Below are 57671 nucleotides of genomic sequence, written 5' to 3'. Positions count from 1 at the left end.
TTAAACTGATTGGTTAAATAGCTATCATCAGGACTGCGGAAATCATAAATATCATAGTTTCCGTTTTGGTCGAAGGTGTATGCAAATGATGAGTAATCATCGACTACAACGCGGCTTTGTGAAGCAATTAGACTGGTCGCCCAATTATTATTGATTTGGTAGCTATATTTTAAGCCTGCATTTAGGCTTTCATTGGTGACGGGTTTGCCCCAACTTTGATAACCAAGTAATCGGTCCAAATCAATACCTGTAGGCACCGTTTTACCATCCAGTAACTGGTAACCCGGTACTGATCGTTGGCGTTGACGCTGCGACTCGAGATCAAACTCTAGTTTTGAGCGGTCTGAAATTTTCCAATCTAAAGCTAAAGAACCAAACAAACGTTTTCCATCTGCATGTTCAACATAAGGATGAATTTCTTCATTGGCCAGATTGATACGATAACCAAACTGCTGTTTTTCACCAAGTAAACCGCCAAGGTCGGTCGCTACACGATGACCACCATGACTGTCCACTTCAAGCGTTAGTGAGCGGATGTCTTTAGGACGCTTAGTGACATAATTGATGACGCCACCTGGTGTCGACATGCCACTTTGAATGGCACTAATGCCTTTTAAAATTTCGACTTGTTCTTTGTTTTCAAGCGCAACATTTTGTTCACCCCGTAGCAAGTTACCATTCAGCAAGTAGCTTGAGCCTAAATTTAAAGCAAAGCCACGCATAACAATATTTGGATAATAACCAATTGGCGCATAACCATCGCCTGCCGCAGCATCATTCTTAATCAGATCTGTTAAGGTTTTAGCGTGTTGGTCTGCCATACGCTCTGCTGTTACGGTGCTGATAGAGGCTGGAATTTCTGCGAGCTGTTGCTTAGTAAAACCCGATAAATTTACTTTAGGTTGATAATAAATCGTGGGTGAGCTTTCAGCCGTTACAGTGATTGTTTCAAGTCTTTGTGGCTCTTCCGCATGTAAAACCACAGGGCTTAGTCCTAGATATGAAAATGAACCAACCGCCAATAATGCTTTTTGTAAACGAGAAAATGGATACGTTTTCACAATAGTTGCCTAACCCCAAAAGATAATTTTACAGCCCGAATTTTACGGGCTTGAGTATTCCCAATTTTCTCAGATTGAACAAGTATTTCTACAACATATCTTCGATATTTTTAGTGGATTCTATCCTGCAATTATGCAAACTTTGATTAGAGATCAATCTGAAATAGGTAAATTGGTCGAATGCATTATTAACTAAACAATATAAAAATGTATTGCTGTCATCTCGCTTTAAGCAACGCTCATTAAATCGAGCCTTATATGAGTCAATATTCATAATAGATGCCTAGTTTTTCTATTCTTTACATGTACTTATACCGCTTCAACTTTTAAATCACGATCAAAAAGTCAGGTTGAGCAAAAAAGAATAAAAAATCCGCAATGAGATGCGGATTTTTTATTTAAAGTGAATGGCAATGTATGGAATTTAATTATTTGCAACTAAATTCTTTTTGAGTATCTTTCCAATATTCGATTTTGGTAATTCTGTTATAAATTCAACATACTTAGGGCATTTATACTTGGTAAGTTTTTGATGAATAAAATCTTGGATTTCCGCGATAATTAAAGTTGTATCTTTTACGACGATAAATGCTTTAGGTACCTCGCCTGATTTTTCATCTTTTACTCCAATCACTGCAACTTCAAGAACCTTTGGATGAGTTGCAATGATCTCTTCGATCTCTCGTGGGTAAACATTAAATCCCGACACAATTATCATATCTTTTTTTCGATCAACTAGTTCTATATATCCATCTTTATCCATGACGCCAATATCACCCGATAAAAAATAACCATCATCTGTCATTACTTTGCGCGTTTCTTCTTCTCTGTTCCAATATCCTTGCATCACTTGTGGGCCTTTGATTGCTATCTCTCCAGCATTGCCAAAACTACAATTATTTCCATGTTCATCTAAAATAACGACATCAGTGGAAGGTGCAGGTATGCCTATCTTTCCACTGAAACTTTTTGTTGTTAATGGATTAAAAACTGCCAGAGGAGACGTTTCTGACAATCCATAGGCTTCATGGATCACTACACCAGTTTTTTCTTGCCACTCATCTGCCGTAGCTTTTAAAACAGGCATTCCTCCACCAATTGAAATTTTTAAGCTATTAAAATCTAAGTTGTTAAAATCGGGGAAATTTAATAATACATTAAACATAGTATTAACAGCTGGGAACATAGATGGTTGGTGTTGTACCCATGATTGAACTAAAAAGTTCAAATCCTTTGGGTTTGTAATTAATATTGTGGTTATGCCTTTACTAATACCAAACAAGCAACAAACTGTAAATCCAAAAATATGATATAAAGGTAGAGTACATAGATTTTTGTGCTGAATATTATTATTTAATACGTCTAATTGATATGAAAATACCGCATCAATTTGTATAATATTGGAGTAAAGGTTTTTATGTGAAAGTATAGCACCTTTAGAAACGCCAGTTGTTCCACCTGTATATTGTAAGGAAGCTAAAGAATTCAGATTTAATTTGGGTAAAATATAAGAATCATCACTCACACTGCAAAGAGCATCTGTAAAATTTATACTATTAGCACTGATCCCATTAGAACTTTCTGCTTGCTTAAGTAGAAGATCAATCTCACAATTTAAATCAGTTAAAGATGTGTGAACTACTTTTTGTACTGGGACATTATTTTGTATTGCAGTAAATGTCGATAAAAAGTCATCAATAATCACCAGTACTTCACTTTGTGAATCATTTAGCTGATGCGCTAACTCTCTACTCGTATATAAGGGATTTACATTTACGACTACATGCCCAGCCCGAATAATGCCTAAGGCAACAACAGGATATTGCAGACAATTAGGCAACATTACTGCAACACGAGTTTGAGGCACTAATCCTAAAGAAAGTAAATAGTTTGAAAATCTTAAACTCAAATTATTAAGATCTTGAAATGTGATACTTTTTTCTCCACAAATAAAGGCCGTTTGTACTGAATGCTTTTGTAAAGAAATATCCAATAAATCTGATAAAGACTGATCCTCAGGCGGCAATGTAATTTCTGCTGGAATTACATGATTTTGGTATGTTTGAAGCCATGGATAAAACTTTTTCATATATACTCCTTATGCTTAGCTTTCAGTAAATTTTGACATCCCATTTCCAAAATCCGACATGTGTCGGTTTTTATAAAGTCTAATCCTTTTATTTTTTTAAAGCAATATGAGAATTTTGATATGTTTTTGAACGAAATTCGTTTACCTATTCAAAAAAGAAGTTTGGAACGACTAGAGTTGGTTTTACTCACAACCATTAATTTATTAGAAAACAATCATATTGAAGAATGTTCAATTCAGGAAATTTCTGAGATCTCAGGTGTTCCAAGAAATTTTATTTATCAATACTTCCCGACCGTTAATCATTTATTTAGCTTGATTGTTAATAACTATTACGTTGAACTTAATCATTATTTAAAAGAAAAAAGTGAATTTTATGAAAATTTAACAGCAATGCTAATTTTTGAAGATATGATTAAAAATTCATCATCTTTTTTTAATCAAAATAAAGCTGCTAGTGCTTTGATCTTAGGGGGGCCAATAAATATTGATGGTTCAAACTTACATCAAACAATCAATGAAAGCATTGCTAAAGATTTATTTCATGTACTAAATAATAAGAAAAATCCAATTCTGATTAAAGATGAAAATCACATTGTTTACTTAGTTCAATTGGCAGTTTCATTGATGAGACATAGTTATTTTAAATATAAAGAAGTAACTGCTGAGCTGCAGGATGAAGCATTATTTGTATGCAAAATTTATATGGAAAATAAAGGATATACACTTAATTAGAACTAAAAAATATAGGCATTTTGTATGAATAAACACTTATATTTTTGATATGAAATTGGACATAAATTTATTTTAGTCCAATATAGAATTTCAGTACGTCATTAATAAAAATTAAAATTTGAAAAGAGTTAAAGGAAACTTCCTTTTAACTCTTTTTTATGTGCATTCACAATCATTAGTCATCGACACAGGATCTTGACTCATCTTTACTATACAATTCCACCATTCACTCGAAGTACTTGGGCATTTACCCAGTTACTTGCGTCGTTAACTGCAAAATCTAAAACTGCGGCAATATCTTCTACTGTGCCTAAACGCTCTAAAGGCGCAGCTTTACTGAGTTGTGCAATTAACTCATCACTTTTGCCTTCTAGGAAAAGTTCGGTTGATGTCGGTCCCGGTGCAATTGCATTTACGGTAATATTTTTACCCCTTAATTCTTTGGCCAGAATCGCCGTTAAGGATTCAATCGCTGCTTTTGATGCTGCATAAATACCATAACCTTCGAGTTTCAGCCCTACAACACTGCTGGATAAATTGATAATTTTACCGCCGTGTGCCAGTCGTTTTGCAGCTTCACGCATGGTAAAGACAGGTCCCTTTACATTGATTGCTAAAATTTGATCTATACTTTCATCATCGAGCTGTTCAATCTTATTTAATCGCATAATGCCAGCATTGTTTATCAGTACATCCACTCGGCCGTAGGTCTGAATCGCATAATCAAATAATTGAGTCACTTCATTTGATTGGCTGATATTTGCTTTAAAGGCAGATGCCGTTCCGCCAGTGGCTTGAATCTTGGTGACCACAGCATTGGCTTCTTGATCGTTATTGGCATAATTAACAATGACTGTATGGCCTTGTTGAGCCAATAAGTTCGCTGTAAAAGCACCAATTCCTCGAGAAGCACCTGTAATTAAAATAATTTTCTTTTGGTTTGCATGCACAGTTGTGTTCATTTAAGACCTCATTGAATGAAATTTACCATTTAATAAGTTCTATGATACTGTTCAGATATACTTGGATAATCTAGCTAATTCTGGCATCTTTATCCGAATAAACCGAACAAATGGCTTAAGCGCGATGGATAAATTAAATGCGATGTCTGCTTTTATACAGGTTGTAGAACAGCAGAGCTTTACCAAGGCAGCACAAATCCTGAATTTACCTCGCTCCACATTGACTGACGCAGTTAAGCAATTAGAAACACAGTTGAATACCCGCTTGTTATTTCGAACCACACGTCAGGTTAGACTCACGGATGAAGGGAAAATTTACTACGAGCGCTGTAAGTACATTCTGGCTTATATCAATGAATCGGATCATGATTTTCTACATGCAAAACCTCAAGGAACACTAAAAATCGAAGTACATGGTATTTTTGCCAGCTATTTTATTATGCCCAAATTGCATGAATTCCTATCCGAGTTTCCTCAAATTCAACTGCAACTGACTGAAAGTGATCGTTATGTTGATGTCATTAAAGAAGGAATTGATTGTGTTATTCGGATTGGACAGCTCAATAACAGTGATTTAATTGTCAGACACCTTGGCGAGATTCAACAAATTACCTTGGCGAGTCCGCAATATTTAGAAAAGTATGGGACACCTCAAACGTTGGTAGATCTTAATGATCATTTTATGGTTGGGTTTTATTCAACAGCTCGACAGAAACCGCTACCACTTGAGTTCATCGTTCAGCAGCAAATGGAATTGTATGATTTGCCCTATATGATTCAAGTCAATGGAGCACATACTTATTCATCAGCAGCTAAACAGCATTTTGGCATTATTCAAGTCCCGCACTACGCCCAAACATGCGAATTGGAGCAAGGAACGCTATGTCAAATTCTAGAAAATTATCCTGCCCCGTCGCTTCCGATTTCTCTACTCTATGCTTCAAAAACATTGGTTTCACCTCGACAAAAAGTCTTTATTGAATGGATCGTCCAATTATTTAAGGATCACCCTTTGAGCTGATACTGAGCCTTTAGGTGCAGAAAATTGAAATTTTATAAATATTGTTTTGCGAATGTTTAAGCTTGTTAAACCTAACTTAAGTGTGCATGAAGTAATATTTTACCTGTCTAGAAAAATGATAGAAATGCCATAATTGAAATATACACAATTGTATTTGTTCGATTTTTAACTCTTATTTGATTTTTCAACACGACTTTTTACGTTTTAAAAACACTTGAAATTGCAGTTTTTTCGCTATTTTGTATTTCATTGTTTCGCTTTATTCTGAAATTTACACTGAATAAAGCATAGAGCCACACTAGTTTTTGAATTTTTGATTCAGAAGATGGGAGCAATGAATTGAGCAATACATTACAGTCTAAAATCGATGGAATACAATTCCCCATTAAATCTGGCAAAAAGACGCCTAGTACCACCGACACAGCAAAGAAAATTTTATATGCCGCACTGAAAAGTGTCGATTCTCCTTATGCATCGCAACTCACGACTGAAAAAAATTGGAGAAAGAAATATCCAGTTTACTTTCAAGAGTTGGTTAAATCTGGCATCACATCGGTCAATCATCCTTTGCTCATTGCCCAACATGGATTGGATACAGCCAAAGAACTGTTTAGATTTAATCGAGAGACACAACAGTCTTCTTTGCAGCAAGCCATGGTCGATATTACCGATCAGCCATTCGAAAGCTATGTCTTAAAAGGTTCTGGCCCTTCTGCAGTTGAACCATGGTTTATTCCTTTCGAGGGTAAAAAACTACAGGGCCAAGCCTTATCGGAGCAAATTGATCGTTGGGAAACACAACGAATTATTGAGCCTAGCCATGCTAAAGCATTACGTTTGTTGCAAGCTCATCCTGAATGGTTTGATTTATCTACACGTACTATGGTGTTATTTGGCGCCGCATCTGAAGCAGGGCCACTCAGTTGGCTTGCAAAATGGCGTGCCAATATCGTTGCTATTGATTTACCTCACCCAAAAATCTGGGAAAAAATCACTCAAACCATTCAGCAAGGTAATGCCACATTAATCGCGCCACAAATTACTTTGGCAAATGGTGACAAACAGCTTGGTGCGAATTTATTGACTCAAACACCCGAAATTGCCAATTGGCTCAATACCTTTACTGAAACTTTAGATTTGGCTGGTATTGCTTATTTAGACGGTGAAAAACATGTGCGTGTTTCGATTGCCATGATTAGCATCATGGAACAGGTCAGCCGCCAAAAACCAGACAGCAGCATCATGTTCATGCTCACCCCCACCGATATCTATGCGATTCCTAAAGCTGTGGTGCAATCGATACAACAGAAAATTAAACAGCGTCCTATTCTAGAAAAGTTCCTGACTCGGTCTATTCATAATATTTCGTTATCCAACTTTTTCCAATCCAATACCAAGCAGCTGATTGAATCAGATAATGGTCAACAGTACGGTATTTCTGATTGTATGGTGATTGAACAAGGGCCAAATTATGCATTGGCTAAACGACTGCAACAGTGGTTTGCCATCAGTACACGTGCACGTGGCCAAAAGACGGTCATTAATATTGCACCTTCGACCACAACTCATTCTGTTGTGAAAAATCCAATCCTCAAAGCAGCATTCTCTGGAGCTGACTTATTCAAGGTTGAAACCTTTAGCCCTGAAACCACCAATGCCATTATGGCTGCACTTTGGGTACATGATTTAAACAATCCTGATAGCGCAACCAATCCTGAAAAATCATTGGACCACCCATTGGAACTCATTATGGAGAATGCTAACCATGGTGGACTTTGGCATGTTCCATATTTAGCCAGAACCGCTTTGCCCTTTGCTGCTGCGTATGGTTGGATACGAGAAAAGTTTTAAAAGTACCCACTTGTATTCCACAACTAGAGAATAAACAAGTTCTCAAGTTTCTAGATATTTTTAAGTGATCTAATTGCAAACAATTATCATTATCATGCATAATAGGTGAAATTTCACTTAATAATGTTGAGTAAATTGATGATGACTAAGCAAAATCAAATTTCAAATGATAAAAATATACTGAAACAAAATGATCACATGAGAAATCTGGAACAGATTGAAATGACCATTACAGCCATTTCAAGACCATTCCCAAGTATCCTACGCGTACATGGAAAAATTGATACTCATCAGCCTGATTTATGGGATAAGCCGAATTTAGCTGTTCGTTTAGGGGTTTCTCAAAACGATGAGGATGCCTCTTTAACACGTGTTTATACCATTCGTTCATTTGATCGAGACAAATATGAAGTTGAAATTGATCTGATTGAACATGAGGATGAAAGTCCTGCGATGAAGTGGGTACATACTGCAAAAATAGGTACAAAAACTCAATTAATCGGACCAAGACCGCACTTTGTTCCAAATTTTGATGAGAAAAAACATGTGCTCATGTTTGCGGATGAAACTGCCCTTCCAGCACTTTATTCCATCCTAAAATCTTGGCCAACTGATGCCAGTGCAGATATCTTTATTGAGAGTTCAGAACCTCATATCCTTGCATACCTCCCTAAATGCTTAAAAGTACAAATGCATTTATTACTGCGCGAAGGTAAAGATCAAGCTGGGAAAATGGGGCTGCTGCTTAAAGCTGCTTATCAGTTTAAGCAAACAAATAACATTACAGTCTGGGCTGCATGCGAACGTAATGAAGCCAGAGCAATTCGTCAATTTTTCGTAGAAGAAAAATCGCTTGCTAAAAAAGATGTACAGGTCACTGGTTATTGGAATGTCGGTCTTTCTAGTACGGTATTGGATGAGGTACGACTTGAGTATTATCAAAAACATATTGATGCAGGAAAGACTTTAGAAAGCTTCGATGACTTAGATATGCCTGTTTAGTTTGATGATGCTTTACAGGTTTGGGGGCTGTTCAAGTTTGAATGTAAAAGAATAGACAGATAGTCAAAATTAAAACGATCTTTACGTCTTCAAAACAGATACATGGATCGAATTGGAGAGAATACTTCAGCTCATAAGCTCTATTTCTTTATCGATTGAATGATGCATTGTCAAATGCATTCAGAACAATATAGATTTCTGAAATAGAGCTTCTCTTATCTATGAAAAACTGAGTTAATAAATTTTTTCATATCCAGCAGGTCTTGTTTTAAAACGACGGTGAAACCACATATATTGTGTAGGGTACATTTTTATCTGATTCTCAATCACTAAATTGACGCGTGTCGCATCTTCTACCTCATCCAGACTTGGAAAGTTTTCTAAAGCAGGTTCTAGTACAACATGATATTGAGGATTTCTAATATCGCCATCGCGATAAAAAAACAAAGGAATTGCCGAAGCTTTTGTTATTTTAATCAATCGTCTATGTGCCGTTACTGTTGCAGCTTCTATACCAAAAAATGGCGCCATTACCCCTTGCTTCAACCCAAAATCTTGATCTGGGCTATACCAAATCACATGTTCATTCTTTAGATTTGAAATCAATCCTTTCATGTCATCTTTAGAAATCTGATTTTGATAAATGGTCGCCCTGCATCGACTAATTAACATATCAAGCAGAGGATTGTTTTGAGGTCGGTAAACAACATCTAAGTTGAAAAAATAGCCACATATATAACCACCGGCATCTAATAGTGTGGTGTGTGTTCCTAAGAGTAATATCCCTTTTCCTTCTGAAGCCTTAAGATGCTCTAAGCCCTTGATGTGCATTCGATTCTTAAACCAATGCGGGTTGTACCAAGCATTTAATGCTTCAAATAAGCCTAACATCATATTAAAGAATACTTGTTTCGCCTCTTTTTGTATCTGGGCTTCACTTTTATCAGGAAAGCAGATTTCCAAGTTTTTAATTGTGGTTTTACGTCTAGATTTGAGCCCTTTCCAAGCCAATTTAGACAGAATGTCAGCAAGTCGCCATTGTATTGCCCACGGAAGAATAGCAAATATCATTAAAATAATTAAAGCAACCCAGATCCCCCAATATTTCGGCCGTAAAAATGACCATTGAAACTCCCCTGCCTTAGATTTCCGTTCATGCGTCATAGCGGCTGTTTCTTAAGAAAAACTCATCAGCCTAACATACCTAGATTATTTGTGTTATTTATATCTCCGATATTTAAACCTAATTTTGAGTTCAATTTTAAAGGACGAATAAAAACAAGAAATCGATTTAAATATGCTCAATATTTATCAAAAAAATTAGTCTTCTACCTCAAATTAAAGCCCATAATTTAAACATTATATGCTTGATAAATATTTAAAATGTATACAAGTACAGCTATTTTCATTAAAACGTTAATTATTACTTTAAAAAAAGGATTTCTTTGTTATAGTATTTCTCCAATGATTTCCAGAAAGAGATCAATCGGGTGCTGATGATTGGAAGATTGCTAGCCTTCTATGCAATCTTTTTACAACTCGCTGTGTTCTTACAGCCATTACTGCCAGAGAAATATCAAGTTTCTCCAGTATGTGAAACTATTGCCCAAGTTTTGTTGCAAGCCCCGCACTCTTCTTCTGCATCCCATGCTCATCATGTAACGACTCAGCATCACAATATGTTTAGTCCACAACATGATATGGAACATGAACACCCAACCTTTTTAGCTGAAGCGAAAACACCATCGGCTCATCACCAACATGATGCAAATCATCAATGTCAATATTGTGTGGTGTATAGCCATATTTTGCCTTTGCCAGATATTGATCTAAGGCACATTTTGGTTAGGATTCAGGTTCGTTTTCTTGCCTTTATTGAAAACTACTTCCATGTTTTTTTTCAGCTTCAGCAACTCTTTCTTACCCCTCAAGGTCGAGCACCACCACTTTTACTATCACTCTAACTTGAAGCTCAAAACGTTTAAGTTTTGAAAAACTTATATATTCAAGAGATTATAGTAATGTTTTCTTTTTCTAATCATACTCTTTGTTGGGTAGAGCCTCATACAGCTGTCAATTTCTCTCATCAAGAAAAAAATGAGGTGCTGTCATGACTTTAGGCTTTACTGCACTCGAATTGGCAAGAATACAATTCGCTTTTACCGTATCGTTTCATATTATTTTCCCTGCAATCTCTATTGGGCTGGCCAGTTTCTTAGCTGTTTTGGAATGGCGTTGGTTACGTACCAAAGATCCAATTTATAAAGATCTGTTTAAGTATTGGGTCAAAATCTTTGCTGTAGCCTTTGGAATGGGCGTGGTTTCAGGCGTGGTGATGAGCTATCAGTTTGGAACCAACTGGAGCGAATTTTCCCGAATTGCAGGCAGTGTTACCGGGCCTTTACTCACCTATGAGGTCTTAAGCGCTTTCTTCTTGGAAGCTGGTTTCCTCGGGATCATGTTATTTGGTTGGGGACGTGTCAGCCCTAAGGCGCACTTTTTTGCCACACTGATGGTTGCCATTGGCACCTGTATTTCCATGTTCTGGATTCTGTCTTCCAATAGTTGGATGCAAACGCCACAAGGTTTTACGATTGAAAATGGCATCATTATTCCAACAGATTGGTGGGCCATCGTCTTTAACCCGTCCTTCCCTTATCGATTGGTACATATGGCGATTGCTGCCTTTATGGTTGCTGCTTTGTTGGTTGCAGCTACTGCTGCTTGGCATTTACTCAAAGGTCGCCGTGATGCCTTAGTTAAAAAATCATTTTCAATGGCCCTGTGGTTGATTTTGGTCTTGGCACCGCTCCAAGTTTTTGTTGGAGATGCACATGGACTCAATACCTTAAAACATCAGCCTGCAAAACTTGCAGCGATGGAGGGACATTGGGAAACCAACTATGATGAAGGCATGCCACTCTACCTATTTGGTATCCCTGATATGCAAGAAGAGCGCACTAAATATGCAATTGCGGTTCCAAATCTAGGAAGCTTGATTTTGACTCATTCAATGGATGGCACTGTTAAAGGCTTAAAAGACTTTGCCCCAGAAGATCGACCAAACTCAACCATTGTATTTTGGAGCTTCCGTGTCATGGTGGGTCTGGGTATGTTAATGCTTTTACTGGCTTTGTCTGGTGCTTGGCTCAGAAAAACTGGAAAGCTTTTTGAAAGTAAGTGGTTTCATCGTTTTGCTTTGCTAATGGGTCCATCTGGATTTATTGCGGTATTGGCGGGATGGTTTACCACTGAAGTTGGGCGCCAACCGTGGGTTGTTTATGGCGTAATGCGGACCAAAGATGCGCTTTCTCCTGTTTCAGCTGAACAAGTCGGTCTCACCTTGATCATTTTCGTGGTGGTGTACTGTGTTGTTTTCGGAATTGGGATCTATTACATGCTGAAATTAATGCACAAAGGTCCTCAATTTATCGAGGCGATTGATCTTGAACCCGCAGGTCATGGACATTTCAAAACACCGATGCGTCCTTTAAGCGCGGTTGATGAAACTATTGATACGCAAGATCCAAATAAGGAGAAACACCATGATTGATCTTTCTCTGATTTGGGTTGGCATTATCGGTCTTGGCGTATTGATCTATGTGATTCTGGATGGTTTCGATCTCGGTATTGGAATTCTGTTTCCCTTCATTAAAAACAGCGAAGAACGTGATGTGATGATGAACACCGTCGCGCCTGTCTGGGATGGCAATGAAACTTGGATGGTCCTCGGTGGTGCTGGTCTATTCGCAGCTTTTCCGTTGGTCTATTCAACTGTCCTTTCAGCGTTGTACATGCCCATTACCTTGATGGTGATTGCACTGATTTTCCGTGGCGTTGCCTTTGAGTTTCGCTTTAAAGCCAATCGTACCAAGCATTTATGGGATCAAGCCTTTATTTGGGGTTCAATTCTCTCTAGTTTCTTACAGGGTGTGATTCTGGGTGCTTATATTCAGGGCATTCAAACCACCAATGGCATTTTTTCAGGCTCAGGTCTAGATTGGTTAACACCTTTCGCACTCTTTACAGGACTTGGTGTAGTCGCCATGTATGCAGCACTGGGTTGTGGCTGGCTGATTATGAAAACCGATCATGAGCTTCAGGACAAAATGTACCGCTTAATGCCGAAGCTGATCATGCTTCTGTTTGTGGTATTTGCAGGTGTCAGTCTGTATACCCCACTAACACATCCTGAAATTGCAGCTCGTTGGTTCGCTCTACCAAATCTGCTGTATTTTAGCCCTGTGCCCATTTTGGTGTTGTTATTTACAGCGTTGATTCTTCAAGCCTGCAAAACACGTCAAGACTTTAAGCCTTTTATCTATACCTTGGCCTTGGTATTCTTGGCTTTCACAGGTTTTGTGATTAGCTTATGGCCAAATATCATCCCACCCTCAGTCACAATTTGGGAAGCGGCAGCACCGCATTCCAGTCAGAAATTTGCGCTTGTGGGTGCTGTGATTCTGATCCCAATTATCATTGCTTATACCATTGTTTCCTACTGGGTATTTCGAGATAAGGTCCGTGTCGGTGATGAAGGCTATCACTAGGAGTGTCATCAAATGAAACTATCTAAAACACAATGGTTTATTGTTCTTTGGTTTGCAGGGTTTTTAGGTTTGTTATTGATCGCAATGTTTTTTAGAGTCTTATTAAAACTTGCCTACTAAGTTGAATTTTCTTGTTATAAAAAGGCTATACCTCGGTATAGCCTTTTTATATTTGACTCAGGTGGCAGATAGCCTTGGTTTTTCAGATCTGTCTACTTTTTCACAAGCTTATAAGCGTTGGTCAGGTATTACACCCAGTTATTTTAAGAAAGTAAACAAAATCAAATAGATCATAATTATGATTCATTCACAAACAAAATTGAATTTCCGACCAAGGAAAGTGCCGCAATTTTTAAAAGCATGCTAATATTCAGAAACTGACAATACATCATGTCAATTTATTTAGAGGGGCTCCAATATGCTAAAAACACAACAGGTTAAGGTAATACAAGAATTCAATGCACCCGTAGATAAGGTCTTTGCTGTTCTCAGTGAGCATGAAAATTTAAGTAAAATATTTGCACCTGCCAAAATCACACGAATAAATGATGGTAAAGATGCACGTAATGGCGTGGGTTCAGCGAGGAAACTTTCAATTCCTTTAGCACCTTCATTTGTTGAAACAAACTTGGTTTACCAAGAAAATGAATTAATTGAATATGCGATTACCAGCGGAATTAGTCCGATTAAAGCGCATCGAGGCGTGATGAAGTTTAGCGATTTAGGCAATGGTCGAACTCGCTTAGATTACACCATCAGCTTTAAGGGACGACTGCCTTTTATTGGTCCAATTATTAAAGCTGCGCTGCAAAATGGTATCAATCGAGGTCTTAAAAAACTGAAGTTTTAATTCTAAGCTGCTCTGTAATCTGTAAAACTTGACGGTGAAATGCGCAACATCAACCGTCAAGTCGTAGTTCTATGTATGAATTAAGATGTTGCTGTCTCAAGCGATTCTTTTCTATTAGCGGAATGTTCTGGCTTAGGCTTACGCAGTAAAATCAATGCAGATATTGCGGCCAATAAAATCATTGGAATACTGGATGCGATGACAACAATCTCACTTTGTCCTGTACCCAGTAAATAACCTGCCACTAACGGACCTGCAAAAGCACCTAGTCTTCCAATCGCAACGGCTGCGCCGACTCCCGTTCCTCTCATTTCCGTTGGATAATACTTGGCTGCTAGCGTGTATAAAATGGACTGACAGCCAATCACAAACATCCCGCACCCTGTTGCAAATATAATAAAGCTAGATGCGCTATTGGAATAAGCAAGACCAATCAGCGAGAGCAGAATGCCACTATATACACTTGCGACAATAACGAACTTATTCAATCGATCCAGCATGAAACCTAAAATGAGTACCCCGATTGATCCACCAAGATTAAATCCAATCTGAATATAACTGGCTTGTTCTTTGTTTAGGCCTAGACCAGAAATGAGCGTTGGTAACCAGTTTTGAAATAACGCAAGTACCAATAGCGTACCAAAGAAACTGATCCAAAGGCTGGACGTGATCAAGACACGTGGTTTAGCGAATAAAACCTCAATCACACTTTGCTTTTTACTCTGCGGTTGTGTGCTTCTCGCGAGGTATGCTTTGGATTCTGGTAACAAGAAAATAAGAATAGGTACCAACAGTAAAGGTGCAATACCACCAATATAAAAAATATGTCGCCATTCATGATCGGCTGTTAAAGATAAAGCAACAACTGAGGTTAAAACGCCACCTATTGGCATACCACAGTACATGATACTCACTGCGGTTGCTTTGTATTTTTCAGGTACTGCTTCAGAGACCATAGTGATCACGATGGGTAATGCTCCACCCATGCCCAAACCCGTCAAAAAACGAACCAGAAGTAAGGTATTTAAATCTTTAGCAAAGGGCGTTAACAGTGACATAAAACCAAAGATGGCAATGCAGAAGATAAAAACTTTTTTACGCCCAATTGCATCGGCTATTCGCCCTGCAATCAATGCGCCAGGTAATGTTCCTAAAACAGCAGCACTGAACACCCATCCCATCTGAGTACTATCAAGTAACATTTCTGCTTTCATTCGTGGTGCAGCAACGCCCATCGACTGTAAATCAAAACCTTCAATAATGGAAAAAATGAAACATAAGACTAATGTAATGATCATGCCAATTTTTGATGACTTTGATGCGATTTCAGCATCTTTTAACATTCCTATCTTCCTTTTTGATTATTCGAATTTATAATCCCTTATACGCTGTACGTATTTTTGGCCTATTTTTAGCGCATGTAAAAGACTAGCAGAGCAGATTTAATTACGCAATTCAAAATTAATTTATGCAATATGTAATTAAAATGCATTGAGAGTATTTGTGAAATATAAAAAGATTATCATTCTAAAATCATTATTACTTGCTCCTCTTCCCTTTCTCGTTTTCGTCGCGTTCCTTTTCATCGTGGTAAATAACGAATTTAAACTTTATTCGATACTGACGGTGATTGCAGCACACCTGCTCGTTTATCTTGCCTATTGTATCTTAACTGTTCCATTTTCCTTTCTATTCGCTGTCATTCTCAATCGTTACCAATATCTGAATTTTTTCTCTATCTGTTTAAGCTCACTACTTATCGCAGCACCGTTTTTGATATTGTTGAGCTGGGCTCATACAGGTCAAGTCACTCAACGATGGTGGTTGATCTATCAAGACGGTTTTTCCTTATTTTTCGCTCTTATTCCTGCGATCTGTTACTGGCTGATTTTGATTAATCTTAAACCTCATCAGCTAGATCATCTTGATTTATAAAATTTTTGCTAAATCAGATAGATGTTGAATGGTATGGGTGAGATTTAAATCATAACGATTGGGTAAATTCTTAGGGTTGTACCAACAGGTCGAGATCTCACAGGATGCCGCCCCTTTCATATCAGCTTCTAAACTATCGCCAATGAATAAAACTTCTTCTTTCGCGATATTACTTCGACGCAGACAGATTTCAAAAAAACGTTGATCCGGTTTTTCATATCCGATGTCATCTGAAATAAACAAATCAGAAAAATGTGATAACAGACCCGCAAGGCCCAAACGTGACTTTTGTTGATTCAGAAAACTATTGGATGCTGCAAATAGCTTATATTTTTGGCTCAAGTACTGAATTACGTCAGCCGCTCCTTCCTCAAGTGTATGTTCTTTGGCTAAATTACCTTGAAAAGTATCTCGGAAATGATCATGATCCAATTCGATATTTAAAGCCAAAAATAATTCTTTAAATCGATAATCAATCACATTCTGTACAGTAATTTGACCTAATTTCTGTTTTTCCCATAACTGATGATTAATATTTTTATAAGTAGAATAGGTCAAATCATCATGTTGTAAATTAAACTCTCCAAACGATTTCACAAATGCAGAACGGTTGGCTACACTAAAATCAAGCAAAGTATCGTCAATATCAAAGAATATAGCTTTATACATCTCAGCAATCTTACAACCGAAGCAAATAGGGAAATAATTTTATTATACCGATAGATAAAAGAGCAAGCCGCCTAGGGCTGCTTGCTCATTGATATTGAGTTCAGTCTTGGCTGGATAATGGATGTGATTTATTTCAAATTTAGTGATTTACATTCACTTCATTCCAGAAATCGGCTTTGTGTTCTCATCTCTCAACCACATCCAGATTAATACTGCTGCCATACATGCCACAAGAGGATAAACAACCCAAGGATGTGGAATGGTCCAGATCATAATCCCAGCAGCTACACTCATACTTAGCGTCGAAATATATTTGGCTTTTTTCGGAATACGTCTATTTTCTTGCCATTCTTTGATGATTGGACCAATAAGACGATGATTTAGAAACCATTGATGCAGCTTTTCTGAACCTCTAGCTGCAAAGAAAACAGCCAATAAAATAAAGTCAACGGTCGGTAAACCTGGAATAAAAACTCCAAGAATACCGAGTCCAATGCACAACCAGGCGAGGCAGATAAAGAATAATCGCCACCAAACTGAGCGTGCTAATTTGCTTGCTGGCTGTGGCGGTTGTGACAAAACATCTGTTTTCACATCATTATTCATGCGATCAATATTCTCCATCCCTAGCGATGCTCAATCCGCTTGTTTATTTCAACTCATCCAACTGGATTAATGCATTTCCAAAATAGCCAAAAGCATCTAAAGCACCTTGCACCACCCGATCCTGTAAAACTGAGTCAAAGTCAGCATCATCAAGTGCTTGGACAAAGCGTTTCCAAACCTTAGCGCGTCCCTCTGGATATGCCGCGAGATTACGCGCCGCGAATGTTTCAGAGAAACCTAAACTTTTTTGGGCTTCTTTAAATAAAAAAGCTGCGCCTAAAGTTGACCCTTCTGATACATAAATCCAGCCGAGAGCTTCAGGTAATTTAACCGCTGCACTTTGCAACAGTTGCCCTGCGGGTTGAATCCCCAAATCTTGTAAATCTTCAAAAGCTTGCTGAGAGCGACCACGAATACCGAGATCTGGAATTAATCCAGCCACACCTTCTTGTTCAAAAAGATGCTCAATTTCTTGCTGAAAATAATATTGAGACAACGTGAATTGCGCATATTTTTCTTTGCTTGCAAAGACATCTGCCTGAGCCATTAAGCGATGCATTCGTTCATGCTCTGCTGCCGTTTCTTGCTTTAGACGTTGAGAAAGGCTATTGGCGACCATTTGATCTGTTGCTGCGTTCATTATCATTCTCCTGAAGAAAGAATATTACTCATCGGCTGTCCCGACTGAGTTTAAGTTGCACTGGGAAATCAACGACAATAGCCACTGCTCGGCCATTGACTTTGTAGGGTTTGAATTTGGACTGACGGGCTGCGTTTAGAACGCGTTCATCTAAACTGGCAATACCTGAGCTTTGTTTTAATTGGATATCGATAGGCTGTCCGTTTTCATTGATACGTAAACGTAATTCCACCATACGAGTTTGTTGTCTGAGCTCCCGATCATCGTAGCTAAACTTTCCAAAACTGAGCACATCGACACTACTGACTTGGATAGGTTCATCATGTTGAACTTGGCTTTCAAGTGCTCGACTTAGCTCCTGTTGCGCTGCGGGTGTTTTTACACCACTCGGGCGTGGTTGATTTTCTTCAGATTGCACTTTATGCATTTGCTGATTTTCATTTACCGCAGTAGATTGTTGATCAGTCTGTGCCTGTTGTTTAAACGCTTTGCTTTCTACGGACTGAACGGCAACATTTTGTGCTGATTGAGATGCGACGGAGTGATCTTTTTGACTCGGCTGTTTCTTCTGCACCGTATTTGTTGCATTTTGACTGGTAAATATCTTTTGCTCGATGGTCTCAGCACTTTGTTGCGTAGCACGAGGTGCAGATTCTTTTTTTAAGTGTTGTTGTTTGGGTGGCTGAGCAATGACACTCTGAGCAGTTGCATGAGGAGATGGATTTTCTGATGGTGCTAACGACACAAAACGTACCTTGAGTGCATTTACTTTCGGTGAAGCGGCCAAAGTGTAAGGTTCAATAAAATGACTCAGAAACCATAATCCTATTAGATGCAGCGCAATGACCAGCAATACAATGATCGACTTATGATAGGAATGTGCCAAAACCAAAACAGATGGTGGTTTTGAGGTCAATTCATAAGCTAGATACAGGAGCTTTGATTTCATCGTCATCCCCCTAAAAACGATGCTCAAGCTTCAAGCTGACATTGTGTTTATCGTAGGAATACAACCAATCCACGTTGCTACTGTTGTGGTTATAACGATAAGTCAGATTTGGTGTCATGCCGTAAAATTTAAATCGGGGCATCTGCACAACGAAGGTATAATTTTGTTCAAAATCATGACGGCGGGCCGCAAATGTCTCGACATATTGATCAAACTGCCGCCAGCGATATGAACTGAATAAAGTGGTATTCAATCCGACATTCCAAGACTTGCTCAACCCCAAACGGACACCTTGTTGTTGATAGGCCGCCATATACTTTTCTTGAGTGTCATGATCAAGCACATCCAGTCCACTAAATAATGTCCATTGCTTAGGTAGAATTTTCCAAAACGTGAACATCGCTGAGCTTTCTTTACCATCTAATGTTTTATATTTTTGATAATCCAGATCTTTGATTTCAGCTTCGAGCTTGAATGCTTTGTCTGTGGCAATAAATCGCATCCATTCAGCACGTGCACCCCATGCATTATATAAACCGTCATTTGCATAACGCTTATGTTCAAACAATGGTGCAATGCTGATCTGATTTTTTAAATCGAAAAAACTATAGCCTGCATTAATATTTAGGGTGGATTCGTTATAGTCGGCATGATCATCATAGGACTGTCCATAAGCTAGCCCACGTAAGGAAACCCCATGATTGCCGTAGAGAGAAAAGCGTTTCATCAAACTGGCCTCATAGTCTAGACCCGTTGCTGATTCAGCTTTGGGGCTACCACGGGTAATTTCTTGAATGGGAGTCACATTTCCCTTATCGTCAATGCCATACAACATCCATGTTTTGCTTTGTTCAGAAGAACTATTCAGATTAGTGGCATAGGATGGACCAATCGCAACACTGCCTTGCCATGAATCCCGCTGATCGAGTGCTTTGACAAACAGATTAACCGTTTGTTCTACTTCTGGCGGTATCACTGCAGGATCGCTTTGTCCTAGCTTGCTCTGAATTGATGTAAAAAGGCGTGCTGCTTCTTTATTCTTCTGTTGTTCAAACAGCACGCGCGCTAACTCTAGTTCACAAATAAGATTATTCGGTTGTTTATTGAGACTGCTTTGAAATTTTTGCTCGGCTAATTTGAGCTGCCCCTGAGCACGTGCCAATGCCCCTTCAGCAAAATCAGTTAAAGCCTGATCATAGTCTTGATATTGCTGATAATGCCTTAAATAAACCGCTGCATTGCCCCATTGTTTTTGCATGACAGCCAAATACAGAGCTTTTGCCAAATCATCCTGATTTTTCTCTACTGCAAAAATTTGGCCATTGATAAGAATACTAGGTAGTTTCTCGGTATCACGAATTGTGCCTTGTTGTTGTAGTTGGTGCTGTTGTTGTAATAAATTTTGATCTAAGCTTTGATTCAGGCGAAGTTGAGTATCATCATCTGCATAGAGTGATGAAGTAACCAATAGAGTCAGACAGCACAGCAATGTTCTTTTCATAAAAACCGTAAAACAAAAAATAAAATCATTAAGTCTTAAGCAAGAAAAAGGAATCTACAGTTGTAGATTCCTTTCGCTATAATTAGTTCTTCGCACCACCAAATGCAGTGTTATAAGCGGCATTATTAAACTGAGCAATACCTGCTAAAGCAGCAGCATTTGCACCAAAGAAATGACCTTGAACAACACCTGAGTTATTGACGCCAGCCGTACCATTCGCACTTGCTGCACCCGCAAATTGAGCCGTACCAGGATTAAATGCCACACCGTTCAAGGTGAGACTTGAAACAGCAGTGCCCGTTCCAGTTAAAGAACCTTGTAAGGTACCAGCACCAAAGTTGGCAGTTAAATTACCACTTAACAGATTAGTTGCTGAACCATTAATCCCTGCAACGGTATAGGTCGCCGTACCTGAAGTTGGTACAGTCGTATTGGTATTGTCACCTGCGTAATAAACGGTATGACTAGCGCTTGCAGGTGTATCACCTGCCTTCCACCATTCACCGAAATAAACTTCCTGTGAACCGACTTGACCAAAATTGAAATTACCTAAGGCACTATGTGAAGCTGGCATTGCCGATACAGGAATATGAGAGATATTAAAAGTCTTGGTACCCACAGTCACATTGGTATTACTGGTACCTTGTGCTGCAAAAGCTTGCGCCAAGCCTTTTAATGAACTAAAACCCGTAAATGCGTTATACGGCGCGCCTGCTGCCTGTACAGAAACTGCAGCCGCACCACCTGGATGACTCGCATTTGCAGCAGAACCAACTTTAATGTTTGCGTTATTACTTGAAGCACCTTCAATAGCTGCATGAGAGAACACAGCAGAACATGCTACAAGACCGATGAACAGTTGAGAGATTTTCATTTATTGTTACTCCATTTTTCTAAAGCTAAGTTATTGTTTCAATAAAGATAACAAGATCGTTATCTATTTAGTTATAGGAGCAGTCTGTTCTATAAAACTACTCTTTCATTTTGTAAATAATAATCATTCAATCTTATTATTTACGCCCATCTAATCCCGACTAATTTGAAAGTTGGAATTAAATTCTGTGTTAAAACTTGGTGGTCCAGCTGACTTTCAAAGTGCGGCCTGGTGCAGCCATTGCACTTCGAGTTAAAGGATCAATATAAAACTGGTTTGAGAGGTTATTTCCAACAAACTCAACCGTGTTATAGGTGTCGACTTGATAGCGTGCATAGGCATCAAAAAGCCAAGTATCATCCCAAGCCAGAGGGACATTGAGGTAGTAGCCTTTATTGACACCCTCATCATTATTTTTACGTAACGGACTTTCGTAGCCTTTGTAGAAGGTTGCCCGAGCACCAAGTTCAAGTCTTTCATCTAAAAAGCGGAAACCGAACAAAGCATGTGCACTGAGTTCTGGTGTGGACATAGTGACTAAATAACCATTGGGAAAACCATCATCGACGCAACGTTGGTACGCGTCACGAAATTGAATTCCTTGATCAGTTTGAACTGTGCCACTATTAATCATTTTATTAATGGCGCTATTGGTATCACAGACTTCATTCTTCAGGTTATAGGCCAAACTGAGATCGCTGAAGAATCCACCATTATCAAAACGGCTTTGTAATTCAAGACCTGAAAGTTTTTGCTCATCCATATTGGTGAAAATCAGATTCTGATTTCGCTCAATCACGTTTTTGGTTTTGTTGTAGTAATACGCCAACTTAATATCAGCATTTCGTGCTGAGCTTAACCAGTTACGCATGTCATAGACATAACCAACCTCATAATTAAACGCGTGTTCTGGTTTAATCGATTGATACGGCATCATTGCTGAGAAACCGACCGTACTTTCAAATAAGCTAGGTAAACGATATTCCTCGGCATAACGAGCATAGATTCGATTATTATCGGTCAAATGAATGGATGCACTGAGTTGAGGTGCCCAACCGCTATCTTTTACTTTTTGAGCTGATTCAATTGGGACCTGCTCAATTACAGCAGGCTGAAAACCATTCCCAATAACCACATATTTTTGTCCTGAAGCATTTAGTTGATTTAATACATTATCAGCTAAACTCAAATGACCGTTTTCATCTGCTTTCCAACTCAGTGTATTTTTCTGTGACCAAATTCGATTGTACAGCGCGCTTTCTGATTCAGGAACACTTTCTAAGCGACCATCCCAATCAGGATTACTGGCTGCATAATTTCGCGAAAATAGATCGATCATACGTTGCTCAAAAGCAGTATAACTTTCAGGCTTGGTCTGATATTCAAAGCTGTATTCTTTAAGTTTACTTTTCTTGGTAAATAAAGGGTTTAAGGTTGGATCAACCCCATCTCTTATTGACTTGTTCAAGAAATCATCAAAAGCCCAATAAGAGCGATAACGCATGCCAACATCGAAACTTAACCAAGAGGCTGGACGATAATTAAAATTAAAATCAAAGGTCTTTTCTTCACGACGCCCCGCACGAGGTAAAGCCTGATATAAGGAATAACTTGGACCATATTCGCCATAAACATCGTCAGAAGTGAGCTTTTCTTTTAAGAAGCTTCCCCCTAAAGTTAAATCGAGCTGGTTAGTTAATTGTGCTTTATTGCTGATACTAACGCCCTGACGTCGGTTGTCAGAATGGCTAATTGCCGTATTGATAATGCGATTGTCCCGAAAATCAATCGTCGTTGGCCAACCACCGCGTGTATAGGTTTGGCTTTCTGTATCGGTCTGCCAAATATTGGTATAGAAATCGACCCACTGGTTGTTTTCTGGTTTGAACTTATACTCCAAGCTATAGGCTTTGGAACGAATGTCACTGAGAGGCCACTGTGGTACACCAATTTCAGGTGTTAGCCCCCATTCAATCCGTGAAGGCATGATTTCACCAAATCTATTTTTGGTGTCTCGATAGGTCAATTTTAGGGCTTGGTCATCAGTTGGTCGATAGTTTGCTTTGAATAACCACGACTCCATCTGACTTGAGGTATTCGGAACTTCATCACCTGGCTTATAGGAATGAGCAAAATAAGGAATAAAATCGAGACTATTACTTGGTTCTGCCCGTTTATAGTAGCCCGACCCATGCGTACCCGAAAAATAGTTGCCACGTTCACGAACAGCATAAACTGCCAATAAATCAAATTTATCCTGCTTCATTGCCAAGGCAAGTCGACCTGCTAGATCATCCCCCGAGAAGTTAGAATTATCATTTTTAGTTCGGTTCTTCTTGTAAATGTCGGGATCATACTTTTTACCATCCACATCATTCCAAGGGGTTGTATCATTATAATTCTTGCCAACCTTGCTCATGTCAGGAAGCGATGGGTCAATAGAGTTGGTTGAACCTTCAACTTTCAGCTCTGCACCGAATATTTTACCTGGACGAACAATATCATCCGCTTCTAAGGTCTTGACCACCACACCACCACCGACTGAAGTTGTGGTATTTCGTTCTAACGATGGCCCCTTAATGACTTCAATGCCAGCAATTAAATTAGGGTCGATGTAATTTCGGTTATTCACGCCATTATAGCCGCGCCATACTGCAATCGACTGCTCAGTGCCATCGATGGTTAATGGAACGCGACCAACCCCCTGTACGCCACGAACACTCGGATCCAATGCGCCACTATTTCGGGCATCACCGCTATAAACGCCAACCATACCTTGTAAAACATCAGCAGGATTGGTGCCTTTAAAGCGTTCAATATAGTCTTTTCCTGCATAGACTGAAGAACGATTGGCATCATAAACTCTGTTGCTGCCCTGAGTATCACGATCTTCTTGACCATAAACAACAAGTGGGGTCAAACGAACTGAAACTTCATCATCCTGAGTCGGTACAGACACTGTCTTGTTCACAACTGCAGTCGCAGCAACAGACGAAGTATTGGCATTTTGAGGGTTTTTTTTCGCCAGCGTGTAACCTTGTCCCACTTTTACTGCATAAAATGTTGAAGATGCTAAAATATGTTGGAAGCCTTGTTCTATTGCATAGTTTCCTTTTAAACCAGAACTGTACTGCCCTTTTAGCTGCTGAGCATCAATTGCAATAGCCGTACCAGATTGTTCAGCAAATTGATTCAAAACATTGGCTAAGGTTCCCGCTGGGATATCATAGGTTTTTATTCCAACTGTTTCAGCATAAGCCTGTTGTAAAGGCAAAGTTAAGCCACCAATACAAACTGTATGTATCGCAAATGCAAGTGTTGAAAATCGAAATAAGTTCCGATTTCGCATTTGACCCTTTACAACTTTCTTCATTTTGCCGCCCCAGTAAATAGAAATAAGAATCATTCAATATGCTTGAATAAAATGATCCAAATTTATTGCTTCTACTTACTATGACGAACAGCTTTGAAAAAAGTGGAACCTAAATTTAAAAAAAAATTAAAAAATTTTTTAAAATTTATTCATTTTGGCTATGAAAACACAGGATTTTTTTTATTTTTTTAATGAAATAACAATGAGATATGGTGTAACTTGATATATCTTTAAGTTGGGAAATACAGTTGCTAATAATTTAAGTGCGTCTTGTGTTTGATCTAATGGCAACACAGCATTCACTTGGATGTCGTGTAGTGCTTCGGCATTAAACAAGATTTTGCCTTTATAATTTTGATCTAATTCTTTTAACACCTGATCGAGCGGTAAATCCTCTACCATCAATTGATGTTTATTCCATTTTTGTTGCTCATTATAAATATTCAGCGCGGGTAATGATTGCACGCCATTTTGATTCATACTGACGGCTTGCCCTGCATTGACTATCACCTGCTGAGTTGCATAACCATGCGCTGTAGACTGTACACGTACTCGCGAATGCAACATTTTTAACTCTGTCGCTGAAGGCGTAAAAGCCACGCTAAAAGCTGTTCCAAGTGCTTGAATCTGCCCATGTTTGGTTTTGACTAAAAACGGTCGATTCGGATCTTTGGCAACATCAACATAGACTTGCCCTTGAACCAATTCAATTACTCTTTGCTTTGCCTGAAAATCAATATTGACTGCACTTTTCCCCCGCAGAATTAAGCGAGAACCATCTTGTAAGGTTTGTGTTGTCCACTGTGCTGAATCGCTGCGAACATCAGCGCTTAGATAGGCAATAGAAGTATCAGATACATACAGAGAACTGCCGCTGATGATAACGAATGCAATGGCAAATGCACTTCCTACACGAACATGTTTATATATTTTTGCAGATCCAAAACCTGCTTTGAGTGCTGATTTAACAACTTTTTTATGCTGTGGTGTTTGAGACACCTTTTGAATCGAGCGAATACACTGTTCAATATCCGCTGCAATTTTTTGATGCTGCTGACTGTTCTGTTTCCACTGATTAAATTTTAATTGTGCATTTTCGCGGGTCGATTCATCATCTGAACTTAATTGTACAATCCATAATGCCGCTTCCTCGACCAATTGATTGTGATCTTGTTTATCGATAGCCATTTAGATGCTGACATCCATATCTAGTCGGGTTTGATAACAGCGTATTAAACAGCTTGCCAGATATTTTTGAATCATTTTGGTCGAAACGCCCAGTTGCTCTGCGATTTCTTTATGGGTATAGCCTTCTAGATAATGCAAGATAAATGCTTGTTGTGCTTTTGCAGAAACATCTTCCAAGGCTTTACAAAGTTGGTCAAGTGCCTGAATGATTTGCATTTGATCTTCTGGTGAAGCAACCGAATCTAGCATGTATTCCATCTGGCTCACGCCATCTAAATAAGCTTGTTCAATGCGTTTGCGACGTACTTGATCAATGAGTAAGTTTTTTGCAATAGAAGTTAGATAAGCACGAGGTTCTTTAATCCCCAACAGCTCATCGCGTGTTTGCAGTAATTTGATAAAGGTGTCCTGCACCAGATCTGCGGCTTGCTCAGTGTTGCCTATTTTTTGTCTCAACCATTGATGAAGCCAGCCTCTATGGTTTCTGTATAACTGATCTACAAGCATAGGGGTTTTGTTCACAATCATTTGACTCAAAACAAAGTGTGATCAAATGATAATAATTATCATTTATAAAATCAAGAAAGAATCGTACAAACTTTTGTTGACTGTTATTTTTATAAGCATAATTTTTATATTCAATTGCTCAAAAGCGTAATGCTAAAAATGAGAACCTATTGATTCAACAGTGCTTCTATCCACACGATCAGTTCATGCATATGCCGATTTCTATGCTTTAATTGTTCCTTGTTTGGAATGTAATAACACAATTCTGATTGCACGCATTTGGTTGACAGTGGCTGGATCAATTTCGCCTGAATTAATCGACTGACCAAGGTACTCGAGCAAAATACCAATCCATTGGCCATTAAGGCTTCTTGAATACCGAAAATTTCTTGGTCAAAGTGATGCAGGTTGATATTTTTCCCATCCAAAGCATTGTAGTCAAGCCATGTTTGTAATGGTGGCTTAGGCAAGGTTTTATTTTTCCATTCAGTGCTAAACAGTGTAATTGGCTGCTCCAACCAACTCTTTTTATGCAACCCTACGGCGGCAAATACATTAAATGACTCATACTTAATAATGTCCGTTGGGGAAACGGATGCAACAGCCCCATAGCGGATGGGAAGCGCAGATAAATGGTTTTCCAGATTTTCCCCTGTTGAAATTTCAAGCGCGATCTCTGGATAAAGTTGTGAAAAGGTCTGCATGGCTGGAATCAAGATCATTGCAGCCAAGGATGAAGTTGTGGTGATCTTAATCACTCTTCCCGCAGTACTCACCTCTTCTAATGCGTCTTCAATCGTTCGAAATCCCTTAGAAATAGCGGTCGCTAACTTTTCACCTGTTTCAGTTAAGCTGATTTTTCGAACCTGCCGATAAAATAAATCAACGTTTAAGCGACGTTCTAAATTGCTCACGTGATGAGAAATAGCGGTTGGTGTAAGTGATAGTTCTTCAGCAGCTAATTTGAAACTCCCTAAACGGGCTGCAGATTCAAATGCTTTCAATGCTTGTAAAGAAACCTGCATACGTTTTGGCTCACCGAGTTTAAGTTTATAGCTGAGTTAAATTCATTCATAACCCTGATTTACTCATTTGTCCAGTCAGCAAGAGGCCTTTAAGATGACCTTATCTTGAACAGGTCGAGTAATCAAAAATGAAAACTGTATTACATATTGATGCCAGTGTCCGAGCGGTTTTTAATCCCAATCCCGCTCATAATTCAATTTCAAAAAGTATTGCACATCGTTTTATCAGTGCATTGCAAAGCCAAGGCATGATAGATGAATATATTTATCGTGATGTCGGAATGAATCCACCTGCTTTTATTAACCAGGACTGGATTGGTGCTGTTTTTACACCAGAAGAGAAAAGAACAACTGAGCAAAAACAAATCTTATCCTTGTCTGATCAATTGATTGCAGAGCTGTTTGCTGCAAATACCATTGTGATTGCCTCACCGATGTATAACTATGGTATGCCTGCTCACTTAAAAGCATGGTTTGACCAAATTATCCGTATTAATAAAACGTTTGACTTTGACCTCACCCGTGGTGACTTTCCCTTAAAACCATTACTTTCAGGCAAAACACTCGTCGTGATTACATCGAGTGGTGAGTTTGGTTTTGAAGAAGACGGCATTCGGGCTGAGATGGGACATTTACGGCCGCATTTACGTACACTGAGTAAATATCTAGGCGTAGAGCAGATATATGAAATTGTGTCTGAGTATCAAGAGTTTGGTGATACTCGCCATCAAAAATCTTTAGAAAATGCATTTATCCGCGCAGAAACACTTGCATTAGAGCTAGCACGTTCTCAGCGACAAAATACGCAAATGCATGCGGAATATGACGCGTAGTGGCATCTAAAATGAATACAGCAGCGATGTGCTGCTTTAATGAACAAAGTGATTCTCGGATCACTTTATTCAATCTTTTTTTCATCGATAGGATTTATTGTTTTTTGTTTAAAGCATCAATAATCGCATTTGCTGTAACACGTGCTGAAAACGGATTTTGCCCAGTAATCAAATTATGATCTCTGACTACATTCGGTACAAAAGGAAAAAACTTTCTTTCATAAAGCGCTCCACGCTGTTTCGCCAGCTCTTCAGCGTTATAAGGAACTTTCTTCGCTACACCAGCCAACACTTCTTCACACCATGCAAAGCCCGTCAGCTTTTTCCCTTCAATTAAATATTGCCCATTTGATAGCTGAACATTCAGCAACCCGCAATAACCGTGACATACACTAGATACAATGCCACCTTTCTCATAAATATTTTTGGTGATTTCCTGCAATTCAGCATTGTCCAGAAAGTCCCACATCACGCCATGGCCACCAGTGTAATAAATCACATCATAATCTTGCCAATTGATTTCAGAGGGTTTTTTGGTTGTTTCGAGTAATTGCATAAATGCAGGATCATTTTTACGTTTTAATACAGAGGCATCAGCAACGAAACGTTCTAATGATTTAGGTTCAATTGGAGAAGTGCCCCCCAAAGGACTGACAATATCCTGAATATAATTTTGCTTTTCGAACTCGTCATAGGCATGAGTCAACTCACCCAGCCACAGTCCTGTTGGCCTATGAATTCCTTCATACTCATAGACATTGGTTACAACATGCAGAATACGCTTTGACATCTTTCACCTCGGCTATTTGATTTATTTTTAATCTTGCTTTTGCATTACTATAAGCTTAAAGTTTGCTTTAATGTCAAGAGAAAAATCAGTCAATGAATATCAGTGAACTATCTAAACAAAGTGGTTTAACTACTCCAACAATTCGTTATTACGAGCAAATCAAACTATTACCCAAGGCTAAACGTAAATCAAATGGCTATCGGGAATATAGTGACAATGATCTGAAACAGTTATTCCTGATCCAACAAGCACAGCAAGTTGGCTTTTCTTTGACAGAAATTAAGTCATTTTTGCCTTCAAATGTGACATCTTGGGATCATGATATTTTGATTGGGGTGTTGGAAAGTAAAATCAAGGATATTGAAGATTTAGAACAAAAACTGGCCATCAGCAAACAAAACCTGCGTATGATGATCACTGCAATCAATAGTAAACCTGACGAAATCACCTGTGAAGAAAATGCACAGCGTTTGCTCAATCTCTATTACGACAATGATAAGGCCTAAAGCTTTATTGGAAATTTAAAATCAAGCATCTTTGATACGAATCAATAACGCATAAAAACGATTGACCTTCAACCCAACTTTAAGCATAGGATATTTGACAGGTGATGAATAAGGAACCTGTCATGTTGCAACGTTGGAATCTTCAAAAGTGGTTTATCCATATTTTTATGCTGATCTTTTCTGTGAGTTTAAATTCAGCCTTTGCAGTTGAACCTGTGCAAAATCTACATCATAAATCACTAGGCAAAATTCTGGTGGTGATGACCAACCATTCTACTTACCCTACTCGTTCAGATCACACAGGTTTATGGTTGACTGAACTCACTCATTTTTATGACATTGCACAGGCTGCTGGTTATGAAATGGATTTTGTCAGTCCCCAAGGTGGAGCTGTTCCTTTGGATGAACGAAGCTTAAAGCCAATTTATATGGACAAATCGGCCAAAGCTCATCTAGCAGACCCTAAGTTTATGCAACGTTTAAGTCATACACTTGCACCCAATGCAATTGATCCATCCCAGTACAAGGCAATTTATTATACGGGTGGTCACGGTACGATGTGGGATTTCCCCCAGAACCAAGATCTAAAGGACATTAGTGAAAAGATTTACCAGCAAGGTGGTGTTGTATCGGCAGTCTGCCATGGTGTGGGTGGGTTATTGCCACTCCAAGATAATAACGGCAAAGCTTTGATCGTAGGACGGACAGTAACAGGTTTTGCCAATATTGAAGAAACGCTGTCCGGAATTAAATCCCAAGTACCTTTTTCATTGCAAGATGGTTTGATACAACATGGGGCAAACTATAAACGTGCTTTTCTCCCCTTTACTTCTTACGTCATCGTTGATGATCGAATTATTACGGGGCAAAATCCGCAATCCAGTAAAGCAATTGCGCAAGCCGTAGTAAAACGCTTAAATGCTTTAAATTGAGCTTTGTTTTAAAAAACCAGATTTCATCATCTGGTTTTTTAATGTTCATATGAATTTAGCTTTATCTCCTCATGCTTTATCACGATCCGTTCGGTGCATTGATCCATTCAATTTTATTATTCAAAAATGCTTGACCTTAAAGCTAACTTTAATCTTAGCATTCTAGTTAGATCTATAGGAGGAACTACATCATGTTCAACAAGCTTCATTTACGTCGTTCAGTATCTGCGATATCCATCGGTTTAATACTCGCTACAGAAGCCTATGCAACCGAACCCAACTCACCCCAGATGAATGGCAGTACCAACACAGCACCGACTACAATCGTTGAATTTGGACCATATAAGGTGAATGTTCCCAAGGGCGGTTATTATGATCGCTTTCGTATGAATCCAAATTTAGACGAAGTGGCCAAAGATCCTGCAGCAGGCAATATTGATTATTTCCGTACAATTCCTAAAAAGCTTGTGGGTACACGGGTCGGTAAAGTCTGGTCACCAAATTTCTATTACCGTACCAGCAATGTGCAGGTATTAATGTTGGCACCTATTGCAAAACTAAAAGCAAAACTGCCAGTACCGCTTGAGCCACTACAGCCATTTCCAGGTTATGGTTTGGTTTCACTGACCTTCTTCTCATATGCGCTTGGTGATGTTGATCCCTATGATGAAGTTTCTGTTGCCATTGTGGTGCGTCAACCCAATGCACACCGCTTCAATAGCACCGAATTACTCAGTTCGATGCGTCATCATAGGTATTATGGGCATGTACTGGCCTTGCCTGTCGACACTGAAATTGCCCGTGTGCGTGGTGTATATGGTTATCAATTGCCTAAATGGTTAACACCGATTGATATGAAAATTGATACTCAAAATCTGCAAGCACATATTTTTAATACGGATGGCAAGCCAGATTTAACTCTGACGGCTCCTGTACCTAAAATTAAAACGGTCAAACCACAATCACGGATTGAAACTAAAACCATGTATCAACTCGTCGATGGTCAATGGCATAGCACTTCTGTCGAATCAAATACACTTGCATTTGGACAGCGCTTATTTCCTAAAAATGTACAATTGGTGCGTAGCGGTGGTCCGCTGAGTCAGTTACTTGATGATTTAGGAGCAGGTAAAATTCTACGTCTTGATGTTGTGAAAGATGCTCAATTGGCACTGAATATGCCAGTTCCTTATCCTGCGCTAGATCAAGCTAAAGTTCATAAAAAATAAATCTATGCGAAAAATATCCGCTTCAATCTGCAAGCGGATATTTTTATTGTTAGGAATTATTTTTCCTTTTCAAAATTTTTTTAATCATTTTTTCCATAAAAAAGCCAATGACAGATTTTTCTATAATTGGCTTTTGATCAATCAAGCTATTTTAGCATTGGCGACTTGTTCGCTTATGTTATGAAGCAAATGAATAGCTTCGCATCCGTTTTTTATATTGGCGGGTACGGCAAGTCATTGCTGTTTGCTGTAAAGCCAATGCCCATAATGGCGATACCTTTGGATTGGTGTTTTTACCCAAGCTGAGTTTACGTAACTGGAACTTCACTGTTGCCATATTGGCGAGCGATGCTAAAGTTTTATTTTCCCATGCGATCGGTTGGAGTTCAGGTGCGTTATTTTGCCCTTGTTTCCATTCATTTGGTAAATTGGGATCAATCGCGAGTGCTGTGGCAATCCCGACCATATCTACACCACTTTCAATCACTTGCTCTGCCACCTGTTTCCGACGGATTCCGCCAGTCACCATGACAGGCATCTTGGCAACTTTACCAATCTCTTGGGCAAACTCTAAGAAATAAGCTTCACGTGCCAAAGTACGTCCATCACGTGCCTGCCCTTGCATTGCAGGTGCTTCATAACTACCGCCAGATAACTCAACCAGATCAACAGCCAGTTCGTTTAACATCATGACCACTTGTTGCGCATCTTCTGCACTAAAACCGCCACGTTGAAAATCAGCAGAATTGAGTTTCACCGCAACGGTGAATGTATCTGAAACCACAGCTCGTACTGCTTTGACAATCTCAATCAAAATACGTGCTCGATTTTCTAAAGTACCACCCCACTGATCTTGGCGTTTATTACTCAGTGGCGAAAGAAACTGACTGAGTAAATAACCATGTGCTGCATGGATTTCTACACCAGTAAATCCAGCCTGTTCTCCCAAACGTGCAGTATTGGCAAAACGTTGGATCACTTCATCAATCATGTCTTGGTTCATTTCAATCGGTGTATTAAAACGATCTGACATTTTCCCCAGATCGAGTGCAACTGCGGATGGTGCCCAAGTTTCTTGACCTAAATTGGATTGCATTTGACGCCCTGGATGGTTGATTTGCAGCCAAGCTTGTGCACCTGTAGAACGAGCGATTTGTGCCCAGCGTTTGAAAGTATCTAAATACTTTTCATCTTCCAATACAACACCACCCGGTCCAGTCATGGCACGACGGTCCACCATCACATTGCCTGTGATGATCAAGCCAACACCACCCTCTGCCCACGCTTGGTATAAACGCATCAGTTGTTCAGATGGTGCATGGTTTAAATCGGCCATGTTTTCTTCCATTGCAGCTTTTGCAATACGGTTGGGGATCTGCGAACCATTTGGGAAAACTAATTTTTCAAATACTTTCATTTTTGAAACCTCTTTGAGTATGTGCTTACTTTAAGATTAAAGTAAACTTTAATGTCAATAGGTTTTATTGCTTTGTATAAATTTATTTGAAAAATCAAACTAGGTCATAGACTTGCAGCAGCTACAATCTCCGAAAATATTGAAAATAAAAAATAGAGGCATATGGCCTCTATTTTTTAGTTGTATTGCAATCAATGCAGCTTATGCCCGAATGAATGCCAATAGGTCTGGATTAATGACATCTGCATTGACTGTAAGCATCCCATGCGAGAACCCTTTATAGGTTTTTAAGGTTCCGTTTTGTACCAGTTTGGCGGACAATACCCCAGAATTTTCATAAGGTACAACCTGATCATCATCACCATGCATAACCAGTACAGGTACTGAAATCTTTTTCAAATCTTCAGTAAAGTCGGTCTGAGAAAAAGCCACAATCCCATCATAATGTGCCTTGGCACCCCCCATCATACCTTGACGCCACCAATTCCAAATGACTGGTTCAGATGGTTTTGCATCTGGACGATTAAAACCATAAAAAGGGCCAGCAGGTAAATCATAATAAAATTGTGATCTATTTTTGAATAACTGATTTTGCAAGTCGTCAAAGACTTCTTTCGGTAAACCATCAGGGTTATTTGGGGTTTTTACCATGATTGGCGGTACTGCACTCACCAGTACAGCTTTGGCAACATGTGCTTCACCATGACGTGCAATATAGTGAGCTACCTCACCACCACCCGTTGAGTGGCCAATATGAATCGCGTTTTTAATCCCAAGATGTTTCACCACAGCTGCAACATCATCAGCATAATGATCCATATCGTGACCATCCCAAACTTGGCTGGAACGACCATGTCCACGGCGATCATGGGCGACTACACGAAAACCTTCATTTAAAAAGAATAATAATTGGGCATCCCAATCATCTGAACTGAGTGGCCAGCCATGATGGAAAAATAAGACCTGAGCATCTCGAGGTCCCCAATCTTTATAAAAAATATCTACACCATCTTTTGTTGTAACAAATGCCATCTTTATTTCTCCTGTGTAAGAATTACACTGTCGAGTCATGATCTATGTTGTAATGGATTGCGCTGGAATTTCATATTTTTAACGAACATCCATATGGACAGTCCCCCTATACTAAGGTTAAAGTTGGCTTTAAGGTCAATGCTTTTAGTCCCATTCTGATAATAAAAATGTAATTTTATGATTTAAAAATAAAGCTAAAGTGAATAGGCTTACTCATTGAGATCAAATATTTTTTCTACGATCTAAAGTTTTTTCAGCGCCGATTTTCTTTACATTGTTTCAACGAATACGCCTTTCACCTTTCAAATATCAAAATTTGTGGCTTGACATTAAAGTTGGCTTTAATCTTATAGTGATCTTAATTGGGTCAATCAAAGGTTTATGCATATGAAGAGCAATAAACAGTTTACTGAAGTTGAGTTTGGGCAACACAAAGTTAAAGTTCCCAAAGATGGCTATTACGATCGTTTCGGGATCAATCCAGATTTAGACTGAGTCTAAGTGACCATGTTACATGTTGTTGATGACCAATGGCAGCATACCTTGGTTCAAGCCGATCTGGTTTCTTTTATGCAGAAACTTGTGCCTCGAAACATCAAACTTGTATGGCATGGTGGTTGTCTCGGCTAATTATTAGATGAACTTGGGGCATCCAAGATTCTTCGCTTAGATCTGATTTAAGACGCACAAGTAGTGCTACATTTACTTAAAGCACTTTAAAAAATTCAATCTATAGAACAGTTAAGGAAAAACTTACAATGACTCAGCCAAATTATGATCTTATTGTCTTCGGAGCGACTAGTTTTGTCGGGCAGATCCTCACAAAATATCTCGCAGAATACTTAGCCACTCACAAAGAACCACTTTATTGGGCGATTGCAGGACGCTCTCAACAGAAATTACAACAAGTTAAAGATGCGCTTGGCCCTGTTGGACAATCTGTCCCAATCTTGGTGGCCGATGCCAATAATCAAACCGAACTCGATGCACTTTGTGCCCAAACACGTGTAGTGGTTTCGACTGTGGGTCCCTATGCCCTATATGGTGAACCTTTAATTCAAGCCTGCGTAAAAAATGGCACCGATTATTGTGATCTGACTGGAGAAACCCAGTGGATTAAACAAATGATCACCAAATATGAAACTCAGGCACAGCAATCAGGTGCGCGTATTGTGCATTGTTGTGGCTTTGATTCAGTTCCATCTGATATGGGTGTTTATTATCTGCAACAGCAAGCGCAGCAACAGTTTTCTACACCTGCAACGCAAGTTAGCATGCGAGTTAAAACCTTAAAAGGTGGAGCATCTGGTGGTACAGTCGCTAGTTTGATTAATGTGATTCAAGAGGCTGCGGCTGACCCAGCGCTTCGAAAAGATCTGCTTAATCCCTACATCCTTTGCCCAGCAGATCATGGCAATACACAAAGACAAATTTATATTAAAAGTGCCAAATTAGACCCTGATTTTAATGCATGGATTGCGCCTTTTGTGATGGCCGCTGTCAATGAACGTGTGGTACACCGTTCCAACGCATTATCTGGTAATGCTTATGGCAATAACTTTAGTTATAACGAAGCGATTTTGACAGGTGAAGGATTGAAAGGACGTTTAAAAGCATTAGGCGTCGTTTCTGGTTTAGGTGCATTTATGCTTGCTGCCGTCAGTAAACCTGTCAGTCAGGTGATGGAACGCTACCTTTTACCAAAACCTGGAGAAGGCCCTACGCCTGAGCAACAATTGGCAGGTCGGTTTGACTTGCGCTTTGTTGGAAAAACCGACACAGGACAAAGCCTAAAAATTAAAGTTACAGGTGATCGAGATCCAGGTTATGGCTCAACAGGAAAAATGTTGGGGCAAGCAGCATTGAGTCTCGCAATTGATCATGCCAAAGATAGTGAAAAAATTGGCCGTAATGGTGGTTTTTGGACACCTGCAACAATGTTTGACGACCGATTCATTCAACGTTTATCAGATCATGCTGGGCTGGTGTTTCAACGTATTTAGGACAAAGGAAAAAAATAGGGAGTTAAAATATAACTCCCTATAGATTAAACCTTAAAGCATTAAACGCTTTCTTGCAGCCAGATACTCTCTTTCAAGGCGCTCAACTAACGCTTCAACCGACGTAGTGGCTTTAATTGCATTTAAGCCCTGACCACATCCCCAAATATCACGCCAAGGTTTAACTTTATGCTGTGAACCATCATCATTTGGTGTACTGAAATCCATATCCTTCAAATTACCTTCTGGTAAATTGGCTGGATCAAGTCCCGCAGCGCGAATACTTGGCGCCAGATAGTTGCCATGTACACCCGTAAACAAGTTGGAATAGACAATTTCATCAGAATTATGATCAACAATAGCTTGCTTATAAGCCTCAGTCGCATTGGCTTCATGCGTTGCGATAAAGGCTGAACCAATATAACCAAAATCTGCGCCCATCGCTTGGGCCGCTAAAATCGCATCCCCCGTAGAAATCGCACCCGATAAAGCAAGTGGTCCATCGAACCATTCACGGATTTCTTGAATTAACGGAAATGGACTCTTCACGCCTGCATGACCACCTGCACCTGCTGCAACTGCAATCAAGCCGTCCGCCCCTTTTTCTATGGCTTTTTTGGCAAAGGTATTATTAATGACATCATGCAAGACCACACCGCCATAACTATGTGTAGCATCATTGATTTCTGTCCGTGCACCTAAAGATGTAATCACAATCGGTACTTTGTATTTGACGATCAGTTCCATGTCATGTTCAAGACGATTATTACTTTTATGGACAATCTGATTAATTGCAAATGGTGCAGCTGGGCGATCTGGATGCAAAGCATTATGTTCAGCGATTCCTTCCGTGATCTCTTTAAGCCATTCCTCCAATTTCTCTGCTGGACGTGCATTCAATGCAGGCATTGAACCAATCACCCCTGCTTTACATTGAGCCAGCACGAGCTTGGGTGTACTAATAATAAATAGAGGAGATGCAATAACAGGGAGTCTCAGATTTTTCATTATGTCTGGAAGTTTTGACATCAATTATATCCTTTATTTCAAATAGATAAAATTAGTTTTAGAAATAATAAGCATTTCGCTTTCTTTAAATTCGCTTCATCATATCGGGATAAAAGTTTTTATGCAACAAGTTGCATAAACTCTCTATTCACAATTTCCGATGCGATAAAAACAACATACTTATTGCCTGAAAGCAGCCATTTATCCGTGCAATATTTTCTATTTATTTTAGTTTTGGCTTTGTTTTCATAGATAAAAGACGATTTAGACTGGTTCAAAAGGCTTACGATCAAGATTAGAAATTTGACATAGCAAGATAATCTATACTTTTTATATAATTGATTAAATAAGAATCGTTACCAACAATATCAATGCGATAGTTCCTAAAGATGATATGCTTCGTTAATTTTTATTCTTTTATCAATCTCCTGGAGCTATTTTATGAGCGCGATGACACAAAAATTGCAACAGATGCGGTTTGCCTCTGTACTCGAAGCCGTGACTTTATTACTTTTATTTGTTGTGGCGATTCCATTAAAGTATGCGTTTGATTTACCCATTGCGACAAAAATTATGGGGCCAATTCATGGTCTGGCTTTCTTGTTCTATCTTTGGAACTTGGTTCGCACCGCATCGGTTTGGTCAGGAATAGAGTTGCTTAGATTGTTTATTCTTGCATTTATCCCATTGGGTGGATTCTTTAACGAAAAATACATCGCGAACCGTCAAGCAAGCCTTAAATAACTTTGGTCGATTTAGGCAAAAAGGAAATCATTAGATTTCCTTTTTATTTTTAAAATTACATGAATATTAAAGTAAAAATATAAATTATTTTTCTAGCAAATCAGAAAACTGGTTCTTTATCCGTACATTATTATTTCACATCATATTCACGCCTCTACTTTTAAGCTAGTTTTAAAATGGCGTGAGTTTAGCAATATGACATTTCTAAGAACTGTGACCCTCTCTGCACTGACCTTACTTTCTTTGGTTGCCTGTAAAAGTATACCAAGCTATAGCGTGGACTATGCTAAGGCAAATAAGGAAATCTCAGGAATTCTATTGAATGATGAACAAGCCTTACTTATCGGTCAGCGCTTTGTTTCCGCCTTTAATACAATGGGAACCGTTGATTTTGTCAAAAATACAGGCAGACTCTACGCAGATCATTTATACATTAATGATACCCTTTCCCAATTTTCTACAAAAAATGAGCTGATTAAACATTTTGAAGGAATGAATGAACATGTCAGCAATGTCTCAGTAAAATTAATCAATGCAACGCATACACAAGATTCAGCCTATATTCATTGGCATATGATGTATGACTTCAAAATGTTTGGTGCTACGAAAACCATGTCCTCATATGGAATTAGTCAAATCAAAATAAATGACAAGGGCTTGATCGTTTTTCAACAAGATTATTGGGATCCAGCTAATGGTTTATATCGTTCGCTCCCCTATGTCGGAAAAGGTTATTCTTTGCTGTTACCCTTTAAAAGATAGTTTAAAATTCAGCCAAATAAATAAAGAGTAAATCATGGACAATCATTCATTATTAAAACCATTAAGTAAGATTGAGGGTTTAATTGTTTTGGCATTGGTCGATACTTTTGATGGCTCAATTTTAGAGACTGTAGGCGATGCATTTTTTAATGTGGACCTTGCCGCAATTGAGAGTACTCATTTATTTAACTACCAACAGCAATTAATGAATGAAATTGATGCTGATGATGTGTTGGAAAGTGTTTTAATGAGCACAGATCATCAATACCACATTATTACGCCGCTAGAAACGAATCACTGTCTTTTTCTATATGCAGTTTTAGATCGTGATCATACAAATTTAGGCTATGCACGTCATGAAATTCAAAAACTTGAACGTAGTCTGAACTTCTATTCTTATTAAGTCTGCTGAATAAGGAATAGATAAAATAGAAGTCATTGAGGGTGAAAAATGAACAGCTATTTAGTAAGAATTGGACTCAGCGTCGCATGTCTTATCATGCCTTTAAGCTTAGTACATGCAAATACGCAACTATGTAAAACAGCTCCCCTTATCGTCACGACAAAAAATGTGGGGTCGGTAAGCTATTATGCCAATAATTGCAGTCAAAACTGGGAAAATCAAAATATTAGATTAGATTTTTCTTATAACCAAAATATTCCAGAATGGGCATTTAAAAAAGCGGCTACTTACTATCTTAAGAAGAATGTGACTAATTTTTCAGACCAATCTGTTTTAAATAAAATTACTGCATTATATCACCCTGTAAAAAAGGGCGATCTCTACACTTTAAATTATGACCAAATGAGCAAACAGTTAAGCTTGTCTCTGAACCAAAAACGCTTAGGTGCAATTACTGATTCTCAAGCGAATCAATACTTTAAAATATGGTTTGGGGACTCACCATTTAATGCTAAATTAAAGCAACAATTACTAAATCTATAACTTGATCAAATTATTATGAACAATCAATTTATTCTTATGGTCGAAGATCACTTCGAGCTTGCTGCAACGGTCTGTGAGTTTCTAGAACAACATGGCTTTGTCATTGATCATGCCCGTAATTTAGATGCTGCACGCAATTTTTTAAAAACAAACCCTTACCATTTACTTTTACTCGACATTAATTTACCCGATGGTTCAGGCTATGATTTATGTGAATGGCTGAGGACTGATCAAGGCAAAGATATTCCAATTCTGATGTTAACGGCCAGAGACACATTGGATGATAAACTAAAGGGTTTCACCGCAGGAACAGATGATTATTTAATCAAGCCTTTTGATTTTAATGAATTGGTGATGCGTATTCGGGCACTTATTAAGCGTTCTCTTGGCGAAGTATCAACAAGTAAAATCCAAATTCATGACCTGATTTTAGACAGTTCGACTCAAACCGTAACGCGTGCAGGTCAGTCGATTGAGCTGCCCCGCATTCAATTCAAATTACTTAAAATTTTGATGAGAAACTCTCCAAAAGTCATTACTAAGCAAGAAATTGTGATCGAACTTTGGGGGGATGAAGAACCTGAAAGTGATGCATTACGCAGTCATATCTATAACTTAAGAAAAATGATTGATAAGCCTTTTCAAGAGAAACTGATCCATACCATTTCAGGCGTTGGTTTAAAAGTTGCGTTTGATTTGAGTACTCATTAATTCATATACACCACAACAATTAAACCGGTTGTATTTTCTAATTGGAGATGAGGATGAGTGCTTAAATAATATTGGCGGTCAAATAGCTCAACTCTCCAGCCCAACTGAGTGCATAACTTTCTAACCAGTTGTAAACCAATCCCATGCCCTTTGGCTGTAAGTTGAAATTGTGAGCTTAACTCCTGAACTTTACGATCATTGGGCATTTCAATCCCAATCCCATTATCAGCAATCACAATACTGTTTTGACGTTGAATAATATGGATATTAGATCCTTGGGAATAATTCAATGCATTGCGTAGAATGTTACTCAGCACCATTTTAGTCATTGAGGGATAAATTAGTCGAGGCAACTCTTGAGGATCATAATGAACAAAAATTTGAACACCTTTGCTTTGACTAACAGGCTCTAGATCCTTTAGCAAATCACTAATTATATTGGATAATCGGGTTTGTTCGGCAGTTAAGGTATTGGTGGTATTGCGTGCGATCGCCAATAAGGTTTCCACAAGCAATTGCATATCCTCAATGGTATTAGAAATACGATGCAATGCTTTATCTTCCCCATACTTAACCTGACAAAGCTGCACATTGCCTTTTAAAATCGTGAGTGGTGTGCGCAATTCATGACTTACATCTCCTGTAAACTCACGTTCTCGGTTGATGAAATCATTTAAAACTTGATGATATTTTTCTAATGCCTGCTTTAAATATTCAGCTTCCAGATTGCCGTTGGTACTAATCCCTTGAAATGGCGAAGCTTCTTTATTTTGATGCGCCCAATCAATATGATCTAAAGCATTTGCCAGACGTGTAATCGGTGAAAAATAACGTTTAGCTCGCCGATTTGAAAACCATAAGATGCTATACAGTACAATCAAGCTGAACATTAATGGCGCTAAACCAAACATCCACACAATTTTGTTAACGTTACTTTCACCAAAAACAAGCAGTACATGTTGTCCATTTCTTTCACCATAAACTGTCATTCGATCTTTACCATCGACGAAGACTCGATGAACGCCTTGTTTTAAAGTTTGGTTTTTAAACGCTAAAGGTGGATCTTTAGTTAGCCAGCGATAGCCATATAGATTTTTTGTATCAGGTAGATCAGCATTGGGATTACGATCGATGCGCATCCAGTAATGTTCCATTTCTTGCTCAAGTGCTGTTTTGAGTAGTGAGCCTTTAATGACCCAGGCACTGCATGCGATACCGATAATAATCGACAGTGCGATCAAACCAATTTGCAACCAATAATGACGATTAAACATCTCACTTAATGGATGAATATTTTCACCGCTTTTATTGGATCTAAACATAAGCTTATCTACTGGTAGATTCTGATTTTAATTATACGGTTTTCTTTTTGAACAGGAAGTGACCGATGACCCATTCTTGTCCTTGTTCAAATCCAAACAATTCCGCACAAGCCATAAAAAAGATACGCCAACGTTGCCACCAAGCATCGGCATGCTGTGCATATACCTGCTCGAAAAGTGGTTTTAATTGTCCAGCGTTACGATCCATGTTCTCCAGCCAGGCATTTGCTGTTTTTTCGTAGTGCGTACCTGACCATTGCCAATGCTGTGATAACTCCAAATGCGTTTGAAAATGCAAAAATGTAGACGCTGCTGGCATTAATCCACCCGTAAAGAAGTAGCGTGACATCCAGTCATATTCACTTTTTATTTCAAATGGATAGTGTAGAAATCGATGGCAAAAAATATGACACCATAACAAACCATTAGGCTTGAGCCATAATTGAATTTTCTGAAATAATTTTTGATAGTTTCTAACGTGCTCAAACATTTCTACAGACACAGCACGATCAAACGAATTTTCTTTTAATTCGAGTATGTTGACATCACAGGTGATGATTTTAATATTTTGTAGACCACGTTTTTCCGCTTCAGCTAAAATATGTTGACGTTGCGTTGCGGAATTGGATACAGCAGTAATTCTAGCGTTCGGATAATGCTCCGCCATCCATAAGGTAAAAGAACCCCAACCACAGCCGAGTTCCAAGATATTTTGACCATCATGCAATTGCGCTCGTTCACTGTAAACTTGCAGTGCAAACTCTTCTGCCTCATCTAATTGGGTTGTATCATCGGCAAAAAAACAGGCACTGTATTTTAATCTTTTGCCTAAAACTGCCTGAAAAAAAGCGGTTGGCAACTCATAATGTTGTTCATTGGCTTTGTCTGTTTCAATCGCAATTTCACTCTGCTTCAACATGTTCAACACATCCATATAGCGTTGAGCACCCTGTTCTGGATCATAGCGACCTTCTTGAATCAAACGCTTTTTACTTAATGTACGAATTGCTGCACGAATCGCTTGATCGGGCACTAGACCGCTCTCAACGAGTTTCAATGATTGCTGAATAATAAAGTCCATACGCTCACCTATTGTTTGGGTTTCCATGGAATAAACATAGAAGTTCGTTTTTGATAATCGAGATAATTCTGACCTCGATTTTTTAATGCCTGCTGTTCACTAAATGGAATCCCCGTGATGTAATACAAAAAGAACCACATCAAAACTGGATAAATCCACAGGCTATATAATCCTGCTGCCATCCCGATTACTGGGTAGGCAAACCAATGTATCCATTCAAAAAAATAATTTGGATGACGTGAATATTTCCATAGCCCCTGATCCATCGTCTTTCCATGATTCTGTGTATTTTGCTTGAAACGGTACAATTGCTGGTCTGCAATTACTTCTCCCATAAATGCAATCACCATAATCATGCCTGCAATAATAAGAAGATCATTGCTTTGGTTATTCCAAACCGAACTTGGCACATTCAGTAAACTCCACATTGGAATACTGAATAAAATTGCTAAACCAGCCTGAAACATAAAAAAAGCAAAAAAGCCAAGGTGTTGATATTTCCCCATTGCTAGACGCATATTGGCATATCGGCGATCTTCTTCATGTTCGGCAAGGTAACGACGAAATAAATGCACACTTAGGCGTAAAAACCAAACAGTACTCAATATTCCAATAAACCATCTAATCTCTATTGGAGCGGTATCAACAGACCCTGCTGTAAGTACAATATTCAGGGCAATACAAAAACTCCATGCCACATCAACAATGCCTGCACGATGGTTGTATGTCGCCCATAACCAGCAAACTGTCATCACGACAACATCAAGTACAAACAATTGCCACAACATGACTGTCTCCCTGACGTATCACATAAGTTGATTATTAATAAGGATTTGCTTCGAACAAGAGCTGTACATTGCTAATTACACCTTCTTTAAAGCCACCTTCGCAGTAACAAAGATAGAAATCCCACATTCGAATAAAGTTTTCATCAAAACCCAGTGCCAATACTTGTGGTTTGGCATTTAAAAAATGCTCACGCCATTGATGAATCGTTTCAGCATAGCTAAGCCCAATATCTTCAAGATGTTTTAAACGCAGTTTCTGTTCAGATGCGGCTTGGGTCAGCACACTAATACATGGAATAAAGCTACCTGGAAAAATATAGCGCTTAATATAATCCACAGTGCTTAAGGCCTTTTTATAACGTGCATCTTCAATGGTAATGGCTTGGATCAATCCCAAACCAGTTGGCTTAAGCAGGGATCTACATTTATTAAAGTAAGTTGATAAATATTGCTCACCCACAGCTTCGATCATTTCGATGGAAACCAATTTGTCGAACTTGCCTTCCAATAAACGGTAATCTTTGAGTTCAACCTGTACACGATGGCTTAGCCCTGCCGCTGCAATACGTTTATTTGCCTCATCGTACTGAGCCTGTGAAATCGTAATTGTGGTCACTTTACAGCCGTAATGTTGGGCTGCATAGATCGCAAAACCGCCCCAACCGCTTCCGATTTCAACGAGATGGTCCATGGGTTTCAATTGCAATTTTTGGCAGATCAATTCTTTTTTATAATCAGATGCTTGCTCTAATGTCATGTTTGCTTGTTTATAGACTGCACTAGAATACATCATGGAAGAATCTAGAAAGAGCTTGAAAAAAACATTGCTGAGATCATAGTGCTCTGCAATGTTTTTACGGCTGCCTGATAATGAATTTTTACGTGTTTTGTACCACGCTTTTAAAATCAGCTGGCTTGCTTGTGAAAGCATATTTTGATTAATTTTATCGAGAACATGACGGTTTCTCGCTAAAATTTGGATCAGTTCAACTAAGTTTTCACTGCTCCAATATCCCTGAATATAACCCTCAGCCGCCCCAAGCACACCATTTTTAAAAATTAGATCAATGAGGGCTTTATTATGTACATCTACCGTTGCTTCTAAATCAGAAACTTCACCTACCGTGCCATTCCATTCACCACGAAAATGAATTTGACCATGACGAAGTTTGAGCAAGCTGCGTAAAACCAATGGCAGTGAATCGTTTTCACCGAAAATAAGCGTTTTGATCATCTTGTTTTAAATCCTTATCTTTTTTAGGGTGCCGATAAAATGGAACTTTCTTTCGCCATAAATAAAATGCTTGTAAATAAATCGAAGCGAGCATTTTGAAAGGTTCAAAAACATAACGAACAGCATAACGATTGAGCTGTGAAGGAACTGTGATATTTTCTAATTCGAAAAGCATTGTTGCATCAAAAATTAATTTTTGTGTTTGATAAAGCTGCATATGAATGACGTTTTGAGCATCAGAAAAGTTAAAACGCCATTTGTACTGAATATCCATTGGCATAAATGGAGAAACATGAAAACTTTTTTGAAATTCGAACTCTGCACCATGATACTCAGAATGGTGTTCTAACTTATCACGACAATCATGCACATAAACTTTGTGTTCTTTCCACGGCGTATTGGTGATCTCAGTTAAGATAAAAATAAGCTGTTTTTGACTATTAAAAATAAAATAAAACACAACCGAATTAAAACTGAAACCAAGCATTCGTGGTAAAGCCAATACACGAATTTCTGATTGTATAGGCAAGACCACATCTACTTGCTGCAATAAGATTTTTTTTATTCTTTGCCTTAAATTCCCTGTATAACCCTGCAAAAAATCATTTTCATCTACCTTTAGAAGATTCCAGTGTGCTGTTGAACATAACCATGAATCACTGAGTTTCGTTGTTATCTGATCTGGATCAAAATATAAATAGCTTAATGTAGCTTCAAATTGATGTGCCTTGGGGGTAAATCGGCGATGTCTAATTTTAGCTTTCGCGATAGCAAGTGGAGTTTCTAACATACTCATCCCCTATTCATCAGCCATAATCATTAAATGTTCTACAGCACGTTCAGCACTTCTTGCCCCATCTTCATGAAATCCCCAACCCCAATACGCACCACAAAATGAACTACGATTTTGGCCATTTAATTCATGCCAACGTGATTGGGCCTCAAGTGCAGTTTTATTAAATACGGGATGACGATAATGTCTTTCAATATAAATCTTATCTTTGTCGATCGTTGTATTGGGATTAAGTGTAGAAAAAACCTGTGTTTTACAGTTCAAATTTTGCAAACTGTTCATCCAGTAGGTAAATCCAAAGTGAACATTGTCAGTCAAGGTCGATTGTTCATTTTGAGCTTGGGGAGTCACATGAACATGCCAGCTTGCCCACTGTGATCTAGATTTCGGCATAATCGATGTATCATGGTGTACTACCATACGATTATCTTGGTAATCAAAACTGCTTAAGACTTCACGCTCTATGTCTGAAGGCTGATCTAATAGTTTTAAAGTGTCGTCGGCATGACTTGCAAAAATAACCCAATCAAATTGCTCTTGCCCATGTGCTGTCACAATGGAAATATGATCTTTGCTTCTGATCACTTGCTTTACTTGATTTTTTTTCCAGATAATCGTTGGGCAATGATGCTGAATTGCATAGATGTAGGATATTGAGCCACCTTTAACAGTTTGCCACTGTGGTCGATCTTTTAATTGCAGCATACGGTGATGCTGAAAAAAACTTACCACGAACTTGTAGGGAATATTGCCTACTTGATCGACAGGGCTTGACCAAAGCGCTCCACACATTGGATACAGATGTTCATCTCTAAACGCCTGAGAATATCCATGATGATTTAAATACTCGTCAATGGTTAATTCAGGATGACTTTCTTCAACAGAAACATCTTTATTTTCTTTATAAAAGCGAAGTAAATCCGACAGCATCACCCGAAAGTTTTTATTTAAAAAGTTTTGTGGTCTAACCAATAATGACCATTTTTTTGAAGGATTGTATTGCAGTCCTGTCACTTGGTTATTCACTGAAAAACTCATGTCACTGCTTTGCGCTTGTACACCTAATTCAGCAATCATGGCGCTAAAAAGTGGATAGTTATACGCATTGAAGACAATAAAACCACTGTCGATGGTTACATTCTTTTGATCAATACTAAACTCATGGGTATCGGTATGCCCACCAAAATAGTTCTCTTTTTCAAAAATAGTGACATGATGCCTCTTTGAAAGTTTCCAAGCAGCATACATTCCAGAAATACCAGAGCCAACAATTGCAATTTTCATGAAGACTCCTTCGTTTGAGTTTTGATTGGGTTCATTTTAAGATTTTGTTTTTGGCTGTTATAGGCAGCATAAATACGTTGTGGCACAGGTTTTATTCCCCAGATTAACCCCAGCCAAGACATTGCTTTTAAAACATAATAGGTGATATCAATTTGCCACCAGAAAAACCCTTGACGTGTACTACCTGCATAATAATGATGATTGTTATGCCATCCCTCACCTAACGTTATAATTGAAAGAAGAAGATTATTACGACTATTATCCGTAGTATCGAAATCTCTGCTTCCGTATAAATGAGCCAGTGAATTAATGCATAAAGTCGCATGAATCAACAACACAGTCGAAACAACAAAGCCCCAAACCAATAGTTGCAGCCCCGAAGTGCCTAAACTCGGGTGAGCAACAGTGAGCCATTCGCCAAATACGTATATAGAAAAGGCGGTCATTAGAACAATGGGTAAACTAAAGCGATCTAACCAGATGATTTCAGGAAATTTTAGCCAGTCTTTGATGATATGTTTGCGCGTCGAGAAGTTCTGTTCATTCAAAAACCACCCAATATGGCTGTACCAAAAACCATGGGTAGATGAATGAGGGTCTTGCTCTGTATCGGTAAAATGATGGTGATACCGATGATGTGCAGCCCACCAGAGCGGACCACGTTGCGCACTCATTGTTCCCATAAGCAGAAAAATAAATTGTACTGGCCGTGAAGTTTGAAATGTTTTATGGGATAAATAACGATGGAAAAAGGCGGTAATTGCAAACATTCTGATCACATAAAATATGATCATAAAAATAATTGCAAACCATGAAGCGCCTACCCAGAATACAGCTAAACAAGCAATGTGCAGTAAAATAAATGGAACGATTCTCAACCATTGGACTTGAGTATCTTTAATGCTTTTAGGGCCATCAACTGGATTTGATCCAAGCGTATTTGTATTTGACCAACTATCTATCCATCCCAGAAAAAATTTAAACATTGATTCTTCCTGACTACCTCTTTTTTATAATTATCATTTTAGGAAATTCGATATGAAGTTTATGTGAAGCCTGATTTATAATTGTTAATATTAATTCAAAATTATTAAAAAACATAGGTTTATGTTGAAATTAATTTTCTTCAACACAAGATAACACATCCATAAACATCAAGAGCAAACTAAAGATGCCATATGAAATAAATCAACGATCAAATGTTTTAAATTCTTTTGAAAGTTGAGATAAAGTCCTAATCTGCTTTCCATAACGGCGGCATGAACGGCAAGCAAATAAATGCAGTTGTAGATTGCTTTGCTCTCGTAATAAGAGTGTTCTGTCCTGCTTCTCGGATAATAGTTGGGTGGCTTGGCGACAGGTTAACATGAGCAATCCTCCTTCAATAACCACTTATTTTCCAAACATTCGCGCAGACGCGTCCGACTTCGATACATCAGTACATTAAAATTTGAGACGGTGAGCTCAAGCTTTTCACAAATTTCATTGGAACTCAGCTCAATCATCTCTCGTAGCATGAACACCTGAGCGTATTTCGCGGGTAAGTGATTCAAGCACGCGTCAAAAATAATCCAGAAATCTTGTTGTTCCATCATTTCTTCTGGGCTTAGCCACGCTTGTGGTGCTTCATATTTGTGCCAATGGCCTGAAGCATCAAATAAAGCATCGATACTGAGTTCACTCTCTTCATCTTTAAAAAGCTCACTCATACTCACTAAACGGGATTTTTGTCGGATCAAATCAATAATCTTATTTTTTAAAATTGCAAACACCCAGGTTTTAAACGCAGCGCGCCCTGTAAATGAGTCTAAATGTTGAAATGCACTGGCGAGTGCTTCCTGCACCACATCTTCTGCCTGAGGCAATGAAGCAAGTTGTAAGACGGCAAATTTAATCATTTGCTGTCTTAAATCCTGTAAAAAAGCGGGATTATGCAACTGATCTAAAAAATCTTCATGATTATGTGCTGAAGCTGAATTCATCCCTGTATCTCATCATTATTATGGGCAACATAAATTAATCTTAACCGAGTTAATAATGCTTTTAACGCACAGATTTGTATTTGAATCTCTTGCTCAGATAAATCTGGAAGAAAGGATTGGATGACATCATACAAATCTTGTTGTACCAATTCATTTTGACTCAGTTTTTCGATCAATACAGCGAATAACGGTGACAACGCTTCAACACATACCTGATCAAGAGCATCGCGCCACACCATAATCGCAGTTGGCATCGTTTCTACTAAAGCTGGCGTCATTGTAGTTGTCCAATGATAGACAGGATATTGATAAGCCAAGACCCATACTTGCGTGGTGAATTGCCAATCTTGGTCTTGATCCAAAATTGGAGATTCGATCTCAACGGTGTCTAAATATAATTCTAACCACTCATACTGCAATAATTCGGCTAACCAAGGATATTCTTTTAATACAGGATGCTGTTGCTCATTCAGGTATTCTCGAAATTGCAAAGAAATATCATTGTAAAAAGGCGACTGACACTGAGATTTCTGAAAAAACTCAGCCAATAATTGCTGCCATTGCAGCTCAGGCAACATAGAACGTGCGACTGGAAATACTAGATTTATAAATGAGCAGAAATTATTAAACAGTAAATCTCGATAGATCTGCATTCGATTGATGGCAAAGTTCTGCGGCAACTCTAATTCAGGATCTCGAACCCAATCACAAAACTGCCGTTGCGTGCTGTGAAAGGACACTGGCTTTGCTTCCATCACGACTCTCCTGTTGTTGCATGATTTTGATTCTGTGCAACTCATCTTGTAGCTGCTGCCATGACGGGATATTAAAGTCCCGTTCTAATAAGGTTGGTTTAACACCACAAATTTGATAAGTGTATTGTAAAAGCTGCCAAACAGGATCATTAATTGCAGCTCCATGTGTATCAATCAATAGGTTTGGTTCAACTTGTTCATGGCCTGCGATATGCAAGTAACGAATTCGCTCTTTCGGCATCGCTTGAATAAAAGCATAGGCATCACTGCCATGATTAATACTATTCACATAGACATTATTGACATCAAGCAGCAATTCACAGACTGCCTGTTCAATTACTTCACGTACAAACTCAGCTTCACTCATCTCTGCATTGGGCATCAAATAAGTCGAAACATTTTCAATCACCAGTTTTTGCCCCAAAATATCTTGGACACGTAAAATTCGTTCAGCTACATATTTCACTGCCGCTTCGGTCATTGGAATGGGTAATAAATCATATAGATAGCCACCATCGTGGGTATAACTTAAATGTTCAGAATAAATCGCAACCTCATAGCGTTGCATGAAACTTTTAACGTGTTGGATAAATTCGAGATTCAGTGGATGCGGTCCACCAATCGATAACGATAAGCCATGACAAATCAATGGTGCTTTCTCAACACATTGAGCCAATAACTTGGCATGCCGACCACCAAGACTCATCCAGTTTTCAGGCGCAACTTCAATAAAATCGGGATGTGTATCAGCACTTAAGAAAGTATCGATAAACTCACGCCTTAAACCCAGTCCGATACCAGTCAATTCGAACATATCTATGCTCCTGTCATCGAAATGATGCCGATCTAAGATTTAGACCGACATCATCCAAGGCTTAATTGATTATTTAGCGCCACACTTGCTATCAGCCATTTTTTTGTCTGCGCCGCATTTTGCATCAGCAGCTTTCTTGCTTGCACCACACTTGGCTTCACCACATTTTCCATCAGCGGCTTTGCTTGCATGTGCCTCTGTTGTTGTCGTGGTTGCTGCGACAGCCACTTGTGTTGCACCAACCATTGAAAGTGCTAACAAAGCAGCGACAGAGGTCATTGAGTTAAGTTTGTTCATTTTTCTATTCCTTTTAAGGTTATTGCTCGGTTTGTACATAGGTACATAAAGTTAGACGGACTAAATCTCGATTTATTACAGTGCAAATAAAAAAATTTTTATGTAAGAAACTCAACACTCACCCGACTAATTATTATTCAAACGTATTCGGTGTGAAATTATCATGAAGAAATTTATTTATTCCCTCGCACAGCAATATCAAAAGCTTTGTAATGTACTTAAACATAGTGATGGGATCGCAGCACTCGCCCTGCGTTGCTATTTAGTCCCAATCTTTTGGATGGCAGGTACAAATAAGCTAATGCACTTTCAAGATACAGTCGAATGGTTTGGCAATGCAGATTGGGGTTTAGGTTTACCCTTTCCTTTTCTTATGGCGGCATTGGCAACATCGACCGAGATCGCAGGTGCTGTGTTATTAGCACTCGGTTTATTCACCCGGTTGATTAGCATTCCCTTGATCGTTACCATGCTGGTTGCCATTGTCACAGTGCATCTGCCGAATGGTTGGCAAGCCATAGCTGATCCCAATGCCCCATTTGCCAATGCACAAGTATTCGCTTCTGCTGAGAAATTAGAAAAGGCACGACAACTCCTAGAAAATTATGGTAACTATGATTGGCTGACCTCCAGCGGCTCTTTTGTGATTTTGAATAATGGAATCGAGTTTGCTGTTACTTATCTGATCATGTTATTGGCTTTGATGGTATTGGGTGGCGGCCGATATTTCAGTTTGGACTATTGGATAAAGCAAAAGTTATTGAAGTATCTTTTTTGAATAATATCAGCATGAATAAAGTCATGAAGCTGACCGCAATATTACAATTTTGTCATTTATAAAAAAGTCATAATCTTTGAGGCTAAAATGACAGAACAAGACTTGGGCGATATTTAAAAATGCGAATACTTCTCGTTGAAGATGAACAGAAAACGGGAGATTATCTCCAAAAAGGGTTAACCGAAGCAGGCTATGTTACCGATTGGAGTCAAGATGGTATTTCTGGCCTGCATCATGCTGTAACAGAACAATATGATCTTATTATTTTAGATGTCATGCTGCCCAAGCTGGATGGCTGGAAAATTTTAACCGAGATTCGTAAAGTGAATACCTTCCTGCCGGTTTTATTTCTGACGGCCAGAGATCAAATTGAAGATCGGGTCAAAGGATTAGAATTGGGTGCAGATGATTTCCTGATCAAGCCCTTTGCATTTGCTGAATTATTGGCACGTATCAAAACACTTTTAAAACGCGGCCAGATTAAAGAAGAACAAACCTTCTACTCTGTCGCCGATTTGCATCTTGATCTGATCAAACGCCGTGTGGTGCGTTCTGGTCAAAGAATCGACCTGACAGCAAAAGAGTTTTCTCTACTGGAGCTGTTTATGCGTCGACAAGGTGAAGTTTTACCAAAATCGCTGATCGCGGCTTTGGTTTGGGATATCAACTTTGATAGTGATACCAATGTCGTTGAAGTGGCAATTCGTAGACTCAGAAATAAAATAGATACCGATTTCAGTCCCAAGTTGATTAAGAACATTCGCGGTATGGGCTATGTCTTAGAGATCGAAGATGAATAATAAATTATTTCGTTCGATTGGTTTTAGAATCAGTTTTATTTCAACCCTGTTTACCATTTTGATCTTGGTCATTATGGGAATCTTCGTCAATCAACACGTGGTTAATTATTTTTATCAGCAAAATCAGAAAGAACTAGAGGGAAAAATTCAACTGATTGAAAATCTGATGCTGCAAAAACCAGCCAATTTTAAAAACAGTCTTGATGAAGCACTGATCGGCCATGACAATCTGGTGATTCAAATCAAGCTTGCCAACGGTCAAATGCTCTATCATAAAAAAAATGTAGATACTGATTTAAGTCAATTTGTCCAAAATAAAAAAGCAGGTTGGGTCAATTGGAAAAATAACAGTCAAAGTTATCAAGGCGTCATTGTGAATAAGAGCATTGACTACAACAATGCCAATCAAAACATGCAAATTATCGCTGCGATTGAAGTCACAGATAATTTCTACTTCTTACATTCATTTAAACAACAGCTTTTCATGGTTGGTATTTTAGGTGTCATCGGGTTAATGTTTTTAGGCTGGTTAGCAACATGGCAAGGTCTGGGCCCTATTCGAAACATGGCAAGACTGTCAGAAAATATATCTGCCAATAATTTATCAAATCGTCTGGATCTAAAAAATATCCCGATTGAACTTGCGCCATTGGCCACAGCATTCAACGACATGTTGGATCGCTTAGAAATCTCGGTCGATAAACTTTCTGCTTTTTCAAGTGACTTGGCACATGAAATCAGAACACCGATCAATAACCTGATGATGCAAACTCAGGTTTCCTTAACCAAGCCAAGAACAATTGAGCAATATCAAGATGTACTCTTCTCCAATCTGGAGGAATATGAACACTTAGCAAAAATGATTTCAGATATGCTGTTTCTGGCAAAATCAGATCACAATTTGGCCTTGAAAAGTAAAAAGAGCATTGATCTAGTACAAGAAATGAAAGTCCTGTTTGAATACTTTGAAGCATTTGCTGCAGATAAGAACATCGTTTTAGAGCAAACAGGTCAGGCATATATTGAAGCAGAACCTGCCATGATTCGTAGAGCCTTTAATAATTTGATTTCCAATGCCATTAAATATGGTGAAGCTGATTCTGTTTTACAGATCCAGTTAAATGAAGATGCTCAAAACTCAGTGATCTTGATTAAAAATAAAGTTCCAGCTGAAATGCAGACCCTCACAGCTTTGCAGCTATCGCGTTTTTTTGATCGCTTCTATCGCTTGGATTCGTCTAGGCACAAAGCAGAAGATGGCACAGGTTTAGGTCTCGCGATTACCAAATCAATTGTAGAAATCCACAATGCTAAAATTGATGTATTTATTGAAGGTGAAAACATCGTCTTTCGGATTATTTTCAGCAAATAAATTGGAAAATTGAGTTAACAACTTCTCATTTAATGGGCACACATACAGTAAAAGATCATAAAACTCAGCCCTAAGTTTTATGATCCCGTTCTTGAAATCCTGTATTACTTTGATGTAGCCTGACCATCATTGCCTTGTACAACAGTATTACGCTCCTTGTTTTTCTCAAGGAAGATTAATCCGCCATCTGCGTAGCTCAGACTCGCTGTTGATGCAAATGATACGATAAGGATGAGTTTAACTAATGCTTTCATGTCTACTTACCTTTTCTCTCTTAACTTCCTATAAGATAGAACAGGCTTCCCAACAGTAGCATGACCTGAAAATGACAATTTTGTCATTTCTACACAGGCTTAACAGTACAATTGATTCATCAAATATATAAGATCACTCCATTCGATCTTATTGTTTATCTAGAGCGGTTAATAAATGAGTGACTGCATCACCTGCCAATTGCATTGACTTTGGATCAACCTGCTCAATCGTATCACATGCTTTGTGATAGCACGGCGCGAACTCAAGCTCATCCCCTTTCATTTGCTCATTAAACAAGATGATAGCGGTCACTGGAACTTTGCCTAAGAATGGAGCTGTATCACTGGCCGTTAAGGTCGAGACATCTTCTTTAATTTTTAGCTTTTTTGCTTTAAAAAATTCCTTGAGCGTTTTTTCCAATCCTAAATCACCAGTATGGCTCGGAAGACTACGTAAACCATCGAGTAATGGCTTATAGTCCTGTTCCTGCATGCCACGCTCTTTTAACATTTTTTCCATCTCATCCACAGATGATTTATCTCCATCTGCAATCAGGATTTCAGGGTCTTTAGTGCCGACCATATCAAGATTGATATAAGCTTTAATTGACTTTAATTGTTCAGCAGTCAGCTTCTCCACATAAGCTTGAGAACCCGCAATCCCCACCTCTTCTGAATCCCAGAATGCCAAATAAATGGTGTTTTTCGGCTGTATTTTTTTGGTCGATAGCTGTGTCATTAAATCAAGCAATAAGGCCACACCAGAAGCATTGTCATTGATGCCAGGCCCCATTTTGACTGAATCATAATGCGCGCCTAGCAAGATCACGCTTTGTTTTGACTCCCCAGGAATCTTCACGATAATATTTTTGCCTTTAGTCTTTTCCCGATTTTCAAAAGTCTGAATCTCTGTACTAAAACCTGCTTGCTTAGCTTGATTTAAAATATAGTCTGCACTTGCCAAACCACCTTGCGTACCGACAGCACGATTACCACCATGACGCTTAGCAATTTGTTCAAAAGCTTGTAAATGCGTCATCATCTGTGTCGCATCCAGCTTAAGACCCGATTGAGTTATATCTTCAACTTTTTCTTTGGCCTGTTGATCGTTTTTTTGACAGCCACTGATTGCAAACATGCTACTTAAAACACAAATACTTAAAAATTTCTTTAAAAACATAAAATAAACTTAAACCGATTTTTATAAAGTAAGCTTAATACTAGATTTGCAAATCAGTATTTGCCATTTCGATTTGTATCTTTTCATATTGCTTAATCAAAATCAGATGGCTGTTTAGATCTATTTGCTTAAAGCCTTTCCTCAATGAGACAGGCTTTAAGTGGTAATCAACGTTATTTTAGTGATGATTCAAAGCCCTAAAAATCTGTTCCAATACTTGCCCAATCGTCAATATTTCCTGATCCGTATTCGGCAAACCATCGATCTCTAATCCAATCGGTAGTTTTGACTTCGCTCCACGACCAATCGGTAAACTCAGCCCTGGCAGCCCAATATTACTCCCAGGATCAGTATTACGAATCAGGGTTTGAAAGTTTTCAATTGAGCTTACCTGCTCACTCACCAACGGCGCAACGATTGGAGATGTTGGAAATATTAATGCATTAAGTTGATGCTCTCTGAAAGCTTTTTCATAGAGTGAAAGTAATTGTGGACGAGCTTCTATAATTGCTTCCTGATATAAAGCATCCACGGATACCAATTCCCCAGTCGAATCAACAATCAACTCAGGCAGAATATTTTGCTTAAAAATCTGCTGTACATCTGGACTGGATATCTGATCAACTATAGCGTCTAGACTGACTCCAATCTGATTATTTTCTAAATATTGGATCAAATCATATTTGCCTTCGTAAATCACCACAGGAAATGAAATACGTTGATTTATCTGCGCTAAATCAGGCAGATTGACAGGAATAATTTCGATACCTGCTGTTTTTAACAGTTGCAGTGCCTTATGCGCTTGTTCATGAACATCGTCATCTAAACTTTCCCAAAAATAGGCATTAATTCCAAGTCTGATGGGCTGCTTTGGCAATGAAAATGGTTGAGCTGACGGTGCAATTAACTGATCAATCACAATAATATCAGCCATACAATGCGCCATAGGTCCAGCGGTGTCACGGGTATGAGAAATTGGCGTAATACCTGTTTGCGCATATCGTCCTAGCGTTGGACGAAAACCAATACAACCATTCAAGGCACTCGGTAATCTAACCGAAGCTCCTGTATCCGTTCCGATTGCAATTGAAACCATTCCTGCGGCAACCGCAACGGCACTTCCAGAAGAAGAACCACCCGCAATATGTAAAGGATTCACCGCATTGCGTGTACCAACGACCCCGTCAATATGCATGGCTGTGTTATAACCTGTGACGCCAAAAGCCAATTCATGCATATTGGCTTTCCCAACAATAATGGCTCCTTGATCAATTAATGCTTGAATGACAGGAGCTGTTGTTTTGGGTCTGAACTGCGCTAATGCAGGTGTGCCAGCACTATTGGGGAAACCTGCAACATGAATATTATCTTTAACGGCAATCAATACACCAATTAAGTCTGGACAAGCAGCTCCTGCACGGATGGATTGATCCCAGAATTGTGCTTGTTGAATTGCTGCTGCTTTATCAAGGCTAATAAATGCATTTAAAGATTGTTGTGCTTCGATCTTTTCAAAATAGTGGCATACCAATTGTTCGCAAGAAACTTTTCGATCACGAACCAAAGCTGTAATCTCGCTAATTGTGGCTCTATCAAGTTGAAATTCTTGGCCCTGATCTAATTTTTCATTCATATTTAACATTTTGACTTAAAATCCATTTAAGTAATTATTTTTATAATTTGTACCGTTTTAAGTCCATTGAATATCCTCAAAATTGAGGAGATCATCAAGAATGTATCAGTGAGGCCATTTCTGTACGATTATGACAGCCTATTTTTTTCATGGCATTTTTAAGATGCGTCCTGACCGTGGTGAAACCAATATCGAGTAAATTGGCAACATGTTTATCACTCAACCCTTTACAGACTAATATGACCACTTCTTGCTCCCGTTGGGTTAAATCGTACTGAGTCGATAAATCCATCGGTAAGGCTTGAGTCATATAAGGTTCAAGTAAATTTAAGATTCTTTTCTCTCGCTCACTAAACATCAGCGAATCTTGAGCACGCCAGATACGCAAATCACCTAGATCTATCCCATCCCGAACAAAGTAAATATTTAGTCCATGATACAAGCCATGAGGGCGTAGAAATTCATTGTAATAATCCGTTCTTTTTAGTTCTGATAGAGAAATGATTTCATTAACGAAAGTGGCTTGTTGCCGTTCCCGCAACTGAGACGTAATCGGGTCATGATGTTGCCAAATACGCTCATATTCTAGAATTGCTTTAGGGTCAATTTGCCACATGATGCCCTGTTTAGATACATGCTGTTTTGCATCCCAAACATAAGAAGCGGCAAAATCAGCTCTCAATAAAGTCGCGATATCGACAAGGACCGTTTCGCGTAAGCTTTGCTGTCCTTTTCCTGAACCTAATTTCCAAAGTATTTCAGAGAGAAGACTAAACTCGGATGAGCTTAAATCATATTCCAAAAGCATAGCGTGCTACCTTTTTATCTTAAGACACCTCTCCTGATTAGAATGAGGATGCACAGTGATTCCTTTTTGTTCGTTTCAGCGTCCTTTATCTTTTATATGTCACTGCGCCATTATTTTCTACACTTTATTTTTTAATCGGGTGGCATGTGGTGTTTTGCCATACCAACGTTTATAGGCATGTATAAAGCTGGCGGGTTC

At 38.8% G+C, this 57671-nt stretch carries 60 protein-coding genes (2 of these 60 only partly in view); 24 read left to right on the top strand and 36 right to left on the bottom strand.

Annotation, left to right across the window (positions count from 1 at the left end; genetic code table 11):
- Together MMO42_RS01530 and MMO42_RS01525 are read right to left on the bottom strand one after the other, a co-directional pair.
- Positions 1–1061, bottom strand: partial view of a TonB-dependent siderophore receptor gene (locus MMO42_RS01530; protein ID WP_241318893.1) — the 5' portion only. 1060 nt of this gene lie to the left of the window's left edge; the window shows 1061 of its 2121 coding nt (coding positions 1–1061); it begins with the start codon at positions 1059–1061; the stop codon falls past the left edge of the window.
- Positions 1062–1485: 424 nt separating this feature from the next.
- Entirely contained in the window at positions 1486–3150 is a 1665-nt protein-coding gene (locus MMO42_RS01525) for an AMP-binding protein (protein WP_241318892.1), read from the bottom strand.
- Positions 3151–3276: 126 nt separating this feature from the next.
- Here MMO42_RS01525 and MMO42_RS01520 point away from each other — a divergent pair, with 126 nt between their 5' ends.
- Positions 3277–3885 carry a TetR/AcrR family transcriptional regulator gene (locus MMO42_RS01520; RefSeq protein WP_241318891.1) on the top strand — a complete coding sequence of 203 codons (609 nt, stop codon included), beginning with the start codon at positions 3277–3279 and terminating at the stop codon, positions 3883–3885.
- Between the two features lie 209 nt (positions 3886–4094).
- Here MMO42_RS01520 and MMO42_RS01515 read toward each other — a convergent pair whose 3' ends face one another.
- Positions 4095–4847 carry an SDR family oxidoreductase gene (locus MMO42_RS01515; protein ID WP_241318890.1) on the bottom strand — a complete coding sequence of 251 codons (753 nt, stop codon included), beginning with the start codon at positions 4845–4847 and terminating at the stop codon, positions 4095–4097.
- 124 nt (positions 4848–4971) lie between these two features.
- Between MMO42_RS01515 and MMO42_RS01510 the strand changes: the two genes are divergently transcribed.
- The 3 genes from MMO42_RS01510 to MMO42_RS01500 all read left to right on the top strand — a co-directional run bounded on the left by MMO42_RS01510 (position 4972) and on the right by MMO42_RS01500 (position 8721).
- Positions 4972–5868 carry a LysR family transcriptional regulator gene (locus tag MMO42_RS01510; RefSeq protein ID WP_241318889.1) on the top strand — a complete coding sequence of 299 codons (897 nt, stop codon included), beginning with the start codon at positions 4972–4974 and terminating at the stop codon, positions 5866–5868.
- A 339-nt stretch (positions 5869–6207) separates the two neighbouring features.
- Positions 6208–7719: a hypothetical protein gene (locus tag MMO42_RS01505; protein ID WP_241318888.1), complete on the top strand. Its 1512-nt coding sequence runs from the start codon at positions 6208–6210 to the stop codon at positions 7717–7719.
- A gap of 141 nt (positions 7720–7860) precedes the next feature.
- Entirely contained in the window at positions 7861–8721 is an 861-nt protein-coding gene (locus MMO42_RS01500) for a siderophore-interacting protein (protein ID WP_241319571.1), read from the top strand.
- Positions 8722–8955: 234 nt separating this feature from the next.
- On the opposite strand, the gene MMO42_RS01495 is transcribed toward MMO42_RS01500, so the two are convergent.
- On the bottom strand, positions 8956–9885 hold the full coding sequence (locus tag MMO42_RS01495; RefSeq protein WP_241318887.1) for a lauroyl acyltransferase: 930 nt from the start codon (positions 9883–9885) through the stop codon (positions 8956–8958).
- Positions 9886–10217: 332 nt separating this feature from the next.
- On the opposite strand from MMO42_RS01495, the gene MMO42_RS01490 reads away from it, so the two are divergent.
- The 5 genes from MMO42_RS01490 (at position 10218) to MMO42_RS01470 (ending at position 14121) form a co-directional block, all read left to right on the top strand.
- Positions 10218–10685, top strand: coding sequence for a DUF2946 domain-containing protein (locus MMO42_RS01490; protein ID WP_241318886.1), 468 nt, complete (start codon positions 10218–10220; stop codon positions 10683–10685).
- Between the two features lie 146 nt (positions 10686–10831).
- Positions 10832–12274, top strand: coding sequence for a cytochrome ubiquinol oxidase subunit I (locus MMO42_RS01485; RefSeq protein WP_241318885.1), 1443 nt, complete (start codon positions 10832–10834; stop codon positions 12272–12274).
- On the top strand, positions 12267–13271 hold the full coding sequence (gene cydB, locus MMO42_RS01480; protein ID WP_241318884.1) for a cytochrome d ubiquinol oxidase subunit II: 1005 nt from the start codon (positions 12267–12269) through the stop codon (positions 13269–13271). The genes MMO42_RS01485 and cydB overlap by 8 nt, the downstream gene beginning before the upstream one ends.
- 181 nt (positions 13272–13452) lie before the next feature.
- Positions 13453–13560, top strand: a complete 108-nt coding sequence (locus MMO42_RS01475; protein ID WP_241318883.1) for an AraC family transcriptional regulator — start codon at positions 13453–13455, stop codon at positions 13558–13560.
- Positions 13561–13689: 129 nt separating this feature from the next.
- A complete protein-coding gene (locus tag MMO42_RS01470; protein WP_005294131.1) occupies positions 13690–14121 on the top strand; it encodes an SRPBCC family protein in 432 nt (143 codons plus the stop codon).
- An 80-nt stretch (positions 14122–14201) separates the two neighbouring features.
- Here MMO42_RS01470 and mhpT read toward each other — a convergent pair whose 3' ends face one another.
- A complete protein-coding gene (gene mhpT, locus MMO42_RS01465) occupies positions 14202–15464 on the bottom strand; it encodes a 3-(3-hydroxy-phenyl)propionate transporter MhpT (protein WP_241318882.1) in 1263 nt (420 codons plus the stop codon).
- A 160-nt stretch (positions 15465–15624) separates the two neighbouring features.
- Here mhpT and MMO42_RS01460 point away from each other — a divergent pair, with 160 nt between their 5' ends.
- Positions 15625–16056, top strand: a complete 432-nt coding sequence (locus MMO42_RS01460; RefSeq protein WP_241318881.1) for a hypothetical protein — start codon at positions 15625–15627, stop codon at positions 16054–16056.
- On the opposite strand, the gene MMO42_RS01455 is transcribed toward MMO42_RS01460, so the two are convergent.
- The 10 genes from MMO42_RS01455 to MMO42_RS01410 all read right to left on the bottom strand — a co-directional run bounded on the left by MMO42_RS01455 (position 16051) and on the right by MMO42_RS01410 (position 27388).
- The gene (locus MMO42_RS01455) at positions 16051–16725 is read right to left on the bottom strand and encodes a YjjG family noncanonical pyrimidine nucleotidase (protein ID WP_241318880.1); all 675 of its coding nucleotides are present in this window, start codon (positions 16723–16725) and stop codon (positions 16051–16053) included. The genes MMO42_RS01460 and MMO42_RS01455 overlap by 6 nt on opposite strands.
- Positions 16726–16878: 153 nt before the next feature.
- Positions 16879–17349 carry a YbaN family protein gene (locus MMO42_RS01450; protein ID WP_241318879.1) on the bottom strand — a complete coding sequence of 157 codons (471 nt, stop codon included), beginning with the start codon at positions 17347–17349 and terminating at the stop codon, positions 16879–16881.
- Between the two features lie 25 nt (positions 17350–17374).
- Positions 17375–17974: a biliverdin-producing heme oxygenase gene (locus MMO42_RS01445; protein ID WP_241319570.1), complete on the bottom strand. Its 600-nt coding sequence runs from the start codon at positions 17972–17974 to the stop codon at positions 17375–17377.
- Positions 17975–17999: 25 nt separating this feature from the next.
- Positions 18000–18920 (bottom strand): TonB family protein, encoded by a 921-nt coding sequence (locus MMO42_RS01440; RefSeq protein ID WP_241318878.1) that lies wholly within the window; start codon positions 18918–18920, stop codon positions 18000–18002.
- A gap of 10 nt (positions 18921–18930) precedes the next feature.
- Positions 18931–20397 carry a surface lipoprotein assembly modifier gene (locus tag MMO42_RS01435; RefSeq protein ID WP_241319569.1) on the bottom strand — a complete coding sequence of 489 codons (1467 nt, stop codon included), beginning with the start codon at positions 20395–20397 and terminating at the stop codon, positions 18931–18933.
- Between the two features lie 106 nt (positions 20398–20503).
- Positions 20504–21295, bottom strand: a complete 792-nt coding sequence (locus MMO42_RS01430) for a Slam-dependent surface lipoprotein (RefSeq protein ID WP_241318877.1) — start codon at positions 21293–21295, stop codon at positions 20504–20506.
- 190 nt (positions 21296–21485) lie between these two features.
- Entirely contained in the window at positions 21486–24644 is a 3159-nt protein-coding gene (locus MMO42_RS01425) for a TonB-dependent receptor (RefSeq protein ID WP_277603257.1), read from the bottom strand.
- Between the two features lie 204 nt (positions 24645–24848).
- Positions 24849–25856 (bottom strand): FecR domain-containing protein, encoded by a 1008-nt coding sequence (locus tag MMO42_RS01420; RefSeq protein ID WP_241318876.1) that lies wholly within the window; start codon positions 25854–25856, stop codon positions 24849–24851.
- Positions 25857–26378 carry a sigma-70 family RNA polymerase sigma factor gene (locus tag MMO42_RS01415; protein ID WP_241318875.1) on the bottom strand — a complete coding sequence of 174 codons (522 nt, stop codon included), beginning with the start codon at positions 26376–26378 and terminating at the stop codon, positions 25857–25859.
- A gap of 152 nt (positions 26379–26530) precedes the next feature.
- Entirely contained in the window at positions 26531–27388 is an 858-nt protein-coding gene (locus MMO42_RS01410; protein ID WP_241318874.1) for a LysR family transcriptional regulator, read from the bottom strand.
- Positions 27389–27516: 128 nt separating this feature from the next.
- Between MMO42_RS01410 and MMO42_RS01405 the strand changes: the two genes are divergently transcribed.
- Positions 27517–28221 carry an NAD(P)H-dependent oxidoreductase gene (locus MMO42_RS01405; protein WP_241318873.1) on the top strand — a complete coding sequence of 235 codons (705 nt, stop codon included), beginning with the start codon at positions 27517–27519 and terminating at the stop codon, positions 28219–28221.
- Between the two features lie 94 nt (positions 28222–28315).
- Here the strand turns inward: MMO42_RS01405 and MMO42_RS01400 are convergent, their stop codons facing one another.
- Positions 28316–29011, bottom strand: coding sequence for a type 1 glutamine amidotransferase domain-containing protein (locus MMO42_RS01400; RefSeq protein WP_241318872.1), 696 nt, complete (start codon positions 29009–29011; stop codon positions 28316–28318).
- 92 nt (positions 29012–29103) lie between these two features.
- Between MMO42_RS01400 and MMO42_RS01395 the strand changes: the two genes are divergently transcribed.
- The 3 genes from MMO42_RS01395 to MMO42_RS01385 all read left to right on the top strand — a co-directional run bounded on the left by MMO42_RS01395 (position 29104) and on the right by MMO42_RS01385 (position 31678).
- Positions 29104–29517, top strand: a complete 414-nt coding sequence (locus tag MMO42_RS01395; protein ID WP_005294167.1) for a MerR family transcriptional regulator — start codon at positions 29104–29106, stop codon at positions 29515–29517.
- 122 nt (positions 29518–29639) lie between these two features.
- The gene (locus MMO42_RS01390) at positions 29640–30449 is read left to right on the top strand and encodes a type 1 glutamine amidotransferase domain-containing protein (RefSeq protein ID WP_241319567.1); all 810 of its coding nucleotides are present in this window, start codon (positions 29640–29642) and stop codon (positions 30447–30449) included.
- Between the two features lie 191 nt (positions 30450–30640).
- Positions 30641–31678: an acetoacetate decarboxylase gene (locus tag MMO42_RS01385; RefSeq protein WP_241318871.1), complete on the top strand. Its 1038-nt coding sequence runs from the start codon at positions 30641–30643 to the stop codon at positions 31676–31678.
- A 178-nt stretch (positions 31679–31856) separates the two neighbouring features.
- Here MMO42_RS01385 and MMO42_RS01380 read toward each other — a convergent pair whose 3' ends face one another.
- The gene (locus MMO42_RS01380; RefSeq protein ID WP_241318870.1) at positions 31857–33095 is read right to left on the bottom strand and encodes an NADH:flavin oxidoreductase/NADH oxidase family protein; all 1239 of its coding nucleotides are present in this window, start codon (positions 33093–33095) and stop codon (positions 31857–31859) included.
- Positions 33096–33296: 201 nt separating this feature from the next.
- The gene (locus MMO42_RS01375) at positions 33297–34127 is read right to left on the bottom strand and encodes an alpha/beta hydrolase (RefSeq protein WP_241318869.1); all 831 of its coding nucleotides are present in this window, start codon (positions 34125–34127) and stop codon (positions 33297–33299) included.
- Between the two features lie 501 nt (positions 34128–34628).
- Between MMO42_RS01375 and MMO42_RS18190 the strand changes: the two genes are divergently transcribed.
- Complete coding sequence (locus MMO42_RS18190) at positions 34629–34757, top strand: hypothetical protein (protein WP_265596639.1); 129 nt, start codon at positions 34629–34631, stop codon at positions 34755–34757.
- A gap of 128 nt (positions 34758–34885) precedes the next feature.
- Positions 34886–36130 carry a saccharopine dehydrogenase NADP-binding domain-containing protein gene (locus MMO42_RS01370; protein WP_241318868.1) on the top strand — a complete coding sequence of 415 codons (1245 nt, stop codon included), beginning with the start codon at positions 34886–34888 and terminating at the stop codon, positions 36128–36130.
- A 51-nt stretch (positions 36131–36181) separates the two neighbouring features.
- Here MMO42_RS01370 and MMO42_RS01365 read toward each other — a convergent pair whose 3' ends face one another.
- Positions 36182–37156: a nitronate monooxygenase family protein gene (locus MMO42_RS01365; RefSeq protein ID WP_241318867.1), complete on the bottom strand. Its 975-nt coding sequence runs from the start codon at positions 37154–37156 to the stop codon at positions 36182–36184.
- 420 nt (positions 37157–37576) lie between these two features.
- Between MMO42_RS01365 and MMO42_RS01360 the strand changes: the two genes are divergently transcribed.
- From MMO42_RS01360 to MMO42_RS01340, 5 genes are all read left to right on the top strand, one after another.
- The gene (locus tag MMO42_RS01360; RefSeq protein WP_241318866.1) at positions 37577–37879 is read left to right on the top strand and encodes a DUF3817 domain-containing protein; all 303 of its coding nucleotides are present in this window, start codon (positions 37577–37579) and stop codon (positions 37877–37879) included.
- A 195-nt stretch (positions 37880–38074) separates the two neighbouring features.
- A complete protein-coding gene (locus tag MMO42_RS01355; RefSeq protein WP_241318865.1) occupies positions 38075–38641 on the top strand; it encodes a nuclear transport factor 2 family protein in 567 nt (188 codons plus the stop codon).
- Between the two features lie 34 nt (positions 38642–38675).
- Positions 38676–39044: a roadblock/LC7 domain-containing protein gene (locus tag MMO42_RS01350; RefSeq protein WP_241318864.1), complete on the top strand. Its 369-nt coding sequence runs from the start codon at positions 38676–38678 to the stop codon at positions 39042–39044.
- 48 nt (positions 39045–39092) lie between these two features.
- On the top strand, positions 39093–39587 hold the full coding sequence (locus MMO42_RS01345) for a chalcone isomerase family protein (protein ID WP_241318863.1): 495 nt from the start codon (positions 39093–39095) through the stop codon (positions 39585–39587).
- Positions 39588–39602: 15 nt separating this feature from the next.
- Positions 39603–40298, top strand: coding sequence for a response regulator transcription factor (locus tag MMO42_RS01340; RefSeq protein ID WP_005294193.1), 696 nt, complete (start codon positions 39603–39605; stop codon positions 40296–40298).
- Here the strand turns inward: MMO42_RS01340 and MMO42_RS01335 are convergent.
- The 12 genes from MMO42_RS01335 to MMO42_RS01280 form a co-directional block, all read right to left on the bottom strand.
- The gene (locus MMO42_RS01335; RefSeq protein WP_241318862.1) at positions 40295–41620 is read right to left on the bottom strand and encodes a HAMP domain-containing sensor histidine kinase; all 1326 of its coding nucleotides are present in this window, start codon (positions 41618–41620) and stop codon (positions 40295–40297) included. The genes MMO42_RS01340 and MMO42_RS01335 overlap by 4 nt on opposite strands.
- Positions 41621–41651: 31 nt before the next feature.
- Positions 41652–42701 carry a cyclopropane-fatty-acyl-phospholipid synthase family protein gene (locus MMO42_RS01330; RefSeq protein ID WP_241319566.1) on the bottom strand — a complete coding sequence of 350 codons (1050 nt, stop codon included), beginning with the start codon at positions 42699–42701 and terminating at the stop codon, positions 41652–41654.
- Positions 42702–42709: 8 nt separating this feature from the next.
- Positions 42710–43489, bottom strand: coding sequence for a DUF1295 domain-containing protein (locus MMO42_RS01325; protein WP_241318861.1), 780 nt, complete (start codon positions 43487–43489; stop codon positions 42710–42712).
- A gap of 34 nt (positions 43490–43523) precedes the next feature.
- Positions 43524–44723: a cyclopropane-fatty-acyl-phospholipid synthase family protein gene (locus tag MMO42_RS01320; RefSeq protein ID WP_241318860.1), complete on the bottom strand. Its 1200-nt coding sequence runs from the start codon at positions 44721–44723 to the stop codon at positions 43524–43526.
- Positions 44698–45513 carry a DUF1365 domain-containing protein gene (locus MMO42_RS01315; protein ID WP_241318859.1) on the bottom strand — a complete coding sequence of 272 codons (816 nt, stop codon included), beginning with the start codon at positions 45511–45513 and terminating at the stop codon, positions 44698–44700. The genes MMO42_RS01320 and MMO42_RS01315 overlap by 26 nt, the downstream gene beginning before the upstream one ends.
- 9 nt (positions 45514–45522) lie before the next feature.
- Positions 45523–46800 carry an NAD(P)-binding protein gene (locus tag MMO42_RS01310; protein ID WP_241318858.1) on the bottom strand — a complete coding sequence of 426 codons (1278 nt, stop codon included), beginning with the start codon at positions 46798–46800 and terminating at the stop codon, positions 45523–45525.
- Positions 46797–47786: an acyl-CoA desaturase gene (locus MMO42_RS01305; RefSeq protein ID WP_241318857.1), complete on the bottom strand. Its 990-nt coding sequence runs from the start codon at positions 47784–47786 to the stop codon at positions 46797–46799. The genes MMO42_RS01310 and MMO42_RS01305 overlap by 4 nt, the downstream gene beginning before the upstream one ends.
- 202 nt (positions 47787–47988) lie before the next feature.
- A complete protein-coding gene (locus MMO42_RS01300; RefSeq protein ID WP_241318856.1) occupies positions 47989–48168 on the bottom strand; it encodes a zf-HC2 domain-containing protein in 180 nt (59 codons plus the stop codon).
- A complete protein-coding gene (locus MMO42_RS01295) occupies positions 48162–48782 on the bottom strand; it encodes an RNA polymerase factor sigma-70 (RefSeq protein ID WP_005294209.1) in 621 nt (206 codons plus the stop codon). The genes MMO42_RS01300 and MMO42_RS01295 overlap by 7 nt, the downstream gene beginning before the upstream one ends.
- Entirely contained in the window at positions 48779–49537 is a 759-nt protein-coding gene (locus MMO42_RS01290) for a putative DNA-binding domain-containing protein (protein ID WP_241318855.1), read from the bottom strand. Before MMO42_RS01290 ends, MMO42_RS01295 begins: the two co-directional genes overlap by 4 nt.
- Positions 49488–50351, bottom strand: a complete 864-nt coding sequence (locus tag MMO42_RS01285; protein ID WP_241318854.1) for a DUF692 domain-containing protein — start codon at positions 50349–50351, stop codon at positions 49488–49490. Before MMO42_RS01285 ends, MMO42_RS01290 begins: the two co-directional genes overlap by 50 nt.
- Positions 50352–50420: 69 nt before the next feature.
- Positions 50421–50648, bottom strand: a complete 228-nt coding sequence (locus tag MMO42_RS01280; RefSeq protein WP_241318853.1) for a hypothetical protein — start codon at positions 50646–50648, stop codon at positions 50421–50423.
- A 163-nt stretch (positions 50649–50811) separates the two neighbouring features.
- On the opposite strand from MMO42_RS01280, the gene MMO42_RS01275 reads away from it, so the two are divergent.
- The 3 genes from MMO42_RS01275 to MMO42_RS01265 all read left to right on the top strand — a co-directional run bounded on the left by MMO42_RS01275 (position 50812) and on the right by MMO42_RS01265 (position 53598).
- The gene (locus tag MMO42_RS01275; protein ID WP_241318852.1) at positions 50812–51426 is read left to right on the top strand and encodes a DoxX family protein; all 615 of its coding nucleotides are present in this window, start codon (positions 50812–50814) and stop codon (positions 51424–51426) included.
- A gap of 119 nt (positions 51427–51545) precedes the next feature.
- On the top strand, positions 51546–52226 hold the full coding sequence (locus MMO42_RS01270) for a heavy metal response regulator transcription factor (RefSeq protein ID WP_005153017.1): 681 nt from the start codon (positions 51546–51548) through the stop codon (positions 52224–52226).
- Positions 52219–53598 carry a heavy metal sensor histidine kinase gene (locus tag MMO42_RS01265; protein ID WP_241318851.1) on the top strand — a complete coding sequence of 460 codons (1380 nt, stop codon included), beginning with the start codon at positions 52219–52221 and terminating at the stop codon, positions 53596–53598. Before MMO42_RS01270 ends, MMO42_RS01265 begins: the two co-directional genes overlap by 8 nt.
- A gap of 104 nt (positions 53599–53702) precedes the next feature.
- Here MMO42_RS01265 and MMO42_RS01260 read toward each other — a convergent pair whose 3' ends face one another.
- The 5 genes from MMO42_RS01260 to MMO42_RS01240 form a co-directional block, all read right to left on the bottom strand.
- Positions 53703–53852, bottom strand: coding sequence for a hypothetical protein (locus tag MMO42_RS01260; RefSeq protein WP_241318850.1), 150 nt, complete (start codon positions 53850–53852; stop codon positions 53703–53705).
- 148 nt (positions 53853–54000) lie between these two features.
- Complete coding sequence (locus MMO42_RS01255) at positions 54001–55032, bottom strand: M20/M25/M40 family metallo-hydrolase (protein WP_241318849.1); 1032 nt, start codon at positions 55030–55032, stop codon at positions 54001–54003.
- Positions 55033–55210: 178 nt separating this feature from the next.
- Positions 55211–56674: an indoleacetamide hydrolase gene (gene iaaH / locus MMO42_RS01250; protein WP_241318848.1), complete on the bottom strand. Its 1464-nt coding sequence runs from the start codon at positions 56672–56674 to the stop codon at positions 55211–55213.
- An 85-nt stretch (positions 56675–56759) separates the two neighbouring features.
- Positions 56760–57473, bottom strand: a complete 714-nt coding sequence (locus MMO42_RS01245) for a helix-turn-helix transcriptional regulator (protein WP_241318847.1) — start codon at positions 57471–57473, stop codon at positions 56760–56762.
- Between the two features lie 117 nt (positions 57474–57590).
- A protein-coding gene (locus MMO42_RS01240) for an AraC family transcriptional regulator (protein ID WP_241318846.1) crosses the window boundary here: on the bottom strand, positions 57591–57671 show its final stretch. The gene runs 945 nt beyond the window's last position; 81 of the gene's 1026 nt are visible here — the last part of the coding sequence; its start codon lies off the right edge, out of view; it ends in the stop codon at positions 57591–57593.

It is taken from the genome of Acinetobacter sp. ANC 3882, from assembly GCF_022549545.1.
Lineage (GTDB): Bacteria > Pseudomonadota > Gammaproteobacteria > Pseudomonadales > Moraxellaceae > Acinetobacter.
This window is presented reverse-complemented; position numbering and strand designations above follow the sequence as displayed.

Coding starts and splice junctions, on each gene's coding strand:
- MMO42_RS01325 (WP_241318861.1), bottom strand. CDS start 43,489: ATGTTGTGGCAATTGTTTGTACTTGATGTTGTCGTGATGACAGTTTGC.
- MMO42_RS01310 (WP_241318858.1), bottom strand. CDS start 46,800: ATGAAAATTGCAATTGTTGGCTCTGGTATTTCTGGAATGTATGCTGCT.
- MMO42_RS01355 (WP_241318865.1), top strand. CDS start 38,075: ATGACATTTCTAAGAACTGTGACCCTCTCTGCACTGACCTTACTTTCT.
- MMO42_RS01525 (WP_241318892.1), bottom strand. CDS start 3,150: ATGAAAAAGTTTTATCCATGGCTTCAAACATACCAAAATCATGTAATT.
- MMO42_RS01450 (WP_241318879.1), bottom strand. CDS start 17,349: ATGGAGAATATTGATCGCATGAATAATGATGTGAAAACAGATGTTTTG.
- MMO42_RS01360 (WP_241318866.1), top strand. CDS start 37,577: ATGAGCGCGATGACACAAAAATTGCAACAGATGCGGTTTGCCTCTGTA.
- MMO42_RS01405 (WP_241318873.1), top strand. CDS start 27,517: ATGAAAACTGTATTACATATTGATGCCAGTGTCCGAGCGGTTTTTAAT.
- MMO42_RS01380 (WP_241318870.1), bottom strand. CDS start 33,095: ATGAAAGTATTTGAAAAATTAGTTTTCCCAAATGGTTCGCAGATCCCC.
- MMO42_RS01365 (WP_241318867.1), bottom strand. CDS start 37,156: ATGTCAAAACTTCCAGACATAATGAAAAATCTGAGACTCCCTGTTATT.
- iaaH (WP_241318848.1), bottom strand. CDS start 56,674: ATGTTAAATATGAATGAAAAATTAGATCAGGGCCAAGAATTTCAACTT.
- MMO42_RS01440 (WP_241318878.1), bottom strand. CDS start 18,920: ATGAAATCAAAGCTCCTGTATCTAGCTTATGAATTGACCTCAAAACCA.
- MMO42_RS01510 (WP_241318889.1), top strand. CDS start 4,972: ATGGATAAATTAAATGCGATGTCTGCTTTTATACAGGTTGTAGAACAG.
- MMO42_RS01265 (WP_241318851.1), top strand. CDS start 52,219: ATGAATAATAAATTATTTCGTTCGATTGGTTTTAGAATCAGTTTTATT.
- MMO42_RS01485 (WP_241318885.1), top strand. CDS start 10,832: ATGACTTTAGGCTTTACTGCACTCGAATTGGCAAGAATACAATTCGCT.
- MMO42_RS01390 (WP_241319567.1), top strand. CDS start 29,640: ATGTTGCAACGTTGGAATCTTCAAAAGTGGTTTATCCATATTTTTATG.
- MMO42_RS01275 (WP_241318852.1), top strand. CDS start 50,812: ATGAAGAAATTTATTTATTCCCTCGCACAGCAATATCAAAAGCTTTGT.
- MMO42_RS01455 (WP_241318880.1), bottom strand. CDS start 16,725: ATGTATAAAGCTATATTCTTTGATATTGACGATACTTTGCTTGATTTT.
- cydB (WP_241318884.1), top strand. CDS start 12,267: ATGATTGATCTTTCTCTGATTTGGGTTGGCATTATCGGTCTTGGCGTA.
- MMO42_RS01395 (WP_005294167.1), top strand. CDS start 29,104: ATGAATATCAGTGAACTATCTAAACAAAGTGGTTTAACTACTCCAACA.
- MMO42_RS01305 (WP_241318857.1), bottom strand. CDS start 47,786: ATGTTTAAATTTTTTCTGGGATGGATAGATAGTTGGTCAAATACAAAT.
- MMO42_RS01295 (WP_005294209.1), bottom strand. CDS start 48,782: ATGAATTCAGCTTCAGCACATAATCATGAAGATTTTTTAGATCAGTTG.
- MMO42_RS01255 (WP_241318849.1), bottom strand. CDS start 55,032: ATGTTTTTAAAGAAATTTTTAAGTATTTGTGTTTTAAGTAGCATGTTT.
- MMO42_RS01490 (WP_241318886.1), top strand. CDS start 10,218: ATGATTGGAAGATTGCTAGCCTTCTATGCAATCTTTTTACAACTCGCT.
- MMO42_RS01345 (WP_241318863.1), top strand. CDS start 39,093: ATGAACAGCTATTTAGTAAGAATTGGACTCAGCGTCGCATGTCTTATC.
- MMO42_RS01430 (WP_241318877.1), bottom strand. CDS start 21,295: ATGAAAATCTCTCAACTGTTCATCGGTCTTGTAGCATGTTCTGCTGTG.
- MMO42_RS01425 (WP_277603257.1), bottom strand. CDS start 24,644: ATGCGAAATCGGAACTTATTTCGATTTTCAACACTTGCATTTGCGATA.
- MMO42_RS01335 (WP_241318862.1), bottom strand. CDS start 41,620: ATGTTTAGATCCAATAAAAGCGGTGAAAATATTCATCCATTAAGTGAG.
- MMO42_RS01300 (WP_241318856.1), bottom strand. CDS start 48,168: ATGTTAACCTGTCGCCAAGCCACCCAACTATTATCCGAGAAGCAGGAC.
- MMO42_RS01320 (WP_241318860.1), bottom strand. CDS start 44,723: ATGATCAAAACGCTTATTTTCGGTGAAAACGATTCACTGCCATTGGTT.
- MMO42_RS01285 (WP_241318854.1), bottom strand. CDS start 50,351: ATGTTCGAATTGACTGGTATCGGACTGGGTTTAAGGCGTGAGTTTATC.
- mhpT (WP_241318882.1), bottom strand. CDS start 15,464: ATGTTAAAAGATGCTGAAATCGCATCAAAGTCATCAAAAATTGGCATG.
- MMO42_RS01400 (WP_241318872.1), bottom strand. CDS start 29,011: ATGTCAAAGCGTATTCTGCATGTTGTAACCAATGTCTATGAGTATGAA.
- MMO42_RS01495 (WP_241318887.1), bottom strand. CDS start 9,885: ATGACGCATGAACGGAAATCTAAGGCAGGGGAGTTTCAATGGTCATTT.
- MMO42_RS01350 (WP_241318864.1), top strand. CDS start 38,676: ATGGACAATCATTCATTATTAAAACCATTAAGTAAGATTGAGGGTTTA.
- MMO42_RS01375 (WP_241318869.1), bottom strand. CDS start 34,127: ATGGCATTTGTTACAACAAAAGATGGTGTAGATATTTTTTATAAAGAT.
- MMO42_RS01330 (WP_241319566.1), bottom strand. CDS start 42,701: ATGGACTTTATTATTCAGCAATCATTGAAACTCGTTGAGAGCGGTCTA.
- MMO42_RS01280 (WP_241318853.1), bottom strand. CDS start 50,648: ATGAACAAACTTAACTCAATGACCTCTGTCGCTGCTTTGTTAGCACTT.
- MMO42_RS01340 (WP_005294193.1), top strand. CDS start 39,603: ATGAACAATCAATTTATTCTTATGGTCGAAGATCACTTCGAGCTTGCT.
- MMO42_RS01270 (WP_005153017.1), top strand. CDS start 51,546: ATGCGAATACTTCTCGTTGAAGATGAACAGAAAACGGGAGATTATCTC.
- MMO42_RS01420 (WP_241318876.1), bottom strand. CDS start 25,856: ATGGCTATCGATAAACAAGATCACAATCAATTGGTCGAGGAAGCGGCA.
- MMO42_RS01410 (WP_241318874.1), bottom strand. CDS start 27,388: ATGCAGGTTTCTTTACAAGCATTGAAAGCATTTGAATCTGCAGCCCGT.
- MMO42_RS01315 (WP_241318859.1), bottom strand. CDS start 45,513: ATGTTAGAAACTCCACTTGCTATCGCGAAAGCTAAAATTAGACATCGC.
- MMO42_RS01470 (WP_005294131.1), top strand. CDS start 13,690: ATGCTAAAAACACAACAGGTTAAGGTAATACAAGAATTCAATGCACCC.
- MMO42_RS01245 (WP_241318847.1), bottom strand. CDS start 57,473: ATGCTTTTGGAATATGATTTAAGCTCATCCGAGTTTAGTCTTCTCTCT.
- MMO42_RS01260 (WP_241318850.1), bottom strand. CDS start 53,852: ATGAAAGCATTAGTTAAACTCATCCTTATCGTATCATTTGCATCAACA.
- MMO42_RS01385 (WP_241318871.1), top strand. CDS start 30,641: ATGTTCAACAAGCTTCATTTACGTCGTTCAGTATCTGCGATATCCATC.
- MMO42_RS01500 (WP_241319571.1), top strand. CDS start 7,861: ATGACTAAGCAAAATCAAATTTCAAATGATAAAAATATACTGAAACAA.
- MMO42_RS01515 (WP_241318890.1), bottom strand. CDS start 4,847: ATGAACACAACTGTGCATGCAAACCAAAAGAAAATTATTTTAATTACA.
- MMO42_RS01370 (WP_241318868.1), top strand. CDS start 34,886: ATGACTCAGCCAAATTATGATCTTATTGTCTTCGGAGCGACTAGTTTT.
- MMO42_RS01290 (WP_241318855.1), bottom strand. CDS start 49,537: ATGGAAGCAAAGCCAGTGTCCTTTCACAGCACGCAACGGCAGTTTTGT.